Below are 55,663 nucleotides of genomic sequence, written 5' to 3'. Positions count from 1 at the left end.
GTTCGTCAACCCGGCAGAGCCACTGGTGTCCCAATACCTGACGTTGGGTGTGACGATGATTTGCGTCGATCTGGTGGTCATGGCCGGTTACACCGGTTTGGCGTCCAAGGTCCTGCGCTTGTTGCGCACCCCCAAGCAGCAGCGCCGCATGAACCGTACTTTTGCCGGTCTGTTTGTTGGCGCAGCGGGTTTTCTGGCGACGTTGCATCGCGCTACCGTCTAAAGGCCTTGAGTCGGGATGATGGGAAGTGAACAATATGTTACTTCTCATTTCCATCCGGATTGATCGATGACCTCCCGCTCGCGTTTTTTGGCATGGCTCCTGTTGCCCGTGCTTGCGTTTTGCAGCCTGGCTGCTTCTGCCAACTCCCCGGAAGGCGCCTCTCAGGCGCTGCACCTGATTGACTATATCGGTGCGGACTACCCGCCCACGGTTGAAAACGGCAAGGTCATCGACGAGACCGAGTACCGCGAGCAGCTTGAGTTTCTGGCTGTACTCAAAGGACTGATCGCTGACTTGCCGCAACGCCCTGAGCGTGACGAACTGGTGCAGGGCGTGAATGCTCTGCAAACGGCCATCGAAAAGCGTGAAGACGGCACCGCTGTTGCCCGTGAAGCCCGGCAATTGGGGGCCAAACTGGCCGTGGCCTATGAGGTCAGCCAGGCTCCGGCAATTACCCCGGACCCGACCCGCGGTGCGCCGTTGTACGCGCAGCATTGTTCGGTGTGTCACGGTGAAACCGGCGCCGGTGATGGCCCGGCAAGTGTGGGCATGACGCCACCCCCGGCCAACTTGCGCGATGGCCAGCGCCTGGACCGCCTGAGCCTCTACGCGATCTACAACACCCTTGGCCTGGGGGTTGAAGGCACCGACATGCCTTCGTTCGCTGATCAGCTGGACGAGCGTCAGCGCTGGGACCTGGCCACCTACATCGCCGGGCTGAGTGCCGACCCGAGTGCCATCAAGGCAGACAAAACCTACAACCTGGCGGACCTCGCCCGTCAAACCCCGAATGAAGTGCTGGCGGCTGAAGGCCCCGAGGCGACCGCCACGTTCCGTGCCCAGCGGGCGCAACCGCCGCTAGTCAAACGCGGCCCGGCGCAGTTGCTCGACTACACCAGCGCCACCCTGGATAAAAGCCTGGCGGCTTACCGCGCCGGTGACCGTGAGCAAGCCTACGACCTGTCGGTGGCGGCTTATCTGGAAGGTTTTGAACTCGTTGAAAGTTCGCTGGATAACGTTGACGCCAATGTGCGCAAAAACACTGAAAAAGCCCTGATGGCCTATCGGCAATCGCTGCAGGACGGCTTGCCGATCGAGCAGGTCGAACAGCGACTGGAAGCGGCCAAAGTCTTGCTCAAGGAATCTGCCGGGCTGCTGGGCAGCGATGGCCTGAGCTGGACCTTGAGCTATGTCTCCGGGCTGTTGATTTTGCTGCGTGAAGGCCTGGAAGCGATTCTAGTTCTGGCCGCGATCCTGGCTTTCCTGCGCAATACCGGTCAGCAATCGGCGGTGCGCAGTGTCAACGTCGGCTGGGGCCTGGCCCTGGTGGCGGGGCTGGCGACCTGGGCGCTGGCTGCCTATGTCATCGACGTCAGCGGTGCCCAGCGCGAGCTGCTGGAGGGCTGCACAGCCTTGTTCGCCAGCGTCATGGTGCTGTGGCTGGGCGTATGGATGCACGACCGTCGTCACGCCGCCGCGTGGCAGGATTACATCAAAAGCAGTTTGGTCAGTGGCGGCGGTCGTTTTGGCTTCGCGATACTGGCGTTCTTTTCGGTGTACCGCGAACTGTTCGAAGTGATCTTGTTCTACGAAACCCTGTGGCTGCAAGCCGGCCCTGCGGGTCACAACGCGGTATTGGCGGGCGGCGCCACGGCACTGGTATTGCTGATGGGCCTGGCGTGGATCATTCTGCGTGGCTCGGCAAAATTGCCATTGGCGCTGTTTTTCAGCATCAACGCGGCCTTGCTCTGCGCGTTGTCGGTGGTATTCGCGGGGCATGGCGTGAAGGCACTGCAAGAAGCGGGCATCTTCGGCACACGGCCTGTAGCGTTCTTCGACTTCGACTGGTTGGGTATTCACGCAGATGCGTACTCGCTGAGTGCGCAAGCCGTAGCCATTTTGGCAATTATCGTGTTGTACAGCCGTAGCAAAATGGCGGAGAAACGCCGGGTGCAGGCTTAAGCCTTGATGTATTTTCGGTAAGCCTGAGGCTCCCGTTGGGAGCTGGCTTGCCGACGATACGCAGAGCCCGATAATACAGCTCCAACCCGCTGTGTCTGTTTATGTGCCTTCAGCCTCAGTGGGGCTGAAGTCCACACCCGGGCTCAGAAAATCAATGTGATAGCCCGAAGACCCATCGCCTATAGCGACATGCACCCCGCTAATGCCTTCATTCATTTGAGAGTTAATGCGGTAGTCGATAACAGGTGCAATGGACTCGTTAACGCCAACTGCAAACTCTGTCAGGGCTAACCCTCGGGGGCCTGCTGCACACTTCAGTAACTCGGCATGGTCAATATGATTGACGACAAATGAGGTGATGATGTTGTTTTTTACCGTGAGGCGTGCGGTGTGGAGTGCGACTGCTTGGGTTAATTGCTCAAGGGCGATTTTCATTGCGTGGTCCTTTATCAATGGTGCTTTTCTAAGTACGGTAAGAATGCCTGAGACACTCAAGTATCCGTTGACTTGAAACGGACAAGGAGCGCTTGCATTCATATGTGCATAATGGACTTCGAAAAATTCAGCAACCGAGTGAATAAAGTTCTTGGTAATGTCTTCTTCGATCATGGCGTAGGGGGTCGTATGCTCTGAAATCATAACGCTGGCTTCAGAGCAGTCGCCGTGCAAATTAAAGTGCCGATGCTTATCAAGTTTCTCTAATACACTTCGTTGCTTTTTGAGTGCACAGAGAAAATCACTTTTAAGTATTAAGTCGAGACCGTAGCGCGCGCTCTCCACCGAGGCCTCGAACACATGCACCGCACAAAAAATGCTCTGTTTGGCGGGCGTGAGCTTGGCTATTTCAAAGGTTCGCCTGGCGGCCTCATTGCAAAATGAAAAAATAAGACTTTGCTCTGGAAGAGACTCTATTTGATTGAGTGCCTGCGTGGTGAAACCGTCAGCCTTGCACTGATGAAGGAAGGCGATGCTGTCTGAAATAATTCGCATGTCTGTAAAGTTGAAAGGAAGGGTTTTATAAGTCATGGGCTTGTCCTCTCGGGTGTAATGAGTGCCAGTTTTATGTGTAATTAATAAACGTGGCACTCATGTTTACATTGCCCGCTCAGTCAGGTTCATAAGCCCAGGCCAGTGGCGCCCAGCCAAAATTGTCCGGGTCGGAGGTGGTCCGGTTTAATGCTTCTTTTGAAAAAGTAGAATGTGTCATGGTTCTTCCTCTTTATGATGCATGGAAAGTTTATTTATCAGGCGCCTGAGTCACTCAGGACGTGGTCATGTTAGGCAGGGTTGTTAAAAGCTCAAAGCAATAATCATCATGGGGTTATATTGTTTTTTAATTTGTGGGCTCTTGTTAAGTCGGGAGAGCTCTTAGCGTAGGAAATGTATGTAGGTATTGCCTGATAATTGATATTTCATAAGTATTTTGTTGATTTGCCGTTGTGAGTTGTTGGATGTTTATCTGATCGCTTCTATCTGGCCAGTACGCGCTGGTGTTTGCCACGATCTGCATGAGGAATCGTTATGCTTTCATCAAAACAGTATCTTTGCGCACGCTCGGTCAGTGACGCCCTTGAACTGTGTGATCTCACTGAGCTGGAGCATCCAGCGCATGCCATTGGGCTTTTGTTGGGGGAGGTGCTGGAGGGCCTGGTGATACGGGGTTGGCCTGCCGGCAAGATCCTGAGAGGCCCGCGCATTGTTTCTGCTCAAGAGAACTATGGATTGCTTGGTTACGATCCTGCGGAAGTTACATTAGGCAGTGAGCATACGCGCTGGGTAGACGAGCACTCGCTATTGCGCACTCAAACTACCAGCCAAATCCCGCGGGCTTTGCAGCGCATTGCTCAGGACCGCCAAGCAGGAGAGGTCATCCTTTTGGCGGCCCCGGGGATTACTTTCAGGCGGGATAGCCGCGACAGATGGCACTGTGCTGAGCCACATCAAATGGATATTTGGGTTCTCGGTGATCCAGAGCTTTCCACACGCTCACATTTGCTGAAGTTGGTAAGCGACATCCTTGAGTGTTCAGTACCCGATATGGAGTGGGTATACAGCCCCAGCCCGCACCATTACACCGAGGGAGGAATAGAGGTAAACCTGATCTCCCAGGGGCAGCCCGTCGAAGTGCTTGAGTGCGGGTGTATTGCACCTTCACTTTTGCGAAGGCTGGGGATTGATCCTTCCCGGCATGGTGGCCTGGCATTGGGTATGGGTCTGGACCGTTTGACCATGTTGCGCAAGGGCATACCCGATATCCGCTTGTTACGCGATCCTGATAAGCGTGTTCAGGCCCAGATGTATGACTTGCAACCCTGGAAAACCGTTTCGCGGTTGCCCTCAATTACGCGAGATATCTCCCTTGCTGTGACGCCGGGTTTGAGTGAAGAGGTGCTGACCGAAAAAATGTTGCTTGCGGCGGGTGATCGCTCTGTCTGGATTGAGGAAATGCAAGTCATAGGGCGTTGGGCTATAGATGAGTTGCCGGTACAGGCGATCGATCGGCTCGGGCTTTTACCGGGGCAAGAAAACGTTTTGCTGCGGGTTGTATTGCGCGACTGCTCGCGCTCCATTACTACTCTGCAAGCCAATGCTTTATATGAGCGCATTCAGTCTGAGTTGCATGAAGGCGTTGAAGGTGGCGGTTACAAACTCAAAGGCTGAGCCCGTACTCCGTCCTGATTGGCTTGCAGGTGATAGCCTTGGCTCATTTTTCAGGAGTTACTCTCATGCGTGTCTGGATCGACGCAGATGCATGTCCCAAGGCGGCGAAGGATCAGGTCATCAAGTTCGCTCTCAAGCGTCAGTTTGAAGTGGTGCTGGTGGCAGGGCAGAGCCAGATCAAGCCAACCTATGCGCTGGTCAAACTGATTGTGGTGCCCAGCGGCCCGGACGCTGCGGATGACTATCTGGTCGAGCACGCCGTGCCCGGCGAGCTGGTAATTTGCAGCGATGTGCCGCTGGCCGACCGGCTGGTCAAGAAGGGCGTCGCCGCGCTCGACCCGCGGGGCAAGGAGTTTGACTCGCAAAACATGGGCGAACGCCTTGCGGTGCGCAATCTGTTTACCGATCTGCGCGAACAAGGCCAGGTCAGCGGCGGGCAGGGCGCCTATGGCGAGCGCGACAAGCAGGCGTTCGCCAATGCCCTGGACCGGATCCTGACCCGGCTGGCACGGGGCTGATCAGCTTTTTTGAGTAAGCTCCAGTACCCGGTCTACCATTTTGTTGATTCCGGATGCTGCCTCGCTGATGGATTTGGCGAGCATGTAAGCCGGTGTGCTCACCAGCTTGCGCGCCTTGTCTTCGACAATTTCCGATACTTCGCACTCTTGGTGGGAACCGCCCATCTTGGTGACGGCCGCGGCAGTGTCGGCGTCGGTGCCGATGGTGCAGATCACGCCCGGGCCATAAATCTTGGCGGCGATGGCGGGTGATATGCACATCAGGCCAATGGGTTTGCCCGCTTCAGCAAAGGCTTCGGCCAGGCTCAACACCTCTGGCTGGACCGTGCACGCAGCGCCCTGAGTGGCAAAGCTGGAGAGGTTTTTGGCTGCGCCAAACCCGCCCGGTATGATCAGGGCATCAAAATCCTCGACCCTGGCCTCACGAATATCCTTGATCTCGCCCCGGGCAATGCGCGCCGATTCCACCAGCACGTTGCGGGTCTCGGGCATTTGCTCGCCGGTCAGGTGGTTGATGACATGCAGTTGCGCAATGTCGGGGGCAAAGCACTGCACTTTGGCGCCGCGCTGGTCCAGGCGCAGCAGGGTGATCACGCTTTCGTGGATCTCGGCGCCGTCATAGACGCCGCAACCCGAAAGAATGACGGCAACTTTTTTTGTGGTCATGTCGGTCTCCTTGTTCATGGCGTTAATGTCGCCTGATTTGGCGCTTGATGCCATAGGGTTTCGCAGTAAGTACGCCTACGCTTGATGGAATATCGCTCGGGGTGTGCCATGAAGCTGATTTTGTATGCCGTGCCGTTTTTCTTTGTGCTGATTGCTGTCGAGTTGCTGGCGGACCGCTGGCGCGGGATGCGCACTTATCGTCTGGCAGCCACCGTCAGCAGCCTGAGCGCCGGCGTGCTGTCCACCACCACCGGTTTGCTGACCAAGGGCGTAGGCCTTGTCACCTATGCGCTGGCGCTTAACTATCTGGCGCTGCTGCATCTGCCCGAGGACAGCCTGTGGGTCTGGTTGTTTGCTTTTGTGTTCTATGACTTTTGCTACTACTGGCACCATCGCCTCGGGCATGAGCGCAACGTGCTGTGGGCCGCGCATTCGGTGCATCACCAGAGTGAAGACTACAACCTGTCCACCGCCCTGCGCCAAACCAGCACCGGGTTTGTGTTCGGCTGGGTGTTTTACCTGCCAATGGCGGTGCTGGGTGTGCCGCTGTCGGTATTTGTCACGGTGGCCACCGTCAACCTGCTCTATCAGTTCTGGGTTCATACCCGCCATGTGCCCAAGCTGGGCCGGTTCGAGTGGTTCTTTGTGACGCCTTCCAATCATCGTGCTCACCATGCACAGAATGCTCTCTACATGGATCGCAATTACGGCGGAGTGTTCATTGTTTGGGACCGTTTGTTCGGCACCTTTCAGGAAGAGGACGATGCCGAGCCGGTGGTGTTCGGGGTGACTACACCGTTGCAAAGCTGGAACCCGCTGTGGGCCAACTGGCAGTTCTATGGCCAGTTACTGGCTGATGCGCGGCGCACCACACGCTGGCAAGACAAACTGCGCATCTGGTTTATGCCCACAGGCTGGCGCCCGGCGGATGTGGCGGCGAAGTACCCGATGAGCAAGCCGGATTTAAGCCGGTTCGAGAAATTCGAAGTGCCCTTGCCGTTTCGCCAGCAGGTGTACATCGCGTCGCAATTTGCGGTTTATGTGGCCCTGGGCAGTTATTTGCTGAATCTGGGCGAGACGCTGTCGCCCCAAGCGCTGATGCTGGGCTGGGGGTATATGGCGTTGGGGTTGTTTGTGCTGGGGGCAGGCCTGGAGAATCGGCCCTGGGCGTTGAAGCTTGAGTGGTTGCGCCTGGCGCTCAATGTGCCACTGGTCTGGCTGGCCCCTGTGGCGGGGCTGTGGCCGGCCAGCGCATTGGGCTGGGTCGGCCTGTCCAGTTACACCCTGTTGAGCGTGATGGGGCTCTACGTGTGCCGTAACCGCATCACTCGGCTGGCGGGTTGCTGACTTCGGCGTTGCTCTTGTTCTTCTCTTCAAGGGCGGTCTGTCTGGCCAGGCGCGCATTCTTGAAGCGGCGGCGGGCCCACAGGCACAGGCCGAGCAGCAGCAAGGCGCCGAGCACCCACAGCTCATACTTCTTGACGTTGCCCAGCAAGCCTTCGAGCACGGCACCAAAGTGGTAAGCGGCGGTGGCCAGGGCAATGGCCCAGATGGCCGCGCCAATACCGTTGAGCAGCAAATAGCGGCCCGGCGGGTAGCCCGACAGGCCAATTGCCACAGGCATGACGGTACGCAGGCCGTAGACGAAGCGAAAACTCAGGACCCAGATATCCGGGTGCCTGCGAATGTGCTCCAGTGCCTTGTCGCCCATAAGTTGCCAGCGCGGTTTGCGCGCCAACAGTTTGCGGCCGTGCTTGCGCCCCAGGAAGTACCACAGCTGATCTCCGGCATAACTGCCGAGGAACGCCACGATCATGACCAGTTTGAGGTCCATGTATCCGCGGAACGCCAAGAAGCCTGCGAGAACCAGAATGGTCTCACCTTCAAAGAACGTCCCTAGAAACAGGGCGAAGTAGCCGAATTCTTGAAGAAATTGTTGGAGCATTGTCTGGATGCTGGCGAAATGAACGCGCAGCCTACGCCTTAAGGGACGTTCGGGAAAGTATCGAAATGTGACTTTGCGTTAACAAATCCTACAAATCATGTGTATTTGACCTACATCATTAGCGTTGTCATCTAGTGTTCATGGCGAGGCGCTATAACCATGCGCGCAGGTGATTATTGCTTCAAAGCCGTGTCAGAGGCCTTGGAAACAAATTCGTCAAATCGCCCTCTAACCAAGCTCAGGCCCGCATAAAGCGCCTTGGAGCGGTTTAAACCCGCTGGCGTTGATGGCATTCTGGCAACTTGACTGCTGGTGTCGCTTAACTGTTACGAGAGTCAAACCCGCTCTTACAGGAACATTCAATGAATACCGAAGGACTTGCTGAAATCGTTGCCACTGAAGCTCAGCCGATTGTTGAGCCAGTCCCTGAAACCCCGCCTGAACCGCAAGCCCATGCGCCTGCTGCGGCCGAGTCGCACGCGGCGGTGCATCCGGCGATTGCCGTTCCTGGCCTTGATGACAGCAGCCTGTATATCCATCGTGAGTTGTCGCAATTGCAGTTCAACATTCGCGTATTGGAACAAGCGCTGGATGAGTCCTATCCGCTGCTTGAGCGGTTGAAGTTTCTGCTGATTTTTTCCAGCAACCTGGATGAGTTTTTCGAAATTCGTGTCGCGGGCCTGAAGAAGCAAATCACCTTCGCCCGTGAGCAAGCGGGTGCCGATGGCTTGCAGCCGCATCAGGCGCTGGCCCGTATCAGCGAACTGGTCCACGGCCATGTAGATCGCCAGTACGCGATCCTCAACGACATTCTGCTGCCCGAGCTGGAAAAGCATCAGGTGCGCTTTATCCGTCGCCGGCACTGGAACACCAAGATCAAGGCGTGGGTGCGCAAGTTCTTCCGCGACGAAATCGCGCCGATCATCACCCCGATTGGCCTGGACCCGACGCACCCGTTTCCGTTGCTGGTGAACAAGAGCCTGAACTTTATCGTCGAGCTGGAAGGCATCGATGCCTTTGGTCGTGATTCGGGCCTGGCGATCATCCCGGCACCGCGCCTGTTGCCACGCGTGATCAAACTGCCTGAAGACGTGGGCGGGGCAGGAGACAACTATGTGTTCCTGTCGTCGATGATCCACGCGCATGCCGATGACCTGTTTCAAGGCATGAAGGTGAAGGGCTGCTACCAGTTCCGCCTGACCCGTAACGCCGATCTGGCGGTCGATACCGAAGATGTTGAAGACCTGGCCCGCGCGCTGCGTGGCGAGTTGTTCTCACGTCGTTACGGTGACGCCGTGCGCCTGGAAGTTGCCGATACGTGCCCCAAGCACCTGTCCGACTACCTGCTCAAGCAGTTCAGCCTGCACGAAACCGAGCTGTACCAGGTCAATGGCCCGGTCAACCTGACGCGCCTGTTCAGCATCACCAGCCTGGACAGTCACCCGGAGCTGCAATACACGCCGTTTACTCCGGCGATCCCCAAGCTGTTGCAGAACAGCGAGAATATTTTCAGCGTTGTCAGCAAACAGGACATCCTGCTGCTGCACCCGTTCGAGTCGTTTACCCCAGTCGTCGACTTGCTGCGCCAGGCTGCCAAGGATCCGCATGTACTGGCTGTGCGCCAGACCCTGTATCGCAGCGGTGCCAACTCCGAGATCGTTGATGCGCTGGTTGATGCCGCGCGTAACGGTAAGGAAGTGACCGCGGTGATCGAGCTGCGTGCGCGTTTTGACGAAGAGTCCAACCTGCAACTGGCCAGCCGCCTGCAGGCTGCCGGTGCGGTGGTGATCTATGGTGTGGTCGGCTTCAAGACCCACGCCAAGATGATGCTGATTCTGCGCCGTGAGGCGGGGGAGATCGTGCGTTACGCCCACTTGGGTACCGGTAACTACCATGCCGGCAACGCCAAGCTCTACACCGACTACAGCTTGCTGACCTCCGACGATGCACTGTGTGAAGACGTGGGCAAGTTGTTCAGCCAGTTGATCGGCATGGGCAAGACGCTGCGCATGAAAAAACTGCTGCATGCGCCGTTCACCTTGAAAAAGGGCATGCTCGACATGATTGCCCGCGAGACCCAGTTCGCCGTTGAAGGCAAGCCGGCGCATATCATCGCCAAGTTCAACTCGCTGACCGATCCGAAAATCATCCGTGCGCTTTACAAAGCCAGCCAGTCCGGGGTGCGCATTGATCTGGTGGTGCGCGGAATGTGCTGTCTGCGTCCGGGGATTGCGGGCGTCTCGCACAATATTCATGTGCGTTCGATCATCGGCCGCTTCCTGGAGCACACGCGGGTGTTCTACTTCCTCAATGGCGGCGAAGAGCAGATGTTCCTGTCCAGTGCTGACTGGATGGAGCGCAACCTCGATAAGCGTGTTGAAACATGCTTCCCGGTCGAGGGCAAAAAGCTGATTTTGCGGGTTAAGAAGGAGCTTGAGTGCTATTTGACGGACAACACCCACAGCTGGAGCCTGCAGTCGGACGGTCGTTACATTCGTAACACGCCAACCGGCAACCAGAACCCGCGCAGTGCGCAAGCCACGCTGCTTGAGCGTCTGAGCCTGCCGGTACTGGCCGTCAGCACCGGGCCATCGGTATAGCGCTGTAACGACTGTGGGAGCGAGCCTGCTCCCACAGTTGGTCTGAGTTGTGCCCGGTCAGGAAACCGTCAGCACAATCCCGACCCGCGTCAGCCATTGCGCTTCTTGTTCGAAGTCAGCCTGGGTCAGCGGGTTCTGTTCCAGCCAGCCGTCGGGGAAGATCACGTCAAGGTGATCGCCCTCGGCGCGCAGCTTGACCTGCGAGGCTTCCTGGTTGCCACGGATGTGGTAGAACAGGATCGCAAAGCGCAACAGCACGCACAGGCGGATCAGCTTGATGCCGTCTTCGCCAAATTCGGCGAACTTGTCTTTGGGAATATTGCGACGATGACCGCGCACCAGCAGTGCGAGCATTTGCTGGTCTTCACGTGAGAAACCGGCAAGGTCGGAGTGCTCTATCAAGTAGGCGCCGTGCTTGTGGTAGTGATAGTGGGCAATGTCCAGCCCGACTTCATGCACCTTGGCCGCCCAGCCAAGCAGTTCACGCCATATACCGTCCTTGAGGCCCCACGACTTGGCCACTTGATCGAAAGCGCGCAGCGCCTTGCGTTCAACCCGTGCCGCTTGTTCGCGATCAACGTGATAACGGTCCATCAGCGAGCTGAGGGTGCGCTCACGCACGTCTTCGTGGTGATGACGGCCCAGCAGGTCGTAAAGCACGCCTTCGCGCAGAGCGCCGTCACAGTGGTCCATGCGCTGCAGTTCAAGTGCGTCGAAAATCGCTTCAAGAATCGCCAGGCCAGCCGGGAAGATGGTGCGACGGTCAGGCTTGATGCCTTCAAAGTCGATCTTGTCCACTTCGCCCAGCTTGAACAGTTTGCGCTTGAGCCAGGACAGGCCTTCGGCATTCACTTCGCCGTTGCCATGCCCGCCGGCCTTGAGGGCCAGGCCAATGGCCCGAATGGTGCCCGAGGAGCCAATGGCCTCATCCCAGGTCAAACGGTGCAGGGCGTGTTCGATGCTCATGATTTCGAGACGCGCAGCCGTATAGGCCTGGGCGTAGCGCGCCGGGGTGATCTTGCCGTCGCGAAAGTAACGCTGGGTGAAACTGACGCAGCCCATCTGCAGGCTTTCGCGCAGCAGCGGCTCGAAGCGCTGGCCAATGATGAATTCGGTACTGCCGCCGCCGATGTCGGCGACCAGGCGTTTGCCCGGCGTGTCGGCGAGGGTGTGGGACACACCCAGGTAGATCAGGCGCGCTTCCTCACGACCGGAAATGACTTCAACGGTGTGACCCAGGATCTCTTCGGCACGCACGATAAACTCGTTGCGGTTGCGCGCCTCGCGCAGTGCGTTGGTCCCAACAATGCGTACGGCACCCAACGGCATACCGTTGATCAGCTGGGCGAAACGCTTCAGGCAATCGAGCCCGCGCTGCATGGATTCTTCGCTGAGTTTGCGTTCTTCGTCGATCCCGGCGGCTAACTGCACCTTGTCGCCAAGACGCTCAAGTATGCGGATTTCGCCGTTCTGGGCCTTGGCCACCACCATGTGAAAGCTGTTAGAACCCAGATCAATGGCGGCGATCAGGGACGGATTCCTTGCTTGGGATTGGGGCATGGTTGAGGGGTCTCGGTCGATAACCTGAACATCGTGCCACGATCAAAGGCTCGCGCCAACGCGCGATGTCAGATGCATTGATATGGAGCATCAAAGCAATGACGTTAGTTGTTCCGGGACAATTCGTTTTTTTGTGTGCGATTTAAGTGTCGTGTCAGGCAGGTTTTTCTGTGGGAGCGGGCTTGCTCGCGATGGTATCCACACGGTGCATCTGACTCGCCGCGTGACCGTTATCACGAGCAAGCCCGCTGCCAACGCAGAGATGCGTTAACCGTTCACCTCCACCGTCCCGATAAAATTCGCCAGTTCCGGGGTTTTCGGATTGGCGAACAGCTCTTTTGGATCGCCCACCTCATGCACCTTGCCCTGGTGCATGAACACCAGTTTGTCGCCAACCTCACGGGCAAAACGCATCTCGTGGGTGACCATGATCAGCGTCATGCCTTCACGGGCCAGCTGGCGCACCACGCTGAGTACTTCATTGACCAGCTCCGGGTCGAGGGCCGAGGTGATTTCGTCACACAACAGCACCTTGGGTGACATGGCCAGCGCCCGGGCAATCGCCACACGCTGCTGCTGCCCGCCCGACAGGCGCTCGGGGAAGGCGTCGAACTTGTCGCCCAGACCCACCCGTTCCAGCATTTGGCGCGCCAGCTCGGCGGCCTTGGCTTTGGGTACTTTTTGCACCACTTGCGGGGCCAGCATGACGTTTTCGCCCACGCTCAAGTGCGGGAACAGATTGAACTGCTGAAACACCATGCCGACCTTCTGGCGCAGACTGCGCAAGTCGGCCCGGGCGGCGTCCAGGTATTCGTCATCGACCTCAATCACCCCGTCGTTGATGGATTCCAGCCCGTTCAGGGTTCTGAGCAAAGTGCTCTTGCCCGAGCCGCTGCGGCCAATGATCGCGACCACCTGGCCCTGTTCAACCGTCAGGTCGATGCCTTTGAGCACGTGGTGGTCGCCGTAGTATTTATGCAGGGCGGTAACTCTAAGCAGAGGCATGCAGTCTCCTTTCCAGATAGCGCGCACTGAGCGACAGGGGGTAGCACAAGAGGAAGTAACCCAGAGCCACCAGGCCATAGACCATGAAAGGCTCGAAGGTGGCATTGGCCAGCATGCTGCCGGTCTTGGTCAGTTCGGTGAAACCGATGATGGAGGTCACGGCAGTACCTTTGATGACCTGCACCGAAAAGCCTACGGTTGGCGCAATGGCGACCCGTAAGGCTTGCGGCAGGATCACGTAGCGCAATTGCTCCAGCGGGCTGAGTGCCAGGCTGGCCGAGGCCTCCCATTGGCCGTGGGCAATCGACTCGACGCAGCCGCGCCAGATCTCGGCCAGGTAGGCACTGGTGAACAAAGTCAGGGCCAGGGCCGCGGCCATCCACGGTGAAATATCGATGCCCAGCAGGGCAATGCCAAAAAAGATCAAAAACAGCTGCATCAGCAAAGGCGTGCCCTGGAACAGCTCTATATACCCGCGCGCCAGAGTGCGGGCGAAGCGGCTTTTGGAGATGCGCATCAGCAACACCAGTAAGCCGATCAGGCCCCCGCCGATAAACGCCACAAGCGACAGGGCGACTGTCCACTGTAAACCCGCCAACAAGTTGCGCACGATGTCCCAGAACGTGAAATCCATCAGCGACTCCTGCTCAGATAGTGGCGGCCGAACCAGTTGAGTAACTGACGGATCAACAAGGCCATGCACAGGTAAATCAGGGTGGTCAGGACGTAGGTTTCGAAGCTGCGAAAGTTGCGCGATTGAATGAAGTTGGCAAAAAAGCTCAGCTCCTCAGTGGCTATTTGCGAGCAGACCGCCGAGCCGAGCATCACAATGATGATCTGGCTGCTTAACGCTGGCCAAACTTTGGCCAGCGCTGGTTGCAGGACGACATAGCGAAACGCCTCGAATCGACTCATGGCCAGTGCAGATGCGGCTTCCAGCTGGCCTTTGGGGATCGCCTGAATGCCTGCGCGAATAATTTCCGTGGAATAGGCGCCCAGGTTGATCACCATCGCCAGCACCGCGGCCTGCCACTCGCTGATATGCACACCCAGGCCCGGTAAGCCGAAAAAGATAAAAAACAGCTGCACCAGAAACGGCGTGTTGCGGATCAGTTCGACATACAGCCCGAACAGCGCAGCGAAAGGTCGAATATTCCACGCCCGGACCACGGCGCCGACAATCCCCAGGCTGACCCCGAGTACTGTGCCTATGGCTGTCAGTTCAAGGGTAAACAAGGCGCCGCGTAATAACAGGTCGCTGTTTTGCAGCACCGGTAAAAAGTCGAACTGATAAGCCATGATTGACCCCGTCGCAAAGTGTCAGAGGTCAGCGGGCAGCGGCTCTTTAAGCCACTGCAGTGCGTTTTTTTCCAGACTGCCGTCAGCCTTGGCCGTGGCCAGAATCTGGTTCACCTTATCCAGCAACTCGGGCTGGCCCTTGTTGACGCCCACGTAGACCGGCGAATCCTTGAGCTTGAGTTTCATTGCCGGGATGCGCTTGGGGTTGCGCTCGCTGATAGTGACCATCACCACGTTGCCGCTGGCGATCAGGTCCACCTGGCCTGCCAGATATGCTGCGATGGTCGAGTTGTTGTCTTCGAAACGTTTGATGGTCACGCCGGCTGGCGCCACGTTGGTCAGTTCGATGTCTTCGATGGCGCCGCGGGTGACGCTGATGGTTTTACCCTTGAGGTCGTCCAGCGTTTTGATCTGGGCGTCCGGCGGGCCAAATACGCCCAGGTAGAACGGCGCGTAAGCGTGGGAAAAATCGATGACTTTTTCACGGTCCGGATTTTTGCCCAAGCTGGAAATCACCACATCGACTTTGCCGGTGGTTAGATAGGGAACACGGTTGGTGCTGTTCACGGGCGTCAGTTCAAGTTTGACCTTGAGCTGATCGGCCAGCAATTTGGCGGTGTCGATATCCAGTCCGCGAGGTTGCATGTCCGGGCCGACCGAGCCGAAGGGCGGAAAATCCTGGGGGACTGCGACTTTGAGCGTGCCGCGGGCGATCACCTCATCGAGGTCATTGGCCTGAGCCGGGGCCTGGCTCAGCATCAGGCTGGCGAACAAGGCGCAAATCAAGGCGCTGTAACGCTGGGTCATGGCAATTCTCCGGGAAGGGACGCGCGGTGGTGTGCGCCGTTGAGCCAGAGCACAGGCCATGCCAACAGGGCTTTTATGTCCGCCAAGGCTGATTTCAGAAGGCTTTGCGCGGTCTGACTGGTCTGAACAGTGCCTCGGTTTTTTGCACCTCAATCGGGCGTTGTGACCAGGGCTTGAACCGGCTTGGGGCGTGACTTGCCGAGCGTTGGCAATAGCTTTACAACTACGGCTTTCCTGAGCCGATCAAGCCGAATTGTGATGAATTCAAGCGCACGGGCTGTACCCGAAGTGGCTTTGCTGGCCATTCGTAAATTGATCGTTGAAAACGGCTTTGCACCCGGCGATGCCTTGCCGTCGCAGCGCGAACTGGCCGTGCAACTGGGTGTCAGCCGGGCATCGCTGCGCGAGGCGTTGTCTTCGCTCAGTGCCCTGGGCGTCATCAGTGTGCAGCCGGGCAAAGGTGTGTATGTGCAAGCCGCGGATGAGCCAGCGCTGATGGCCCCGGCAACCGACTGGCCCTTTGCCGCCCAAGCCTGCCCGCAGGATATTTTCCAGCTGCGTTACGTACTGGAAGGTTTCGCTGCGGGGCTGGCGGCGGTGCGCCTGACCCGCGACGAACTGGATGTGTTGCAGGACAATGTCGAGGTAATGCGAAACGAGTTACGCGTCGGGGATTTCGAGCGCGCTGCGCAACTGGACTTCGAGTTTCATCAGTTGATCCTGCGCGCCAGTGGCAATCAGGCAATGGCCAATATGCTGATCACCCGAGGCGATATCTTCCTGGAAAGCCAGAAGCTGCCGTTCATCCGCCCGGAACGTGCCATGGAAACCTGGCAGGAACACCGCAAAATCCTCCGGGCCCTGGCCCGCCACGCCAGCGGCTCGGCACAAAAGGCCATGAATGAGCACATTCGCCAGGCGGCCTCACGAACCGGAATTGTCTTCGTTACCCCCGACGGCTCCTGAAACGGGCGATATCTGTACTCATGCACCACTATAGTGAGAGTCAATCGTCCCTCACCTTCCTGAACGCGATGATGACAGCTATGATGTGCTACGTTTTTGCTTACAACCACGGAGACTTCCATGAGCAGCGATCTTATTAAACACGTCACCGACGCTAGCTTTGAGGCCGATGTTCTCAAGGCTGAAGGCGCTGTACTGGTCGACTACTGGGCTGAATGGTGTGGCCCTTGCAAAATGATCGCGCCGGTTCTGGACGAGATCGCAGAGACTTACAAAGGCAAGCTGACTGTTGCCAAGCTGAACATTGATGAAAACCAGGAAACCCCGGCCAAGCACGGCGTACGTGGTATTCCTACGCTGATGCTGTTCAAGAACGGCAACGTTGAAGCCACCAAGGTCGGTGCGCTGTCGAAGTCGCAGTTGGCTGCATTCCTCGACGCCAATATCTAAGCGTCGATAAAAGCCCCGCTAAATGCGGGGCTTTTTCATGGCTCAAGGACTAGACGCTATGAAACTCAAGTGGTACATTCGGCCCCGCAGTGGTTTCTCCACTGCCCCCTGCAAGCCGTCGCCGACGCACTCCTTATCGAATTAGTACGCGATCCTGTCGCCTTCTCTGCGGCGCGGCCTCATTAAGCCAAAAGCTTAATTTCCCTCCCCATAAATGATTACGTCATTCCTATATGAACCTGACTGAACTCAAGCAAAAGCCGATTACCGAACTGCTCGAATTGGCCGAACAGATGGGCATAGAAAATATGGCCCGTTCGCGCAAGCAGGACGTGATTTTCTCCCTGCTCAAAAAGCACGCGAAAAGCGGCGAGGAAATCTCCGGTGATGGCGTGCTGGAGATTCTCCAGGACGGCTTCGGCTTCCTGCGCTCCGCTGACGCTTCTTACCTGGCCGGCCCGGACGATATCTACGTCTCGCCTAGCCAGATTCGACGCTTCAACTTGCGCACAGGCGACACCATCGTCGGTAAAATCCGCCCGCCAAAAGAAGGCGAGCGTTACTTCGCACTGCTGAAAGTCGATACGATCAACTACGATCGTCCCGAGAACGCGAAAAACAAGATTCTCTTCGAGAACTTGACTCCGCTGTTCCCGACTGTGCGCATGAAGATGGAAATCGGTAACGGTTCCACCGAAGATCTGACCGGTCGTGTAATCGACCTCTGCGCTCCGATCGGTAAAGGTCAGCGCGGTCTGATCGTTGCTCCGCCAAAAGCGGGCAAGACCATCATGCTGCAGAACATTGCGTCGAACATTTCGCGTAACAACCCTGAAGTGCACTTGATCGTTCTGCTGATCGACGAGCGCCCGGAAGAAGTAACCGAAATGCAGCGTACCGTGCGCGGCGAAGTGGTTGCCTCCACCTTCGACGAGCCACCAACCCGCCACGTGCAGGTTGCCGAAATGGTGATCGAGAAGGCCAAGCGCCTGGTCGAGCACAAAAAAGACGTGGTGATCCTGCTCGACTCCATCACACGTCTGGCCCGTGCTTACAACACCGTTATCCCGAGCTCCGGCAAGGTGCTGACCGGTGGTGTCGATGCTCACGCCCTTGAGAAGCCAAAGCGTTTCTTCGGTGCTGCGCGTAACATCGAAGAAGGCGGCTCGCTGACCATCATCGCTACCGCGCTGGTTGAAACCGGCTCGAAGATGGATGAAGTGATCTACGAAGAGTTCAAAGGCACCGGCAACATGGAACTGCCTCTGGACCGCAAGATTGCTGAAAAACGCGTCTTCCCTGCGATCAACATCAACCGCTCCGGCACCCGCCGTGAAGAGTTGCTGACTGCAGACGACGAGTTGCAACGCATGTGGATCCTGCGCAAGCTGTTGCACCCGATGGACGAAGTTGCTGCCATCGAGTTCCTGGTCGACAAGTTGAAACAGACCAAGACCAACGATGAGTTCTTCCTGTCGATGAAACGCAAGTAACACGGTTTCTCGTACAAAAATAAGGCGCCCCGCGAGGGCGCCTTTTTTTTGCCAAAAATAAAAGGAAGGTTTGTGTTTAACTTCGGTCAATAAAAATAATGTATCGATGGGTTTTGAACGTATATGACTTCTCTTGTTTATCGCAGGGACATTGATGGCCTGCGAGCTGTTGCCGTAATTGCCGTGGTGTTGTTCCATTTTGGAGTGCCGGGTTTTTCAGGCGGGTTCGTTGGCGTTGATGTGTTCTTCGTCATTTCCGGTTATTTGATTACTTCAATCATCTGGCGTCAGCGTGAAGCTTCGCGTTTCAGCTTTGTCGAGTTTTGGGCGCGCCGCGCACGGCGGATTTTGCCAGCCTTGTTCGTGATGATGGCTGCGGTGCTGGCAGTGGGCTGGTTCCTGATGGCGCCCAAGGACTACGAAGAGTTGGGGCGCTCGGTGCATTACCAGGTGATGTTCGTTTCCAACCTGCTGTTTATGCGCCAGGAAGGTTACTTTGACGCTGCCAGCGACCTGAAACCCTTGCTTCACACCTGGTCGCTGGCAGTTGAAGAGCAGTTCTATTTTGTCTTTCCGTTGCTCCTGACTCTGCTCTGCAGCCGGTTCAAACACTGGCGACTGGCTTTGTTCAGCCTGTTGCTGGTGTCGTTTGGGCTCAGCGTCTGGGCTGTGGCCCAGCATCCTGAAAAAGCGTTTTTCCTGTTGCCGATGCGGGCATGGGAACTACTGGCCGGTGCCATGCTGGCAGTTGCTCCGGCTCGCCAGACGCGTCTGACCCCGGGTGCTGCGCAAGGCATCAGCCTGTTGGGCATGGGCCTGATTCTTGTCGCCGTGTTTGGCTATGACAACAGCACACCGTTCCCGGGCGCCGCTGCATTGCTACCCGTGCTCGGCGTAGTGGCCCTGATCTGGGCCAATGAGCATCAGAGCACCTGGGTCGGGCGTGTGTTGAGTTCGCGACTAATGGTCGGGCTCGGGCTGATTTCCTATTCCTGGTATTTGTGGCACTGGCCGGTTTTCGTGTTCGGCAGTTATGCCGGCGCGGATGAGTTTGGCCCGGTGCTGACAGGCGGGTTGATTGCGCTGACGCTGATCCTTGGTTATCTGTCCTGGCGCTTTGTCGAAACACCGTTTCGTGAGCGTCGAATATTGGCTGGCCGTCGTCAGATTCTCGTCGCGGCGGGCTTGGGCATTCTGGTATTGGGTCTGGCCGGCCAGGCGCTGCGCTGGACCGATGGCCTGCCGTCGCGCTTGTCCGAACAGGCATTGCAATACGCTCGGGCCAGTGAATGGGCGCCAGAGCTGATGGCCTGCATCACCGATGACAAAAGCCCGGCCGACACGCCGTTCTGCCGTTACGGCCAGTCGCCCGCCGCGCCGGCTCAACTGCTGGTGTGGGGCGACAGCCACGCCACGGCCCTGATCCCGGCACTGGAAGACAGCGCCCGCCAGCATGGCGTCAATGTGCTGTTGGCCAGTTCAGCCGGTTGCCTGCCACTTGAGGGGCTGGAGCACGGTAAGCGGTGCGCCGACTACAACCGTCGTGTCGAGCGCACACTGGCGACCGAGCCCGTGCGCGACATCCTGCTGGTGGCCCGCTGGAGCCTGTACTTGTATGGCGATGCCAAGGGCGATCACGGGCATGCGTTGCGCGATAGCAATGGCCACTATGATCGCGGGGTTGCCGAGCAGCGGCTGGCCGACGGCTTGCGGGCTCGTGTCGAACAATTGCGCAAAGCCGGATACCGCGTATGGCTGATGAAAGAGGCACCGTTGCAACCGTTCAATCCACCCTATCGCCTGAGCCGCCTGGCGATGCTGCACCAGCCCACGGCAGGGGTCGGGATGCCGGTCGAAGATCATCTCAGGCAAAAGGCCTTTATCAACCGGCTATTTGCCGATATCGCCGCAGCTGATCAAGATGTGCGGGTGCTGGATCCGACTCCGCAGCTGTGTGATGCCTCGGGATTGTGTCGGGCCGAACAGGGCGGGTACTCGTTGTACACCGATGACAATCACTTGTCGCAAATGGGCGCAAAGTTGGTTCTTCCCGTGCTGACGCCACTGTTTGAGGACGTGGTGGCTCAAGGTCAGGCCATGCCGGGCGAGGCCAATACCGCCCGCTGAGCAGCGATAAGCTGCCAGCGGCCGGCATAGCAGGTAGGATGTACGCCTATTTTAGGGGTGCCACCGTCAATGAAATTCAAGGATCTTCGGGATTTCGTGCAGCAGCTAGAGCAGCGCGGAGAATTGAAACGCATCCAGATTCCCGTTTCTCCAGTCCTGGAGATGACCGAAATCTGCGACCGCACGCTGCGTGCCAAAGGCCCGGCTTTGCTGTTCGAAAACCCGACTGGCCACACGATCCCGGTGCTCGGCAACTTGTTCGGCACGCCAGAGCGCGTGGCAATGGGCATGGGCGCCGAGTCTGTCAGTGAGTTGCGTGAAATCGGCAAGCTGCTGGCGTTCCTCAAGGAGCCCGAGCCGCCTAAAGGTCTGAAAGACGCGTGGTCCAAGCTGCCGATCTTCCGCAAGATCATTGCCATGGCGCCGAAAGTCGTCAAAGACGCGGTGTGCCAGGAAGTGGTCATTGAGGGTGATGACGTCGACCTCGCTATGTTACCGGTACAGCATTGCTGGCCGGGCGATGTGGCGCCCCTGATCACCTGGGGTCTGACCGTGACCAAAGGTCCTAACAAGGACCGTCAGAACCTCGGTATTTATCGTCAGCAGGTGATTGGCCGCAACAAGGTCATCATGCGCTGGTTGAGCCATCGCGGCGGTGCGCTGGATTACCGCGACTGGTGCGAAAAACACCCCGGCCAGCCATTCCCGGTATCCGTGGCCCTGGGCGCAGACCCGGCGACCATTCTCGGCGCCGTGACGCCTGTGCCCGACAGCCTGTCCGAGTACGCCTTTGCCGGCCTGTTGCGTGGCAATCGCACCGAACTGGTGAAGTGCCGCGGCAACGACCTGCAAGTGCCTGCCACGGCAGAAATCATCCTCGAAGGTGTGATCCACCCCGGCGAGATGGCCCCCGAAGGCCCGTACGGCGACCACACCGGTTATTACAACGAAGTGGACAGCTTCCCGGTGTTTACCGTCGAGCGCATCACCCATCGGGTCAAACCGATCTATCACAGCACCTACACTGGCCGTCCGCCGGATGAGCCGGCGATTTTGGGGGTGGCGTTAAACGAGGTGTTTGTACCGATCCTGCAAAAGCAGTTCCCGGAAATCACCGACTTCTACCTGCCGCCCGAAGGCTGCTCGTACCGCATGGCCATCGTGACCATGAAAAAGCAGTACCCGGGGCATGCCAAGCGCGTAATGCTGGGTGTGTGGTCGTTTTTGCGCCAGTTCATGTACACAAAATTCGTTATTGTCACCGACGATGACATCAATGCCCGCGACTGGAACGACGTGATCTGGGCCATTACCACGCGCATGGACCCCAAGCGCGACACGGTAATGATCGACAACACGCCAATCGACTATCTCGACTTTGCCTCACCGGTTTCCGGCCTGGGTTCGAAGATGGGCCTGGATGCAACCAACAAATGGCCGGGTGAAACCACCCGTGAATGGGGCCGGGTTATCGTCAAGGATGAGGCGGTCACTCGCCGGGTCGATGACATCTGGAATCAATTAGGAATAGATTGATGCGTGTAACCTTGCAGCCTTCAGGTGCGGTACTGGAAACCTTGCCTGGCGAGCGAATTCTGGATGCGGCGCAGCGTCTTGGCTATGAATGCCCGCAGAGCTGTCGCAATGGGAATTGCCACGTGTGTGCGGCCTTGCTGGTTGAAGGCCAGGTAGAGCAGGCGGGTGATGTACGTGATCATGGCGAGTTCTATACCTGCCTGGCGGCCCCGCTTGAAGACTGTGTGGTGTTGTGGGATGGCGTGCTTGCGTTGGGAGAATTACCGGTGCGTAGCCTGGCGTGTCAGTTGACCGAATGTGTCGATATGGGTGGCGATGTGTGGCGGGTGCGCTTGCGTGCGCCTGCGGGCAAGCCGCCGCGTTATCACGCTGGTCAATACGTGATGCTGGAGCGTGAAAACGGTGACAAGTCGGCATTCTCGCTGGCCAGTGCACCACACTCGGGGCGCGACCTTGAGTTGCACGTGCTGGTGCGTGAAGACAGCGCCCGCAACCTGATCGAGCAATTGCAGCGCAACAGGATGGTTCGCCTGGAACTGCCGTTCGGTGACACGCACTTGTCCGAGCTGCCGGACGGGCCGCTGGTGCTGATCGCTGCGGGTACCGGCATGGCACAAATGCACAGCCTGATCGAGCATTGCCGGGCCAAGGGCTTCAAACACCCGGTGCATCTGTACTGGGGCGTGCGTCGTCCGGAAGACTTCTACACCCTGGACGAGTGGGCTGAATGGGAGAAAACCCCCAACCTGTTCCTGCACAAGGTAGTGAGTGATTTGTGTGGCTGGGAAGGGCGCTGCGGGATGCTGCATGAAGCTGTGTGCGAAGACATCAGCGATCTGGCCAGTGTGCATGTATATGCCAGCGGCTCGCCGGCGATGATCTACGGCACCCTCGACGCGCTGGTGGCGGCCGGTATGGATGCGCACCAGATGCGCGCCGATGTGTTCGCCTATTGCCCACGGGGTTGAGCATATCGCAACACATCGTAGTCGCTGCCGAGGTGAGAAGGCTGCGAGCTCTTGATCTTTAAAAGCTCGCAGCCTTCGTGCCTCGGCAGCGACTACAGGATCTCTGCCCTTAAAACCGCAGGCCAGTGGTGATCATGGCGGCATTGAAGCCGAGCAACACCAGTTCGACGGCTGCCGGACCGTAGTAGGCGCCGACTGAAGGAATGATCACCGGGGCTACGCCGAAGCGGTTGAGAGGGATCTTGTCCTGATATTCGCCGTGATAGCCTTCCAGCAGGCCGCCTGTGAGCTTCAAATACACAGGGTAGGTATCGCTATCAAAGCGCTTGCCGGCGTAGGCGTAATACGAACGCTGGCGGAATGAGTTGCGAAAGGTCGCGGCGCCAAATAACCAGTTTGACGCGTCATGGCGCTCAATGCCGATCAGATCCTGATTATTGTTGTGCTCAGGGTCTGGCGAAAAGTGCCGTGTATAGACGCTGGTTTGCAAATACCAGAAGCCGTCGTCTTTTTGCTGCGTGCCATCTTGTGCCGATGCTGAACTGGCATACGCCATTATCAGCAGGAAGCAAATCCCAATGTTTCTCATCTAACAACCTCGTTGGGTGTGCGCCTGCGGCCGGCAACTATAAAGGGATGGCTTGAACATTCCCTGAACAGGGCGCAATTAAGTGTAGTTGCAATCATCAAATCACCGAGCCATACGTCTTACCTCACGGGCTATAGGGTATTGGGTGCTATAAGATTAATATCGTTATTTTTGTTTACTGCATGTAATGCCTGTAGGGCCCAATGCCACCTGCGATGACAACTCGTGAACCTGCCTGCCTGAATCTGGATTATCCGCCGCGACTCGATCTCGGAGCACCGTTGACCCCGGAGCAATTGCTCTACTCCATGCACAGCACCATGGCGCGCCATCAAGGCGGGCCGGTGTGGCTATTTGCTTATGGCTCATTGATCTGGCGCCCCGAGTGCACGGCGGTCGAGCGTGTGCGCGGTCGGGTGCATGGCTACCATCGCGGACTGTATCTGTGGTCCCACGAGCATCGTGGCACGCCGCAATGGCCGGGGCTGGTATTTGGCCTGGACCGGGGTGGCTCGTGCAGCGGCTTTGCTTACCGCTTACCGGAAGAGAATCTAGATGCTTCCCTTCACGCGCTGTGGCTGCGGGAAATGCCGGTGCCCTCGTATCGGCCGCACTGGCTCACCTGTCGACTGGAAGATGGTACCCAGGTACAAGCTTTGGGGTTTGTGCTGGAGCGGCATTTGCCCAGCTATGCGGGCAACCTGCCGGATGGCGTATTGAGCCAGGTACTGGCCAACGCCAGCGGGCGTTACGGCACCACTCGCGATTATGTTGAGCAGACCGTAAGCGCCCTGCGCAGCCACGCCATGCCGGATCGCAATCTGGAGGCGCGGCTCAAGCGCTGTGGCTCGTTCAACTCGCTGAGCTAGAGATCGAACTGGCCGTTGAATCGGAGCCATCCCACGACAGGGCCGGAGCCTGTGAACTGAGATATCGGGCAACACATCAATAGTATTTCCCCTTTTGCGCCCTTGTCGGCGCGGGGGGGAAGGCGATGAATCATCGGAGCGGTCTAGTCGTCATGCTGATGGCGTCTGTTGCGCAGGCGCAGGAGCCAGCGCTCGACATCAGCAGTGCAACTTGTCTGAAATTGAACCGGGAAATCACCTGGCACACAGGTCGTGGCGTCGACTTGCCTCTGGTTGAGCTGAGGTTGTTCGTGCAAACCCGCTATCGATTGATCGAGGGCTTTGAAGCGGGGCAGTATCCTCTCGATTTGTTAGCAACAGCCTTGTACGAACTGGCGCGGGACACCGTGAAGGTGGTTGGAGCCTGCCGACGCAAGCCCAGCCGCAACTTTGTCGAGATGTTGCCCGAGAGTGTCCAGACGCTATTGAAGCCGAGGGGCAGTTGAGCCAGCAGGCTACGGCTTTGCCGGGATTGGCCGATAAAGGTGGAAGGCCCGGGTATGCTTGCCCGCCAAACTGAAATAAAGGAGCGAACTGTGAAAGCGTGGATCATGTTGATGCTGGCCCTGTCCCTACCGTTGGCGGCGGTCGGGGAGGAGGCGCAGGAAGGCGGCGACAAGGTCAGCTATATCAGCCTGAGCCCGCCATTTGTAGGTAACTACGGCCTGGACGGCAGCGCCAGGCTCAAAGTGTACAAGGCTGATATTTCCTTGCGCGTGACGGGGGCCGATGCGGCCAAGGCGGTTAAAACCAATGACGCCTTGATCCGCAATCAACTGGTGGGGCTGTTTACCCAGCAGACCAGCGAGACGCTGGGCAGCGTCGAGGCCAAGGAAAAACTGCGCCAGGAAGCCTTGAAACAAATCCAGCAGGTCATGACAGCCGAAACCGGCAAGCCGATGGTGGACGATCTGCTGTTCAACAACTTGATTGTTCAGTAAAGGCAAAGCCCCTTACCCCAACCCTCTCCCTCCGGGAGAGGGCTAGGGTGAGGGGCTCTACGTTACGACGCCAGACTCTTGCGAAACCGCGCCAGGGCAATGGCGAAGAACACCAGGCCGATGCCGGCCAGGGCCAGCAAGTCCGGCCACACTACGCTCACCCCCGCACCACGGAACAGTATCGCCGCGCTCAGGCTTACAAAGTGGGTCGACGGCGAGCACTGCATCACCCATTGCAGCCACACGGGCATGCTGTCCAGCGGCGTGCTGCCTCCCGAGAGCAAGAGCATCGGGATGATCACCGGGATGGCCAGCAAACCGAACTGCGGTGTTGAACGCGCCAGGGTCGCAAGGAATATCCCCAGTGCGGTACTGGCAAACAGATACAGCGCGGTGACCAGCAAGAACAGCGGCAGCGACCCGGCCAGTGGTACGCCCAGCGCCCATTTCACGATGACTTCCAGCGACACCCAGGTGCACAGCACCACCACCAGCATGTTGCTCCAGATTTTTGCCAGCATGATTTCCAGCGCTGTCAGCGGCAGTACCAGCAGATGGTCGAGCGTGCCGTGTTCGCGCTCGCGCAACAACGCGGTGCCCGTCAGCACAATGGCCAGAATGGTGATGTTGTTGACGATCTGGATCACCGCCAAAAACCATCCGCCTTCCAGATTGGCGTTGAACAATGCGCGACTGGAGATCAGCGCCGGGGCTTTCGCAGCTGCGTCACCCTGGCCGGCATAGTTAAGCAGTTCGCGCTGGAAAATCTGCCCGATGTAGCCCGCCCCCATAAAGGCCTGACTCATCGCGGTGGCATCGACGTTGACCTGCAGGCCAGGTTCGCGACCTGCCAGCAAGTCGGCCTGGAAGTTGGCCGGCACATTGATCACAAAGGTGTACTGGCCGTTATCCATCGCCTGATCAAGCTGGTCATAAGGCAAGGCTTGCGGGGTTTTGAACTCGGGGGGCAGCAGCGACTCGCTGAGTTTGCGTGACAGGGGGCTGTGGTCTTCATCAATGATGGCAACGCTGGCGTTGTGCACGCCGATGATCGAGCTCGACGCCGGCATATAAATCGCCACCGTAAAGGCATAGAGCAAAAACAGCAGCAGCACGCTGTCATGGCGCAGGCTGGTGAGTTCTTTAAGGCCAAGGCGCAGGATGTGCGAGAGCTTGTGCATCAAACCTCCTGCTTCTTGAGCATGATCAGGCTAAGCCCGGTAAACGCGACAAAAAAGCCGAACAGCGCCAGGCATTGCGGCCACAACTGGCGCAGGTCGAGCGCTTTGGTGAAGGTGCCCACTGCGATATCGAGGAAATGCCCGGCCGGGAACAGCATGCCCATCACCGCCGACGCACCCTCCAGCGAGGAGCGCGGCACCAGCAACCCGGAAAACTGAATGGTCGGCAGGCTGGTGATGATCATGGTGCCCAGGATGGCGGCGATCTGGGTGCGGGTGAAGGCGGAAATCAGCAGGCCCATGCTGGTGGTCGACAGCACATACAACAGCCCGCCCAGCGCCAGGGTCAAGCCGCTGCCCTTGAACGGTACGCCAAATAGCCAGCGGTTCATGGCCACCAGTAACGCCAGGTTGACCAGGCTTACCGCCAGATACGGTGCCTGTTTGCCCAGCAGGAATTCGAGACGTGTCAGGGGTGTGGCGTAAAAGTTGGTGATGGAGCCCAGCTCTTTTTCACGCACGATGCCCAGCGCGGTCAGCATGGCCGGGATAAACGCCAGGATCAGCGCCATGACACCCGGGCCGATGGCATTGACGCTGATGACATCCTGGTTGTAGCGAAAACGGGTTTCCAGCTTGACTGCGGCCTGTCTGTTTTGTGCCTGACTGCTCAAGGTGGCCAATTGTTCCAGGTTGGCCTGATGCACGGCCTGCACATAGCTGCGGCTGGTTTCCGCGCGAAACGGCATGCCGCCATCGAGCCACGCGGCAACCGTAGGCTGGCGCCCGGCATACAAATCTCGGCCAAACCCCGGGGGAATTTCCAGGGCGATTTTTATTTCCGAGCGTTGCAGGCGTTTGTGCAGCTCATCCGCACTGCGGATCGGCGTGTGTTCTTCAAAATAGCGGGAGCCGCGGAATGCCTCGAGATAGGCGCGGCTTTGCGGGCTCTGGTCCTGGTCGTAGACCGCGAAGGCGAGGTTTTCCACGTCCAGCGAAATGCCGTAGCCAAAAATCACCATCATGAACAGCGCGCCCAGCAAGGCAAAGGCCATGCGTACCTTGTCGCGCAGTAACTCTTTGGATTCGCGACTGGCCACGGCAATCAGCCGGGTCAGGCTGAAGCCCCTTTTGCTGACCGGTGGCGGCGTATTGACCGCAGGCGTGGCGACGGGCTCCGGAGCAGAGGCGGCGCTAGCGTCCTGATCGTTCTGGGCCTGCTCCAGGCAGGTGACAAACGCTGCTTCCAGGGTGTCACCGTGGAATTGCTGTTGCAGCGCATCGGGTGTGTCGCAGGCCAGTACTTTGCCTGCGTGCATCAACGAAATACGGTCGCAGCGCTGGGCTTCATTCATAAAGTGGGTGGACAGAAAGATGGTCACCCCCTGTTCGCGAGACAGTTCGATCAGCAGGCGCCAGAAGTCATCGCGGGCAGCCGGGTCGACGCCCGAAGTTGGCTCGTCGAGGATCAATACTTCCGGGCGATGCAGTACGGCCACCGCTAGCGACAAGCGCTGGCGCAGGCCCAGTGGCAATTCGCCGGACTGCTGTGTCGCCACCTCACCCAGGTCGAAGCGCTCGATCAACTCTTCGATTCGCGGCCCGCTTTCGGCCTTGGGCAAGTCGAACAGTTGCGCGTGCAGCACCAGGTTCTGGCGCACGCTCAACTCGCCGTACAGCGAGAAACTTTGCGACATGAAACCCACCCGTTTTCGGGTGGCCAGGTCCTTGGCATTCACCGGGTTGCCAAGCAGCTTGGCGCTGCCTTCGGTGGCAGGCATCAGCCCGGTGAGGACTTTCATGGTGGTGGTTTTGCCGCAGCCGTTGGAGCCCAAAAAGCCGAAAATCTCGCCTCGGCCAATGGCAAAGCTGACTTTGTTTACCGCGGTAAAGTCGCCGAACCTGAGCGTCAGGTCGTGGGCTTCAATGGCGATATCACTGTTGTCGCTGGTGCGCGGCGGAATCACCAGTGGCTCGCTGCTGTGGCCGCTGTCACCTTGATAGTGGGTGAAGGCCTCGTCGAGCTTGCCGGTTGTGGTGACCGCGGCCAGTTCCTGGCTCAGACCGGTGGCAATCAACTTGCCGCGATCAAGCATCAGGCAGTGTTCGAACTGCTCGGCCTCTTCCATGTAGGCCGTCGCCACCAGCAGCGTCAGTTGCGGGCGCTGGCTGCGCACATCCTCCACCAGCTCCCAGAAGCGTCGACGCGACAGCGGGTCAACACCCGTGGTGGGCTCATCGAGGATCAGCAGATCGGGCTCGTGAATCAATGCGCAGCACAACCCGAGCTTTTGTTTCATGCCGCCCGAGAGCTTGCCCGCCGGGCGCTCGGCAAAACGCTCAAGGTCGGTAGCCTTGAGCAGTTCGGCCATGCGTTGCTCGCAGTCGTCTTTCGACAGGCCAAACAGGGTGCCAAAAAAACGGATGTTTTCGCTGATCGACAGTTCCGGGTAAAGGTTGCCACCCAGGCCCTGGGGCATAAACGCGATCAGCGGGTACAGGCTGTTGCGATGCCGGCGGTTATCAATCGGGCCGCCGAGCACCTCAAGGGTGCCCTCCTGGAGCTTCTTGACCCCAGCAATCAGCCCCAGCAGGCTCGACTTTCCCGCGCCATCAGGCCCGATAAGCCCGCAGCGCGTACCCTTGGGCAGGCTGAACGTAATGTCCAGCAGTGCCTGCTGGTTACCGTACCTGTGGCTGATGCCACTGGCGTTTAGCGCCAGATCGCTCATTGCAGATTAGCCGGCCACGGTACATCGGCGGTTCGCACATAACCGGCACCCGGCATGCCTGGTTTGGCCTGTGGTACGGCGTCCGGGTCGGTGAGGCGCAGTTTTACCCGGAACACCAGTTTTTGCCTTTCGTCGCGAGTTTCAACTTCTTTGGGGGTGAACTGGGATTTGGCTGCGACAAAGGTGATTTTGGCTGGCAGCGCCTGGTCTGGCAGGGCGTCGAGCACGATGCGGGCTTCAGAGCCCACGGTCAATTTGCCGACCACAGAAGCGGGCATGTACAGGTTCATGTACTGATCGCTCGGGTCGATCATCATAAATACCCGCCCGCCCGAGCCGAGGACTTCGCCGGGTTCGGCCAGGCGTAGCTGGATCACGCCGTTGATCGGAGCGCGCAGGCTGCTGTCGTCAATTTCGCTGGTCAGCTGTGCGACCTGAGCCTGGGATGAGCCGATTGCGGCCTTGGCGGCGGCGACCTGGGCCTGAGCGGCGACTACTGCGGCGTTGCTGGTGTCGAATCGGGCTTGTTGCTGGTCCAGTTGCTGGCCGCTGGCAAAACCGCGTTTGGCCAGTTGGCGAAAACGCGTGAGTTCCTGGCTGGCCAACAGCTTCTCGCTCTGGCGCAGTTGTACGTTGGCTTCGTTGGCGGCCAGGGTCTGGCGGGCGCGCAGCACTTCGGCTTCGGCTTGCGCGCGGCTGGCCTCCAGGGTGCGGGTGTCCATACGGGCCAGCAATTGGCCTTGAGTTACCCGATCACCTTCATCGACCAGTACTTCGGCCAGGCGCCCGGGTATTTTTGCGGCGATTTGTACTTCCGTGGCTTCGAGCCGACCGTTGCCCATGCTGATGCCTTCGGGTAGGCGGTCGTGCTGGGATTTCCAATAGCCGAACCCGCCTGCTGCGACCAGCAAGACAGCCAAAGGGATAACGAAATAATGGGAAATACGGTGGTTGCTAGACATGCCGACATCCTGTGTCACAGAGCGCTCTAGTTTGACGGTTTCAAGGCAGTTACGACTTGATGCCAGTCAAAGGAAGTTGAGAGCGTAGACGGGAATACAGGATGTTGCTTGTAGTCGCTGCCGAAGGCTGCGAAGGGTTGCGGAGCAACCCGTTTTCTCGACGGCAATGGGATGACGCTATAGCGAATAAGTCATTGCGGTCCAAATCGCAGCCTTCTGCAGCGACTGCAGGCTGCTCTACAACAACCCCATCACCACCGCCCATTGCTCATCGGTCACGGGCATCACCGAGAGGCGGCTGCCTTTTTGCACCAGCGGCATTTCGGCCAGAGCGGTTTGCTGCTTGAGGTAGTCGAGCTTGATCACCCTGGGAAACGTCTGCTCATGGGCGACCTGCAGCGCACTCCACGGGTTTTTTTCGGCACTGGCCTTGGGGTCGAAGTAATGGCTCTCAGGGTCCAGGGCCGTCGGGTCCGGGTAAGCGGCCTCAACGATTCGACCCACTCCGGCAATACCCGGTTCGGGGCAGCTGGAGTGGTAGAAAAAGAACAGGTCACCCACCGCCATGGCGCGCATGAAGTTGCGCGCCTGATAGTTGCGCACGCCGTCCCAGCGAGCTTCGCCGAGCTTCTGCAGATCCTTGATCGAAAATTCGTCAGGCTCGGATTTCATCAGCCAATAAGCCATCTTCTATACTCCAGAAACATGCTGTGATTATTTTGTCCGGCAACATTTTGGTAAACCGACAGTCGGTTGACGTCAGCGTTTGCGTGTGCCTGCGTGTTGCCGCAAAATGCCCGCCTTTTAAGCTTGACGCTGCTGCACGGCCTATAACAAAAACCGTTGCTGTCATCGTGTTGATTTGCCTGAAGGAGGGCAATCGATGAAACGCAAACCGGATTTACTGTGGATGCTGGTTATTTTGTTCGGTTTGGGTGTGGTTACAACGGGCTACGCGCAAAGTCTCTGGTCAAACTCAACAGATGCGCCGATTGAGCTGGCGCAACAGCAAGTACAACCCTTCAAACGCTAAACCCTGAATCAGCAGGCATCGCTTTGTCAGTGATGCCTTGGTTGTCAGTGGGCGACGTACCACTGGCGGTCAGAGACGGTGCCCTGCAAGGGGACATCCCAACTGGCCTGGTCCAGACTCGCGACTTTCTGGCATTCGTGGGCCAGCCCCAATAATGTCGGCTTGCGCCAGCTTTGGCGTCTTGCCTGATAGGCCAGGCTGCGGTCATAAAAGCCGCCGCCCATGCCCAGCCTTCCTCCCGTAGCATCAAACCCCACCAGTGGTAACAGCACCAGGTCCAGTGCCCAGACCTTGCGTTGGCGTGCGCGATTGATGCGTGGTTCAAGAATGCGAAAACGGTTGGGAATCAGCTTTTCGCCGGGGGCGACTCGCTGGAAGACCATTTTGGTTTTCGGCCAGGCGCTAAGGACTGGCAGGTAGGTGATCTTGCCCCGGCGCTGAGCTTCGCGCAGCAGCAGGCGCGGATCGATTTCACCGTCAGTGGGCAGGTACAGCGAGATGTGTTTGGCGCGGCGAAACAGCGGGTGTTGCGCCAGTTGCCGGTACAGGCCTCGGGCGGCCTGGCGTTGCTCGCAAGGCGACAGGTCGCGGCGGGCTTTACGCAGCATTCGGCGAAGTTGCGGGCGGGAAGGCGTCGCAGGTTCGTTCATATGGCGTGCTGTTCAGGATCGAGGCACCGGGTGGTGGCTCGTTGAAGCCAATGCCAGCAGGTGGCTGGCATTGCGCTAGGAAATCAGGCTCCCCGACGTACCGCTGTCGGCTTGGCCCTTGAACCCGAAAGTTCAAGGTGGAAGTTGCAGTAGACCTTAAGGCTTTCCGTCTAGCGGACATGCACACCGGCCCAACGTGCAAGCTCCAGGGTAGTGCGAATCGGCTCAGGGACATCGCTAACTGGCGAATACTCCAGGGAGTGGCGCGAGTATACCCCAAAGTAACGTTTTGAATCAGCTTTGACGTTCGTTCGGATCAGTGGCCAGTACCAGATCTACCCGATCCAGCAGGTCACGCACCTGTTCGCGGGTGGCACTGCTGGTCTGAACTTCGGTGACCTCCTGCTTGTGCAGCAGATCATGGGTGATATTCAACGCCGCCATCACGGCGATACGGTCGGCACCAATGACTTTGCCGCTGCTGCGAATTTCGCGCATCTTGCCGTCCAGGTAACGGGCGGCGCTCACCAGGTTGGATCGTTCTTCCTGGGGGCACATGATCGAATACTCTTTATCGAGGATGTGCACGGTGACGCTACTGCTTGAACTCATGAGTCTTGCTCCAGGGCTTTGAGGCGCGAAATCATCGATTCCACCTTGTTCCGGGCGATTTCGTTTTTTTCAATGAGGTGCGCGCGTTCCTCGCGCCAAGTCTTTTCCTGAGCAATTAAGAGTGCGTTTTGACGGTTAAGTTGCTCGACTCGGCTAATCAGCAACTCGAGTCTAGCCATCAGTGCATGCAGGTCGGTGTCTTCCATTGTGTCCTACTGTGTATTTTCTGATGGGCGGTGACTGTCAAACGAGTTGACGCCTCGATGGTCTGGCACGGCTGCCGATGCTAGGATACAAGCCCTCCATTCTAGACATAGCGCCGCTTGGCGCCTAGCTGACCATGCCTATTCAGAATTCCCCGTATCAAGCCTTTGTAACCCTGTTGACCGCCAACGGCCACTCCGTTTCGCCTGCCGAACTGCATGGCCACTTGCTGGGCCGCAGCTGTGCCGGCGCCGGTTTCGATGCCGACGGCTGGTTGGCTGAAGCCGCCGAACTGCTGGCAGGCGAGCCACAAGACAACGTACGCAATGCCTTGATCGGATTGCAAGAGATGGTCAAGGGCGAACTGACCAGCGACGACATGACCGTCGTGCTGTTGCTGCCGACCGATGACGCGCCATTGACCGAACGCGCTGCAGCCCTGGGCCAGTGGTGCCAAGGCTTCCTGTCCGGTTTCGGCCTGACCCGCCGCGCCTACTCGTTGAGCGATGAAGCCAACGAAGTACTGCGCGACCTGGCGGCCATCGCTCAGGTGCAGGATGCCCTGGAAGAGTCCGAAGACGGCGAAAGCGACTACATGGAAGTGATGGAATACCTGCGCGTTGCGCCGCTGTTGCTGTTCACTGAAACCAAAAAAACCGCTGAACCTGCTGCAGCCAAGCCTTCGCTGCACTGATTGACTGTCGAGAGGGAAACCGTCTGCCCATGATTCATATCCCGAAATCGGAATACGCACGTCGCCGCAAGGCACTCATGGCGCAGATGGAGCCCAACAGTATTGCGATCCTGCCCGCTGCGGCGGTGGCCATTCGCAATCGCGATGTCGAACATGTTTATCGTCAAGACAGCAATTTCCAGTACCTGAGCGGCTTTCCCGAGCCTGCAGCCGTGATCGTCCTGATTCCGGGCCGGGTACATGGCGAGTACGTGCTGTTTTGCCGCGAGCGCAATGCCGAGCGTGAGTTGTGGGACGGCTTGCGGGCGGGGCAGGAGGGCGCGATCCGCGACTTTGGCGCTGACGACGCGTTCCCGATCACCGACATTGACGACATCCTGCCGGGCCTGATCGAAGGCCGCAGCCGGGTGTATTCGGCGATGGGCGGCAATCCCGAATTCGACCGCAACCTGATGGACTGGATCAACGCAATCCGCTCCAAGGCAAGCCTCGGCGCCCAGCCGCCCAACGAATTCGTTGCTCTGGATCATCTGCTGCATGACATGCGCCTGTATAAATCGGCGGCAGAGCTCAAGGTTATGCGCCACGCGGCGCAAATCTCGGCTCGCGCCCATGTGCGTGCGATGCAGGCCAGCCGCGCCGGTTTGCATGAGTACAGCCTGGAGGCCGAGCTGGATTACGAATTTCGTAAAAGTGGGGCAAAAATGCCAGCTTATGGCTCGATCGTCGCCTCTGGCGATAACAGCTGCATCTTGCATTACCAGGAGAATGACGCACTGCTTAAAAGCGGCGACCTGGTGTTGATCGATGCCGGCTGCGAGATCGACTGCTACGCCAGCGATATCAGCCGCACCTTCCCGGTCAATGGCCGTTTTTCGCCGGAACAGAAAGCGATTTACGAGTTGGTGCTGGCAGCGCAGGAAGCGGCATTTATCGAGATCGGCCCCGATAAACACTGGAACCAGGCCCATGAGGCCACGGTTCGGGTGATTACCGCGGGGCTGGTAGAGTTGGGGCTGTTACAGGGCGACGTTGACGAATTGATCGCCAGTGAAGCCTACAAACCGTTTTATATGCACCGCGCTGGCCACTGGCTGGGGCTCGATGTGCATGACGTGGGTGAATACAAGGTCGAGGGTGAGTGGCGCGTGCTGGAAGCGGGCATGACCCTGACCGTCGAGCCGGGTATCTATATCAGCCCGAATAACCTGAATGTCGCGAAAAAATGGCGTGGCATCGGTGTGCGGATCGAGGACGACGTAGTGGTCACCAAACACGGCTGTGAAATCCTGACCGGCGACGTGCCTAAAACCGTCGCCGAGATCGAAGCCTTGATGGCAGGCGCGGCATGAGTCGCGTCAATCTGGCCATTATCGGTGGCGGTCTGGTAGGCGCGAGCCTGGCGCTGGCGTTGCAGGCCGGGGCCAAGGCCCGTGGCTGGAAGATCGTGCTGATCGAGCCTTTCGCTCCTGGCAATACCTATCAGCCAAGCTACGATGCCCGCTCTTCGGCGCTCAGCTTTGGGGCCCGGCTCATTTATGAGCGTCTGGGCCTGTGGCAGTCGATTGTCGAACGCGGCGAGCCGATCAAGACTATTCATGTGTCCGATCGCGGGCGCTTTTCGACGGCGCGCTTGTCGGCCAGTGAAGAGGGCGTTCCGGCGCTGGGGTATGTGGTCGAAAACGCCTGGCTGGGCCAGTGCCTGTGGAAAGGCCTGGACCCGGACGTGATCAGTTGGCGTTGCCCGGCTGAAGTTATCCACATGCAACCGCTGGAAGATGGCTATCGCCTGACCCTCAACGACGAAACCACGCTGGACTGCGACCTTGCCGTCCTGGCCGATGGTGGCCGTTCGGGCTTGCGTGAGAAACTGGGCATCCATGTGCGTCAGCAGCCGTACAACCAGAGCGCGCTGATAGCCAATATCACCCCGAGCCAGCCCCACGCCGGCATGGCCTTCGAGCGGTTTACCGAAGAAGGCCCGATGGCATTGCTGCCATTGCCCGACAACCGCTGCGCGCTGGTGTGGACGCGTCTGGGGATGGATGCGCAGCGTCTGGCGGCCCTGGACGAGCGCAGCTTTCTCAGCGAGTTGCAGGGCGTGTTCGGCTATCGTCTGGGCACTCTCAAGCAAGTGGGCGCGCGGCATCTTTACCCGCTGACCCTGATTGAAGCGCAAGAGCAGGTGCGCCCGCACCTGGCGGTTCTGGGCAATGCCGCCCACAGCCTGCACCCGATTGCAGGGCAGGGCTTCAACCTGTCCCTGCGTGATGCCCAGGCGTTGGCCGACGCCTTGCTGGCCAGTGACAAAAACCCTGGTGATTTCGCGACCCTGTTGAGTTATCAACAGGCGCAAAAACTCGACCAGCAACTGACCATCGGGTTCTCGGACAAAGTGACGCGGGTGTTTGGCAGTGAGCAACCGCTGGTTTCGTTTGGTCGAAACCTGGGCTTGCTCGGCCTTGATCTGCTGCCCCCGGCCAAGCGCTGGTTTGCCCGCCAGGCGATGGGCCTGGGCACCCGCGCAGACAGTTGATGACGAGCGGGGCGAACACGCCCCGTGTCGATCCATTTTTTCAGGTGCGGCGTATGCCGCTAGCGAGACAGGCTTAAAGCATGGAAATGCGCGCAGATCTGCTGATTGTTGGGGCCGGAATGGTCGGAAGTGCGCTGGCGCTTGCGCTCAAGGACAGCGGGCTGAAAATCCTGCTGCTCGACGGTGGCCCGCTGAGCGTCAAGCCCTTTGCCGGCGAAGCGCCCTTCGAGCCCCGGGTCAGTGCCCTGTCCGCGGCCAGCCAACGCATTTTGCAGCGTCTGGGCGCCTGGGACGGCATCACCCGACGCCGCGCCAGCCCGTATTCGCATATGCACGTGTGGGATGGCAGCGGTACTGGCCAGATCCACTTCTCGGCAGCCAGCGTACATGCTGACGTGCTGGGCCATATCGTCGAGAACCGAGTGGTTCAGGACGCTCTGCTGGAGTGCCTGCAGGGCAGTTCTATCGAAATGCTGGCCAATGCGCGCATGGAACAGATGCGCCGCTCCGGCGACGACTGGCTGCTGACCCTGGCCGACGGCCGCACCTTGCGGGCGCCACTGGTAATTGCTGCCGATGGTGCCAACTCGGCGGTGCGCCGCCTGACCGGCTGTGAGACCCGCGAGTGGGATTACCAGCATCACGCCATCGTCACCAGCGTACGTTGCTCACAAGCGCATCAGCAGACGGCCTGGCAGCGTTTTACCGACCACGGCCCGCTGGCGTTTTTGCCATTGCAGCGTGACGGTCAGCAGGACTGGTGCTCGATTGTCTGGTCGACCACCCCTGAACAAGCCCACTACCTGATGACCCTGGACGACGCAGCGTTCTGCCGCGAGCTGGAGCTGGCTTTTGAAGGCCGTCTGGGCAGCGTGTTGAGTGCCGACCCACGGGTATGCGTGCCACTGCGTCAGCGGCATGCCAAACGTTATGTGGCCGAAGGCCTGGCGTTGATCGGTGACGCGGCGCACACCATTCACCCGCTGGCCGGGCAGGGCGTGAACCTGGGCTTCCTGGACGCGGCGGTGCTGGCGCACGTGCTGCTGCACGCGGTTGACCGCGGCGAGCGTTTGGCTGATGTGCGTGTGCTGAGCCGGTTCGAACGTCGGCGCATGCCGCATAACCTGGCGCTGATGGCAGCGATGGAGGGCTTTGAACGCTTGTTCCAGGCCGACTCGCTGACTGCCCGCTTACTGCGTAATACCGGTCTGAAATGGGTGAATAAAATGCCCGAAGCTAAAGCCCTGTTTGTGCGCCAGGCACTGGGCCTGAGTGGCGACCTGCCGCCGCTGGCCAGGCCGTAACATCTGGTAACTCCTCCGGGGCGAGTTAGGTTGAGATGGGAAATGTGATTCACTACCATTTACGCCCGATTCGCATCAAGAGAGACCGCCCTCCATGTTGGCACCCAAGCGTCTACTGACTGCCCTGGCCCTTACCGTGTTTGCGAGCAGCGTTTCTGCCGCCGATGAAGTGGTGGTTTACTCTTCGCGTATCGACGAGCTGATCAAACCGGTATTTGACGCGTACACCGCCAAAACCGGGGTCAAGATCAAGTTCATCACCGACAAGGAAGCGCCGCTGATGCAGCGCATCAAGGCAGAAGGCCAGAACGCCACCGCCGACCTGTTGCTGACCGTGGACGCCGGTAACCTGTGGCAAGCCGAGCAAATGGGCATCCTGCAGCCGTTCACTTCCGAGGTGATCGACAAGAACATCCCGCCGCAATATCGCTCCTCCAGCCATGAATGGACGGGGCTGAGCCTGCGTGCACGAACCATCGCCTATTCGACCGACCGGGTTAAACCTGAAGAACTGTCTACCTACGAAGCGTTGGCCGACAAGAACTGGGAAGGCCGCCTGTGCCTGCGGACCGCCAAGAAGGTCTACAACCAGTCGCTGACCGCCACCATGATCGAAGTGAACGGCCCGGAAAAAACCGAAGAAATCCTCAAGGGCTGGGTCAACAACCTGTCCACCGATGTGTTCTCGGATGACATCGCCGTGCTTGAAGCCATCAACGCCGGGCAGTGCGACGTGGGTATCGTTAACACCTACTACTACGGCCGCCTGCACAAGCAGAAGCCGGATCTGGCGGTGAAGCTGTTCTGGCCCAACCAGGCGGACCGCGGCGTTCACGTCAACCTCTCGGGCATTGGCCTGACCAAGTACGCGCCGCACCCTGAAGCAGCCAAGGCTCTGGTGGAGTGGATGACCACCCCTGAAGCGCAGTCGATTTTTGCAGGCGTGAACCAGGAGTTTCCGGCCAATCCAAGCGTTGCGCCATCGGCTGAAGTCGCCAGCTGGGGCAGCTTCAAGGCCGATGCCATGCCGGTTGAAGTGGCAGGCAAGCGCCAGGCTGAAGCGATCCGCATGATGGATCGTGCTGGCTGGAACTGATCCAAGCTTAAAACAACCCCTCACCCCAGATTTTGCCTTTAGTCCCCTCTCCCTCCGGGAGAGGGCTAGGGTGAGGGGCGCTTTGCACTCTACAATCCCTCGCTGTACCCACCCTCCGAGAGTTTTTCGTGGCCCATCCTGCCCAACGTCGCTGGTACCCGCTGGTTTTTGTCATTGCTGCCCTGGTGCTGCTGCCGCTGAGCGTGCTGCTGCTGTCCTGGCAAAGCATTGATACCCAGATCTGGAGCCACTTGTGGGACACGCAGATGCCGCGTCTGCTGGGCAATACCCTGACCCTGATCGCAGGTGTGGGGGTGGGCGTGACGCTGCTGGGTGTGAGCCTGGCCTGGTTGACCAGCCTGTGTGAGTTCCCCGGCAGACGCTGGCTGGACTGGGCGCTGATGCTGCCGTTTGCGATTCCCGCCTATGTGCTGGCATTCGTGTTCGTCGGTTTGCTGGATTTCGCCGGGCCCATCCAGACCCTGCTGCGTGAATGGTTTGGCATGGGCTTGCGGTTGCCACGAGTGCGCTCCACGGGGGGCGTGATCATCGTGCTGATCCTGGTGTTCTACCCCTACGTCTACTTGCTTGCGCGCACGGCCTTTCTGGCTCAGGGCAAAGGCCTGATGGAAGCGGCGCGGGTGCTGGGGCAAAGCCCGTGGCAGGCATTCTGGCGTGTCGCGTTGCCAATGGCGCGCCCGGCAATTGGCGCAGGTGTGGCGCTGGCATTGATGGAAACCCTGGCCGATTTTGGCGCCGTATCGGTGTTCAACTTCGACACCTTCACCACCGCCATCTACAAAACCTGGTACGGCTTTTTCAGCCTGTCGACGGCGGCGCAACTGGCCAGTCTGCTGTTGCTGGTGGTCATGGTGGTGCTCTATGGCGAACGCCGCGCACGGGGCGCCAGCCGGGCCGGCAACGAGCGGCCACGAGTCAGCGCTCTGTATCACCTGCGCGGGCCCAAGGCGTGGCTGGCCAGTGGCTGGTGCCTGCTGGTATTTGCCTGCGCGTTCGTGATTCCGATGCTGCAACTGGTGGTGTGGTTCTGGCAGCGCGGGCGCTTTGACCTGGATGAGCGTTACACCGGCCTGATCCTGCACACGTTGTATCTGGGCGCGATGGCAGCCCTGATTACCGTCAGCGTGGCGCTGGTGCTGGCCTTTGCCCGACGGCAGGCACCCACCCCGGCCATCCGTGCCGGGGTCAGCCTGGCGAATCTTGGCTATGCCTTGCCGGGCTCGGTGCTGGCGGTGTCGATCATGCTGGCGTTCAGTTATCTGGACCGCGAACTGGTTATTCCGGTCTCGGGCTGGTTGGGTGGCGCGGGCAAGCCCTTGTTGCTGGGCAGCCTGTCGGCCCTGCTGCTGGCCTATCTGGTGCGGTTTATTGCCGTGGCCTATGGCCCGCTGGAAAACAGCCTGGCGCGTATTCGCCCCTCATTGCCTGAAGCAGCCCGCAGTTTGGGCGTCAGTGGCCCGCGACTGTTTTTCAAAGTGTATCTGCCGTTGCTGCTGCCGGGCACCTTGAGCGCCGCGCTGCTGGTGTTTGTTGATGTGCTCAAAGAGATGCCGGCAACTTTGCTGATGCGCCCGTTTGGCTGGGATACGCTGGCCGTGCGCATCTTCGAGATGACCAGCGAGGGTGAATGGGCGCGGGCTTCGTTGCCTGCCCTGACCCTGGTAATGGTTGGTTTGTTACCGGTCATCGGGTTGATTCGACGCTCGGCCCAGCGAATCGGTTAGGTGCCAGTCCTCCTGCATGCGGCTACAATGCGCGGCATTCGGTGCGGTCTGTCTGTCAGGCCAGGTTTTTGTGTGATGCAATAAAGCCACTTTTTTCGGCTTAAAACTTCCCGCACGCCTGTCCGCACCTTCGCCAAGCCCGGAAGGAGAAACCCATGGGACAGCGTACGCCTCTGTATGACCTGCATCTCGCCCTAGGCGCGAAGATGGTCGATTTTGGCGGTTGGGATATGCCCTTGCATTACGGTTCACAGGTTGAGGAACACCATGAGGTGCGCCGCGACTGTGGGGTTTTTGATGTCTCGCATATGACCGTGATCGACATCACCGGGCTTCAGGCCAAGCAGTGGTTACAGCATTTGCTGGCCAATGATGTCGAACGACTGAACACCCCCGGCCGCGCCTTGTACAGCGCCATGCTCAACGAGCAGGGCGGCGTGGTCGACGACATGATCGTTTACCTGATGCCCGGCGGTTATCGGCTTATCGTCAACGCCGCCACCCGCGATCAGGATCTGGCCTGGATGCAAACTCAGCTGCAGGGCTATGACGCGCAACTGCAGGAGCGTCCGGAGCTGGCGTTGCTGGCCATTCAGGGGCCACAGGCGCGACATAAAGTTGCCGAGCTGGTGAGCCAGGCCCGTGCCCAACTGATCCAGCAGCTCAAGCCCTTTGAAGGGCAGAGTTGTGGCGACTGGTTTATTGCCCGCACCGGCTACACCGGCGAAGACGGTCTTGAAATCGTCCTCCCTGCCGATCAGGCCCCGGGTTTTTTCAACGATCTGGTCGGTGCCGGTATTTCACCGATCGGCCTGGGCGCCCGTGACACCCTGCGTCTGGAAGCCGGCATGAACCTCTATGGGCAGGATATCCACCTGTCTGTTTCCCCCCTTTGCGCCAATATGGCCTGGACCATTGCCTGGGAGCCTGCTTCGCGCAAGTTCGTGGGGCGCGAAGCGCTGGAGGCCGAAAAGGCCGGTGGCGTGCAGCTCAAACTGGTGGGTTTGGTGCTTGAAGAACGTGGTGTTTTGCGCGCCCATCAGGTGGTTCGCATCGCCAATGTTGGCGAAGGAGAGATCACCAGTGGTAGTTTCTCTCCCACGCTAAGCAAATCGATCGCTCTGGCGCGAGTTCCGATGGCAACGGCTGACCGTGCCGAGGTCGAGATTCGTGGCAAGTGGTACCCGGTTCGCGTAGTCAAACCGACTTTTGTTCGTCTTGGCAAAGCCTTGATCTAACGTTTACTGGCGGGCGTGCACAGAGTGCATGCCGCTGACATTTATTCTTGAGGACACTGAATATGAGCCTGATCCCTGCCGAGTTGCGCTTTGCTGAAAGTCACGAGTGGGCCCGCCTGGAAGCGGATGGCACGGTTACCGTAGGCATCAGCGATCACGCTCAGGAAGCCTTGGGGGATGTGGTGTTTGTTGAGCTGGCTGAAGTCGGCAAAGTATTCGCCGCAGGCGATACAGCGGGTGTTGTGGAGTCGGTAAAAGCAGCTTCCGACATCTACTCGCCGGTGTCGGGCGAAGTGATTGCCGTCAACGAAGCCCTGGCTGACAGCCCGGAGTCGCTGAACAGCGACCCGTACGCCAGCTGGATCTTCAAGCTCAAGCCAGTCAACACTGCCGAACTGGAAAAACTGCTGGACGCTGCCGCCTACAAGGCTGCCATCGGCGAGTAACCTGGCTACAAAAAATCTTAACTGTGGGAGCGAGCCTGCTCGCGAACAAGCTTCGCGAGCAGGCTCGCTCCCACAGGGTGATTAGGCGTTTCGCAGAACTGCTTTCACCGCTGCCACCGAACGCTCCACATCGGCCTTGGTCATCGCCGTAAACATCGGCAACGACACGATCAGGCGCCCGACACGTTCTGCCACAGGGAACATCCCTTCCTTAAAGCCCAACGCACGGTACAGGCTCAGCAAGTGAATCGGCGGGTAGTGGTAGCCAATACCTACACCCAGCGCCTGCATTTCCTTCATAAAGGTCGCCCGTGCCGGTTGACCGTCCTTGCGCTCAGGCAGCACAAGCTGGAACAGATGCCAGTTGGTGTTGTTGAAGTCCGCCACCGGCAGTTGCGCGCCGTATTCAGCCTCGAAATCTGCCCCGAAACATTCGAAGTAATGCTTGGCCAGCGCTCGGCGATGGGCGGTGATGGTTTCGATATGGGCAAACTGACCCAGACCAATCGCAGCCGCAATGTCGGTCATATTGAACTTGCCACCCAGCACATCCACGTCCAGGCCGTCGAAACCGGTACGGGTAACGCCTTGCAGGCGGTATTTCTCGGCCAGCCGCGCTTCTTCTTCATTGTTCAGTACCAGGCAACCCCCTTCGGATGAGGTGATGTTCTTGTTGGCCTGAAAACTGAACGAGACAAAATCGCCGCGTGCGCCAATACGCTCGCCTTGCCAGCTGGAACCCAGGGCTTGAGCCGCATCTTCAACCACGCGCAGGTTATGCTTTTTGGCAATCGCGTAGAGCGCGTCCATGTCCACCGGCAAGCCCGACAGGTACACCGGAATGATGGCCTTGGTGCGTGGGGTAATGGCTGCTTCGAGCTTGTTCAGATCGATATTGCGGGTTACCGGGTCGATATCGGCAAAAACTGGCGTGGCACCGACTTCGATAATCACGTTGGCAGTGGCGACCCACGAAATTGGCGTGGTGATAACTTCATCGCCAGCACCGATACCGGCGATGCGCAGAGCGATTTCCATGGTGCACGTGCCGGAGTTGAAGGTGCGCACCGGGCGCCCGCCAAAGTACTCGGACAGTTGTGCTTCGAATGCCTGGACCTTGGGCCCGCTGGTGATCCAGCCCGAGCGCAACACGTCGCCCACGGCAGCAATGGTGGCTTCATCAATGGTGGGTTTGGAAAACGGCAGGAAAGGCAGCGAGCTCATAGAGGCATGACGTCCGATGTGAGTGAATTTGAGTGACCATGGAGCAACAGCATAGCGCTCAAGATCATACTCGCAGGATTGCTCACATCTGGTGAAAATTCTGTATGGCGGCTGAATCAAAAGGGCAGGCTCAGCACCTGTAGTCGCTGCCGCAGGCTGCGAAGGGGTTTGCAGGGGGCGCCTCGCGCCTTCGCAGCCTGCGGCAGCGACTACAGGTTTGGTGTGTTACTCCGCTGTAGCGTTTTTAACCAGAATCGCGTTGGCCAGCTCCATGTCGCTGACTTTCAGGTTCGGGTTATCGGCGCGTACTTGCTGCATGGCCGACTCCAGGTACGGGCCACGAATCGAGCCGTTGCTGGCCACGAAGCTGCCCGCGTCATCCTGTGCAGCGATGACCTTGCGGTCTTTTTTGAAGGTCAGGTAGGTCGACCCGGTAGTGGCACCGGATGACAGCACATTGCGCCAGAAGCTGTCGGCCATTGCAGAGCCAACAGGAAGGGACAGCAAGGCAATAGCGGCTACAGCATATTTGAGACGCATGACGGTTACTCCGAATAGGTTTGCTAAGGCTTTGGATTGTACTTGGCACCCCGGAGTTCCGTAACGTTACGGCACAATTTCTACGCTCAGCACCGTCCCGTTCTGCTCTGTCACGCGCACGGTGGTGCCCACGGCAGCGTTCGGCCCTACGGCCATCCACACGCTGTCACCGACCTTGATTTTGCCCCGCCCTTCGACAATTGCCTGTTGCACGATAAACGTGCGGCCAATCAGTTCGTGGCCGCGACGGTTGAGGTTTGGCTGGTCGCCACTGTCGATATTGCTGCGCTGGCGCTTCCACCAGAACACCGCTGTAAGAATCGCCAGCACCCCAAACAGCGGTAGTTGCAGGGTCCAGGAGAGTGCGGGGAACAGGAAGGTCAATGCGGCAACGATGATGCCGGCAATACCTGTCCACAGCAGGTAGCCACCGGCACCGAGCACCTCAAGAATCAGCAGTACCGTGCCCAGTGCCAGCCAGTCCCAGTAGTTCAGGTGTTGCAGGAACTCCCACATGTATCAGGCCTTTTTACTGTCAAAAGTGGCTTTGACGATTTCGCCGATGCCGCCAACAGCGCCGATTACCTGACTGGCCTCCAGCGGCATGAGGATGACTTTGCTGTTGTTGGCAGAAGCCAGCTTGCCCAGCGCATCGATATATTTTTGCGCAACAAAATAATTGATCGCCTGCACGTTGCCTGAGGCAATGGCCTCTGACACCACTTGTGTGGCCCGGGCTTCGGCTTCGGCCTGGCGTTCACGGGCTTCAGATTCGAGGAACGCTGCCTGGCGACCGCCTTCGGCTTCGAGGATCTGCGCCTGTTTTTTGCCTTCGGCCGTCAGGATTGCTGCGGCCCTTAGCCCTTCAGCCTCAAGAATTTGCGCACGCTTGATACGTTCGGCTTTCATTTGCCCAGACATGGCGGCCATCAGGTCGGCCGGCGGGCTGATGTCCTTGATCTCGATACGGGTGATCTTGATGCCCCATGGCGCTGTTGCTTCATCGACTGTGCGCAGCAGTTTTTCGTTGATGCCATCACGCTGGCTGAGCATGGCATCGAGCTCCATGGAGCCCAGCACGGTACGGATGTTGGTTTGCAGCAGGTTGCGAATGGCATGCTCGAGGTTGTTGACCTCATAGGCGGCTTGCGCCGTGTTGACCACCTGGAAGAAACACACGGCATCGATTTGTACCGTGGCGTTATCGGCGGTAATCACTTCTTGCGGCGGGATATCCAGCACGCTTTCCATGACGTTGATCTTGCGTCCGATGCGGTCCATCACCGGGATGATGATGTTCAGGCCCGGTTTGAGGGTATTGGTGTACCGCCCGAAGCGCTCCACCGTCCATTGATAACCTTGCGGCACCACCTTGAAGCCCATAAAGAGCACGGCAATGGCCAAGGCGACGAATAACAGGATCACAGTGCCCACTTGCATGATCATTCCTTGTTTTTGAGGTGTAAGAAACAAACGAACGTGAAGTGCAGGGATCAAGAAAATTGTCCAATTCCCTGAATTTTAGTCAAAACAATTCAAACATGCGGGGTAACTCGCAGTGCTTCTTGCAGTGAGGTCACCCCGGCTGCGACTTTTTCGGCCGCGGCGAGTCTGAGGGTGAGCATTCCTTGTGCGCATGCCTGGCGGCGAATGGCGTAGAGATCGGTCTCGGGGCCAATCAGACCTCTGAGTTTTTCGCTCATTGCCATGACTTCGTAAACCCCGACCCGTCCGTTGTAACCGGTTTCGCGGCACTGTGCACAGCCAACGGCCCGGCAGACAGTATCGGGTGCTGCCCCGGCCCAGCTCGGGGCAAAATCCTGCCATTCGTCGGGGCTCGGAGCCTGTTCGGTCTTGCAGTCCGGGCATAAGGTTCTGACCAGCCGCTGGGCCATGACACCCAGCAACGTGGCTTTTATCAGATAGGGGGCTACCCCGAGTTCTTGCAGGCGGCTGATGGCGCCGGGAGCGTCGTTGGTATGCAGTGTCGAGAGCACCAGATGCCCGGTCAGCGCAGCCTGAATGGCGACTTCTGCGGTCTCCAGGTCACGTATCTCACCGAGCATGATGATGTCCGGGTCCTGGCGCAGCAGTGCCCGCACACCGTTGGCGAAAGTCAGGTCAATGTTGACTTGAACCTGCATTTGGTTGAACGCCGGCTCAATCATTTCGATCGGGTCTTCAAGGGTGCACAGGTTGATTTCGGGGGTGGCCAGTTGCTTGAGCGTTGCATACAGGGTGCTGGTTTTGCCCGAGCCGGTGGGGCCGGTGATCAAAATAATGCCGTTGGGCCGGGTGGTCATTTGCTGCCAGCGTTGCAAGTCGTTCGGGGTGAAGCCCAACTGGTCGAAATTTTTGAGCAGTACCTGTGGGTCAAAAATACGCATCACCATTTTTTCGCCAAAGGCGGTGGGGAGGGTGGCGAGCCTCAGTTCCACTTCGGCCCCCTGAGGCAGGCGGGTTTTTATCCGGCCGTCCTGGGGTTTGCGTTTTTCGGCGACATTCATCCGGGCCAGGCTCTTGAGGCGACTGACAACGGCCATCGTTACCTGTGGCGGGAACTGGTAAACATCATGCAGCACCCCGTCGATGCGCAAACGCACGCAACCCTGCTCACGACGGGGCTCCAGGTGGATATCGCTGGCGCGTTGTTCAAAGGCGTACTGAAACAACCAGTCGACGATATTGACGATGTACGCATCGTTGGCATCCGGTTCCCGGTCGCCTGCGCCCAAGGTCAGCAGCTGTTCGAAATTGGCCAGGGGACTGGCTTTCTGATCGTTGAGTGCAGCCCCTGTGACCGATTTGGCCAGCTGGAAAAACTCCATAGTCAGGCGCTGGATTTCCAGAGGGTTGGCAATGACACGCTTGATCGGTCGCTTGAGCGACTGGCGCAAGTCGGCCTCCCAGCTGCTGACCCAGGGCTGGGTGCTGGCGATAGTGATGGCTGAAGCATCGGACGCCACCGCGATGATTCCATGCCGCTGGGCAAAGGCAAAGGACATTGCCCCGGTCACTGTGGCGACATCGACCTTGAGTGGGTCAAGGCGCAGGTAGGGTTGCCCGGCTTGGTTGGCGAGCCAGGCAGTGAGGGTTTCAAGATCGAGAGTCTTGTGGCCCCGGTCGGGATCGCAGAATTGTTGCCGCGCAAGAAATACCAAGGGGTGCAGGGCGGTGTTGGACGCTTCGCGACTGCGCCGCAGTGCCTGCTCGGCGCAGCGTTGCTGGATACGATTTTGCGCCAGCAGCGTGGATAGCAGATTGTCGAGGTCCAGCCAGCGGTCATGGGACGGGGGGATGTGCATAACGGCTCCTTGAGGCATCGGCGCAGACAGATCCTTGTCTGGCCATAAACCTTGAAAGCCTAGTTGTGCTGCGTTGGCCTGCCTGCCACCAATGGTTGCGAACTATTACCCGCAAGCCTGCATAGCCGGGTCCTTGGCGGCCTGCACAGGTTGCAATTGCAGGTCGAAGACGCTGATCAGGTTGCGCAGTTTTTCGCCGATGATCCGGGCACGGTGCCAGCTCTGCTCGTGACTGCGGATTTCAATGCTCAAGGTGTCCCCGTCGCGTACCACTTCCACTTGCTGCGGGATCAGTTGCTGCAGGGCAAACAGATTGAGCACCCGGCACAGCACGTCGGCATCGGCTTGGGCCTGGATACGGAAAAGCACCTGGCAAGGCGCTGCATTGCTGGCCCATACGTCGGGGCGGGGTGAATGGGTGATGACTTCCAGATGCGGCATGCAATGGCTCCTGTTCAGGCTGGAGAAATATTTACACGTCGCGGAAGATTTTTTTTACCTAAGATACTTTGAGTTAACGATAAATAGACTTGCGTAAGTCTTGTCTTGTTCATTTAAGGGTATTTTTATGCAAATCGAGCTGGACGCTTACGACCGACGCATATTGGCGCTGCTGCAAGAGGACGCTTCGCTATCCAGTGCGCAGATCGCGGAGAAGGTGGGGCTATCACAATCGCCCTGCTGGCGGCGGATCCAGAAGATGAAGGACGAAGGCATCATTCGTGGCCAGGTGACCTTGCTCGATCGCAAGAAAATCGGCCTCAACACGCAAATTTTTGCCGAGATCAAACTCAACGCCCACGGTCGCTCAAATTTCACCGAATTTACAGACGTAATCCGTGGTTTTCCCGAAGTCCTGGAGTGTTATGTACTGATGGGCGCGGTGGATTTTTTACTGCGTATCGTGACGGCCGATATCGAGGCCTATGAGCGGTTTTTCTTTGAAAAGCTGTCGATGGTGCCAGGCATTCAAGAGGTGAACTCGATAGTGGCATTGTCCGAGATCAAATCCACCACCTGCCTGCCGGTCTGAGGGCCGGCAAGCAGAACGGCCTTCACAAAGGAAGGCCGTCGGTTGGGTTTGCGCACTGTAATCAGTGAACAAACAACGCAATCAGAATAATGATCGGAATTGGGATACCGAGGAAAAACAGCAGAAGTGAGCGCATTTTATTCTCCAATCAGCGATTAGCCTGAATTAAACCAGCGGGGTTGTAGTGGTAGGGGTCAGATACGTCACGGCATCGCGGCGACGGCCGCCGAAGGTGGCGCACAGGCTGGCAAAGAATGCCCCGATCAGCAGCGTGATAAACATCCACAGGGTGGACCAGGCGGCGACCTTGGCTGCGGTGTCAGCGGCTTCCTTGGCTTTTACCTTGGCTTCTTCAACGGCCTGATGGGCCTTGGCGTAAACCTGGTCGACCCGTTGCTCGGCTTCAGGCTGGCTGAGGTTGGTGCGCTGGGCGATGATCTGGGCCAGGTAGGTACGGTCTTCGCTGCTCAACTGGCCGTCATTGGCCAGGCTGTGGGCAAAGATGCGGGCCACGGTGCCATGAGCGGCGTCTTCGCTGACAGCAGTACCGCGATCATCGCGAAACAGGCTGTCGATAAAGTAGTCCGAACCTTTATCGCCCTTGCTCGCGGCGGCGCTGCCGGCTGCACTGCTGATCGCCGATGCGGCACCTGAAGCCACGCTGGCCCCGGCTTGAACGCCGCTGCCGATCACGCTGCTGACCGAGCCTGCAACTAAGGTGGCGGTTACCAGCGTGGCAACTGCCCAGGCCAGAAAACCATGGGCGGTGTCGCGAAAGTAGGCTTCATCGCCATGCAGGTTTGTCCATTTAACCCGCAAACGACCGGCCAAATAACCGCCCATGCCGGAAGCAATGATCTGGGTGACGGCCAGCCAGACGATGGCGGTTATACCCAGGCCCTTGGCACCCATCCCTTCATTGGCCCAGGGTGAAACGGCAGAAAATCCAAGCCCCGCGCCCAGCATGAGTAGCAGCAGGGAGAGGACGGCAGCAGTGGCGGCGCCGGCAAAGATGGCGGCCCAGGAAACACCTGAGTGGCCAGAGGAGTCTTGCAGGGCAGCGGGATAGTGCTCAGTTGTCCCGATCATTGTTGTTGTGCTCCTGAATGGTAGGAAGTGCAGCGTTCATTCAGGTGATTGCAGGGGATGTGCCAACCGGGATCTCAAGGGAATTCCATATCTTTCAATGGCTTGCAAACTGTCGGTTTTACGGGTGCATGCAGATTGCATGATCAGGGCCAAAACAGGCGTGCGTAATGCATTGAAACAAATTGGCGGGGGATGATGCAGGCAAAAAAAACGGGAGCCTGGCGGCTCCCGTTGTACACATCAGTCGTTATGACGATGCTTGTTTTTGCGGTGGCCATAGGCATGGCCACGGCCGCGATGGTCGTCGCGGTAGTAGCGACGGTTATCGCGGTCGCGATAGCGGCGATCGTCGCTGTCGCTTTTATTGCCCATGTAGTTGCCCAGCGCGCCACCGGCACCACCGCCAGCGGCCGAGCCTACCAGTGCGCCTGTGCTGCCGCCGACACTGCGGCCCAGCACGTTACCGCCTGCAGCACCCAGTGCGCCGCCAATGGCTGCTTCGCCACGGCTGCGTTTGTCGGCACCTACGGCACTGCCTGCCGCACCACCCACACCTGCACCAATCGCAGAACCGGTCGAGCCGCCGAGCTGTTGGCCAACAACGGCGCCAAGAACCCCGCCTAATGCGCCGCCTACACCGGCTTCGGTGGTGCCACCGGCCGAGGCTACGCCACTGACCAGGCCAAGGGACAACAAGAGAATCGAGGTGAGCTTCATAAATGAGCCTCAAAGAGATGACGGCGCGATCCTGAGGCTGCAAGCGGTTGGTGACAATCGAAATCCGACGAGTAACACGAGTTGTACACAATTCTATAAGTTGTTGTTTTTGCTAGGGAACTTAATTGATTTTTGCAGGTCTGTTAGCTAGTTCGGTGAGGTCGTTTTCGTAGGGAAACGGCCTTTTTTGTGCCTGAATTTTGGAGGAACCCTCACCCTAGCCCTCTCCCGAAGGGAGAGGGGACTGACCGTGCGCAGTCTTAGGATCTCCACAAATCAGCTCCCTCTCCCTGTGGGAGAGGGTTGGGGTGAGGGCGCTTTTGACTTATCCAGCCTTGGCCATGATCAACGCCGACGGACTGGCCGGCTCAAGGCAAATCGCCACAAACTTCGACGTAGGCGTATGGCTGCCATCGCCAGTGCTTTCCAGCGGTACCAGCGGGTTGACCTCCGGGTAATAAGCCGCGGCTTGCCCGGCAGGAATATCGAATGCCAGCAGGGTGAAGTTCTTTACCCGACGCTCATGCTGGTCATCCCAGATCGAAATGATGTCAACCTTCTGCCCCGGCTTGAAGCCCAGGCGGATGATGTCGGCTTCATTGACGAACAGTACGTCACGCTGGCCCTTGACCCCGCGATAGCGGTCATCGAGGCCATAGATGGTGGTGTTGTACTGATCGTGCGAGCGCATCGATTGCAGGATCAGGTCCGGTAGTTGCCCGGTGGCGCGGGTACGGGCGTCCACCAGGTCTTGTGGCAGGACGTTGGGGCGGAAGTTGGCGCGCCCGGATGGCGTGTTCCACACTCGCGCACCGGCCGAGTTGCCCAGATAGAAGCCGCCCGGATGCTCAATGCGGGTGTTGAAGTCCTTGAAGCCCGGGATGGTGTCGGCAATCAGGTCGCGAATTCGCCGGTAGTCGGCAACCACCCAGTTCCAGTCAATCGGATGCGTGCCCAATGTGGCCGCCGCAATGCCGGCAATGATCGCGGGCTCCGAGCGCATCTGCCTGGACAGCGGCTGCAACTGGCCATTGGAGGCATGGACCATGCTGAACGAGTCTTCAACCGTGACCGCCTGCGGGCCTTCGGCCTGGATGTCGATATCGGTACGGCCCAGGCATGGCAGGATCAGGGCTTCTTTGCCGTGCATCAGATGGCTGCGGTTGAGCTTGGTGCTGATCTGTACGGTCAGATCGCAATTGCGCAGGGCCTGTGCGGTACGCGGGCTGTCCGGGGTGGCCTGGGCAAAGTTGCCGCCCAGACCGATAAACACCTTGGCGCGTCCTTCAAGCATGGCATGGATGGCTTCAACCACGTTGTGGCCGTTGTCACGGGGCACCTTGAACTGGAAGCGCCGCTCCAGTGAGTCGAGGAAGGCCACCGGCGGGCGTTCGTTGATGCCCATCGTGCGGTCGCCCTGCACGTTGCTGTGGCCGCGTACCGGGCAAAGGCCGGCACCGGGGCGGCCGATATTGCCGCGCAACAGCATCAGGTTGGCGATTTCCTGGATGGTCTGCACCGAATGACGATGCTGGGTGATGCCCATCGCCCAGCACATGATCACGTTTTTACCCTTGAGGTACATGCGCGCGGCTCGCTCGATATCCACCAGGGTCAGGCCCGACTGCTCCACGAGATGATCCCATGAGGTGTCGTCGAGGCTGGAGATGTAATCGAGAATGCCCGCAGTGTGCTCATTCAAAAACCCATGATCGAACACTGCCGGCTCGCCGGCGGCCTGGGCATCACGCTCCCACTGCAGCAGGAACTTGGCCATGCCGCGCAACAACGCCATGTCGCCGCCCAGTGCCGGGCGCAAATAGGCTGTATTGGTCGGGCGGTCGCCGTTGGTGAGCATTTCCAACGGGTGCTGCGGGTGCTGGAAACGTTCCAGGCCGCGCTCCTTGAGCGGGTTGACGCACACTACCTGGGCGCCACGCTTGACCGCCTCACGTAGCGGTTCGAGCATGCGCGGGTGGTTGGTGCCCGGGTTTTGCCCGAGTACGAAAATCGCATCGGCATGCTCGAAATCGTCGAACGTCACCGTGCCTTTGCCCACCCCGATACTTTGCGCCAGGGCCACGCCGCTGGCCTCGTGGCACATGTTCGAGCAGTCCGGAAAGTTGTTGGTGCCAAATGCGCGCACAAGCAGTTGATACAAATACGCCGCTTCGTTGCTGGCCCGGCCCGAGGTGTAGAACTCGGCTTCGTTGGGGCTGGCCAGGTTGAGCAGGTGCCTGGCGATCAAGGCGAAAGCCGCGTCCCAACTGATAGGTGTGTAGCGATCAGTTTCCGGGTCGTAGCTCATGGGTTCGGTCAGGCGGCCCTGATATTCCAGCCAGTAATCGCTTTGCTCCAGCAGCGCGCTGACGCTGTGTTTGGCGAAAAATGCGGCATCGACCCGACGCTTCGTCGCTTCCCAGTTCACCGCCTTGGCGCCGTTTTCGCAGAACTTGACCAGGCCGCTTTCCGGCGAGTCACCCCAGGCGCAGCCCGGGCAGTCGAAGCCGCCGTTCTGGTTGGTCTTGAGCATCATGTGCAGGTTTTTCAGCGCGTTGTCGCTGGTCAACCAGGCTTGCGCCACACTGATCAGCGCGCCCCAGCCACCGGCCGGGCCTTTGTAGGGCTTGTAGCGGGGAGTCGGGGTTTTGTCGGCTTGATGGTGTGTGCTCACGGTTGCTTCTCCTGCGCGGGGCTGTAGACCCTTGGCGCGCTTTTTTGTGGCAGATGAATAAGGTTGAGGTTGTGGCGCCGGGCCCATTGCAGCGCCAGGCCCGTGGGCGAGGACAGGCTGATCAGGGTCTGGATACCGGCGCGCAGCACCTTTTGAATCAGTTCCAGGCTGCAACGGCTGGTGACGATTGCTGCACCGCCGGTCAGATCGATCTGCTGGCGTACCAGTGCACCGATCAATTTATCGAGGGCGTTGTGCCGGCCGATATCTTCGCGACCCAGCAGCAACTGGCCCTGGCCATCCATATAGACCGCAGCGTGTACGGCGCCGCAGTGCTGGCCAAGGGGTTGGAAGTCGCTGATGCGCTGGCGCAGGCCTTCCAGCCACTGTGCTGGTGGCAAAGGCGCGCCGGGCAATACCTGGAGATCCGGCAAGGCCTGTTCCACCGCTTCCACGCCACACAGACCGCAACCGCTGGTGCCGGCCAGTTGGCGGCGCTGCTGCTTGAGGTTCCAGAACGCCCGGCTGGCGATTTCAACCTGTGCGTATTGGGCCGAGCCTGCACCGGTCAGTTTGAGGTCGTAGATTTCGCTGGCGTCTTGAATGATGCCGCTGCCCAGGCTGAAGCCGACGATAAAGTCTTCAAGGTCGGTAGGGGTGACCAGCATCACGGCCTGGCTGATGCCGTTATAGGCAATCGCCAGGGCGACCTCTTCAGCCAGTGCGGTTTGCGCACCACCGCTGTGGTCCAGGTTGACGTAGTCATAGCACTGGCTGGCAGCAGGCGCGGGCGTAACAAAGGCGGGCGCCGCGCACAGAGGGCGCTTGGCGTTCATAAGGCAGTACCGACAATCAATTGAGCTCTAAGCCTAGGCGCGACACAGTGTCGCGTCTAATCGCTAATGCTGATCTATTGATAGATGGCGTCGATCAAGAAGGGTCTGGTGATTTCTGATAAAGCGCGAAACAGGCTTCGGCCAGGGCTGAGCGAGGCGCCTCGCGGCGCATGATCAAACCCAGGCGGGCCAAGGTGCGCGCGTCTTCTATGGGGTGCAGGCGCAGGTGATCGGTCAGGGCTTCCAGTCCCCCCTCAAGGGGCATCACCGCGCAACAAAGCCCGCCGTGGACAGCTTGTAACAGTTGATGAACGGCATCCGTTTGCAACAGCGGTTGGGGTGTCAGGCCCCGACTGTGGAAATTGTGGTCGATGGACTGGCGAAAGTGCATGCCACTGCTGAGAAGGCCCAGCGGCAAGGCGGTGAGTGCTTCCCAACTGAGGGGCTGTTCGCCGAAATTGAAATAGCGTTGGTCATAGAGCAGGCCCATGCGGGTTTCGCCCAAGGCCAGGGAGTCAAAACGCTCCTGGTCGAGGCGCTCAAGGTAGGACACGCCGATATCCAGCCGGTTGCTGGCCAGTTGCTCAAGGATTTGCTCCGAGCTCAGCGCTGACAATTCAAAGCGCAGATCGGGGTGTTCCTGATGCAGGCGTTGCAACAGCGGCAGGGGGTCAAAACTCGACAGCGGCACCACGCCCAGGCGCAGTGTGCCGATCAGGTTACCTCGACAGGCGGCCGCTTCGGCCTGCAAGCCGTCGTAGGCAGCCAGCACGGTGCGGGCCCAGGCCAGCACCCGTTCTCCAGGGGCGGTGAAACTTTCGAAGCGCTGACCACGATTGACCAGTTGCAGGTCCAGCTCCTGCTCCAGGCTGCGCAAACGCATGGACAGGGTGGGCTGAGTGATATGGCAACGCGCGGCGGCCTGTCCGAAATGCCGGGTTTCATCGAGGGCAATAAGGAATTTCAGCTGTTTAATGTCCATCGTCGCTCCGGGCGCAATTCAGTGGGCGATTCTAGCGCGCTTGCACGTGCCGTTGATGGTCTACGCTTTTGACTCTGGATCTTCCAACCTAGGAGCGTGATGTATGAGTATTTTCAGCTTTGTGAAAGAAGCCGGCGAAAAATTGATCAACCTGCTCACACCGGGCAACGCCAATGCGAGCGAGGAGCTCAAGAAGCACGTACAGGAAGTGGGCCTGGGCAATCCGAACATCACCGCCACCGTGGACGGTGACAAAGTGACGGTCAGCGGTGAAGTGGCTACCCAGGAAGAGAAAGAAAAAATCATCCTGGCGGCAGGTAACATCGCGGGCGTGGCCAGTGTTGAAGACCAGATCACCGTAACCGGCCCCGCTGTTGTGGCTTCGCGTTTTGTTGTAGTGAAAAAGGGCGATACCTTGAGCGCAATTTCGCTGCAGGTGTACGGCAACGCCAATCAGTACAACAAGATTTTCGAAGCCAACAAGCCGCTGCTCAAGGACCCGAACAAAATCTATCCGGGCCAGACGCTGCGTATTCCTGAGTAACCCGTTTTTACCCCGTGGGAGCGAGCCTGCTCGCGTGTGCACTTCGCGAGCAGGCTCGCTCCCACGGGTTCAGAGATTCACAGCCCTTCCAGCAACTCGCGATAGTCGCCCAGTGCGGCAAATTCTGCGGTGTCTTTCGGGCCTTTCTTGCTGTCGGGCTGTTTGACCGCCAACAAGTGGGCCACCCCAAAATCACGGGCGCTGCGCAAAATCGGCAGGGTGTCGTCGATAAACAGGCTACGGCCCGGATCGAAGCCGATATCGGCTTGCAGGGCATCCCAGAACGCCGGACTTTCCTTGGGGTATCCGTAGTCGTGGGAGCTGATAAGCCGCTCGAAATAGGGTGCCAGCTCGATGCGCTCCATTTTCAACGACAGCGAATCGCGGTGCGCGTTGGTGATCATGATCACCCGTTTGCCGGCTTTGTTGATGGCAGCCAGAAAAGTATCAGCGTCGGGGCGCAAGGCAATCAGATGAGCGGTTTCAAGTTTGAGTTCGCGCACCGGGATTTTCAGCTCGCGACTCCAGAAGTCCAGGCAGTACCATTGCAACTGTCCAGCGTTACCTTCAAACAGCGGCGTCAGTTCCAGATCCGCCATCGCCCGGCTGATGCCATGCAGCTCGGCATAGCGCTGGGGCAGGTGCTCCAGCCAGAAATGATTGTCGTAGTGCAGGTCGAGCAGCGTGCCGTCCATATCGAGCAGCACGGTATCGATGTCGCGCCAAGGTAAAACGGTCATGCAAAACTTCTCCCACAGGTAAAAATTTCCGACACAGACATTCGGAAAAGCCGGGGTATAGTACCCCGTTCATATTGAGGAGCCGCTATGCGCCAAAAACCCACCGTACTTGCCCGTGAAATTGTTGCCAGTAGCCGATTGTTTCGGGTTGAAGAAGTGCAGTTGCGCTTCTCCAATGGAGTAGAGCGCACTTACGAACGGTTGGTGGGGCGCGGAAACGGTTATGGCGCAGTGATGATTGTGGCCATGATCGACGCTGAACACGCGATTCTGGTTGAAGAATATTGCGGCGGCACTGATGAGTACGAAATTTCATTGCCCA

At 58.7% G+C, this 55,663-nt stretch carries 55 protein-coding genes and 1 other RNA gene (2 of these 56 only partly in view); 27 read left to right on the top strand and 29 right to left on the bottom strand.

Annotated features, from left to right (window positions below; genetic code table 11):
• Positions 1 to 223: the final stretch of a LysE family transporter gene (locus CJU81_RS02270; protein ID WP_095027863.1), read on the top strand. 410 nt of this gene lie to the left of the window's left edge; 223 of the gene's 633 nt are visible here — the last part of the coding sequence; its start codon lies beyond the left edge, outside the window; its stop codon occupies positions 221 to 223.
• Positions 224 to 289: 66 nt separating this feature from the next.
• Positions 290 to 2,185, top strand: coding sequence for a cytochrome c/FTR1 family iron permease (locus CJU81_RS02265; protein ID WP_095035332.1), 1,896 nt, complete (start codon positions 290 to 292; stop codon positions 2,183 to 2,185).
• 99 nt (positions 2,186 to 2,284) lie between these two features.
• Here the strand turns inward: CJU81_RS02265 and CJU81_RS02260 are convergent, their stop codons facing one another.
• Positions 2,285 to 3,211: a hypothetical protein gene (locus tag CJU81_RS02260; RefSeq protein ID WP_095035331.1), complete on the bottom strand. Its 927-nt coding sequence runs from the start codon at positions 3,209 to 3,211 to the stop codon at positions 2,285 to 2,287.
• 495 nt (positions 3,212 to 3,706) lie between these two features.
• On the opposite strand from CJU81_RS02260, the gene srmL reads away from it, so the two are divergent.
• Both srmL and CJU81_RS02250 read left to right on the top strand, forming a co-directional pair.
• A complete protein-coding gene (gene srmL, locus CJU81_RS02255; RefSeq protein ID WP_095035330.1) occupies positions 3,707 to 4,846 on the top strand; it encodes a PheS-related mystery ligase SrmL in 1,140 nt (379 codons plus the stop codon).
• 65 nt (positions 4,847 to 4,911) lie between these two features.
• Complete coding sequence (locus CJU81_RS02250; RefSeq protein WP_095027867.1) at positions 4,912 to 5,364, top strand: YaiI/YqxD family protein; 453 nt, start codon at positions 4,912 to 4,914, stop codon at positions 5,362 to 5,364.
• On the opposite strand, the gene elbB is transcribed toward CJU81_RS02250, so the two are convergent.
• Entirely contained in the window at positions 5,365 to 6,030 is a 666-nt protein-coding gene (elbB, locus tag CJU81_RS02245; protein ID WP_095035329.1) for an isoprenoid biosynthesis glyoxalase ElbB, read from the bottom strand.
• Between the two features lie 108 nt (positions 6,031 to 6,138).
• Here elbB and CJU81_RS02240 point away from each other — a divergent pair, with 108 nt between their 5' ends.
• Positions 6,139 to 7,377 (top strand): sterol desaturase family protein, encoded by a 1,239-nt coding sequence (locus CJU81_RS02240; RefSeq protein ID WP_095035328.1) that lies wholly within the window; start codon positions 6,139 to 6,141, stop codon positions 7,375 to 7,377.
• Here the strand turns inward: CJU81_RS02240 and CJU81_RS02235 are convergent.
• Positions 7,355 to 7,975: a DedA family protein gene (locus CJU81_RS02235; protein ID WP_095035327.1), complete on the bottom strand. Its 621-nt coding sequence runs from the start codon at positions 7,973 to 7,975 to the stop codon at positions 7,355 to 7,357. The two genes, CJU81_RS02240 and CJU81_RS02235, sit on opposite strands and share 23 nt — an antisense overlap.
• A 362-nt stretch (positions 7,976 to 8,337) precedes the next feature.
• On the opposite strand from CJU81_RS02235, the gene ppk1 reads away from it, so the two are divergent.
• Complete coding sequence (ppk1, locus tag CJU81_RS02230) at positions 8,338 to 10,575, top strand: polyphosphate kinase 1 (protein WP_095027871.1); 2,238 nt, start codon at positions 8,338 to 8,340, stop codon at positions 10,573 to 10,575.
• 57 nt (positions 10,576 to 10,632) lie between these two features.
• Here ppk1 and ppx read toward each other — a convergent pair whose 3' ends face one another.
• From ppx to CJU81_RS02205, 5 genes are all read right to left on the bottom strand, one after another.
• The gene (gene ppx, locus CJU81_RS02225) at positions 10,633 to 12,135 is read right to left on the bottom strand and encodes an exopolyphosphatase (RefSeq protein ID WP_095035326.1); all 1,503 of its coding nucleotides are present in this window, start codon (positions 12,133 to 12,135) and stop codon (positions 10,633 to 10,635) included.
• 267 nt (positions 12,136 to 12,402) lie between these two features.
• A complete protein-coding gene (locus tag CJU81_RS02220; protein WP_095035325.1) occupies positions 12,403 to 13,140 on the bottom strand; it encodes an amino acid ABC transporter ATP-binding protein in 738 nt (245 codons plus the stop codon).
• The gene (locus CJU81_RS02215) at positions 13,127 to 13,777 is read right to left on the bottom strand and encodes an amino acid ABC transporter permease (protein WP_176464603.1); all 651 of its coding nucleotides are present in this window, start codon (positions 13,775 to 13,777) and stop codon (positions 13,127 to 13,129) included. The genes CJU81_RS02220 and CJU81_RS02215 overlap by 14 nt, the downstream gene beginning before the upstream one ends.
• On the bottom strand, positions 13,774 to 14,439 hold the full coding sequence (locus CJU81_RS02210) for an amino acid ABC transporter permease (RefSeq protein ID WP_095035324.1): 666 nt from the start codon (positions 14,437 to 14,439) through the stop codon (positions 13,774 to 13,776). Before CJU81_RS02210 ends, CJU81_RS02215 begins: the two co-directional genes overlap by 4 nt.
• Before the next feature lie 21 nt (positions 14,440 to 14,460).
• A complete protein-coding gene (locus CJU81_RS02205; protein WP_095027876.1) occupies positions 14,461 to 15,246 on the bottom strand; it encodes a transporter substrate-binding domain-containing protein in 786 nt (261 codons plus the stop codon).
• Positions 15,247 to 15,504: 258 nt separating this feature from the next.
• Here CJU81_RS02205 and CJU81_RS02200 point away from each other — a divergent pair, with 258 nt between their 5' ends.
• From CJU81_RS02200 to CJU81_RS02175, 6 genes are all read left to right on the top strand, one after another.
• Positions 15,505 to 16,212, top strand: coding sequence for a FadR/GntR family transcriptional regulator (locus CJU81_RS02200; RefSeq protein ID WP_095035323.1), 708 nt, complete (start codon positions 15,505 to 15,507; stop codon positions 16,210 to 16,212).
• Positions 16,213 to 16,332: 120 nt separating this feature from the next.
• Positions 16,333 to 16,662, top strand: coding sequence for a thioredoxin TrxA (gene trxA, locus CJU81_RS02195; RefSeq protein ID WP_016783018.1), 330 nt, complete (start codon positions 16,333 to 16,335; stop codon positions 16,660 to 16,662).
• A 233-nt stretch (positions 16,663 to 16,895) separates the two neighbouring features.
• Positions 16,896 to 18,155, top strand: a complete 1,260-nt coding sequence (rho, locus tag CJU81_RS02190) for a transcription termination factor Rho (RefSeq protein ID WP_016783019.1) — start codon at positions 16,896 to 16,898, stop codon at positions 18,153 to 18,155.
• A 123-nt stretch (positions 18,156 to 18,278) separates the two neighbouring features.
• A complete protein-coding gene (locus CJU81_RS02185; RefSeq protein ID WP_095035322.1) occupies positions 18,279 to 20,282 on the top strand; it encodes an acyltransferase family protein in 2,004 nt (667 codons plus the stop codon).
• A gap of 69 nt (positions 20,283 to 20,351) precedes the next feature.
• The gene (gene ubiD / locus CJU81_RS02180) at positions 20,352 to 21,818 is read left to right on the top strand and encodes a 4-hydroxy-3-polyprenylbenzoate decarboxylase (protein WP_029611671.1); all 1,467 of its coding nucleotides are present in this window, start codon (positions 20,352 to 20,354) and stop codon (positions 21,816 to 21,818) included.
• On the top strand, positions 21,818 to 22,786 hold the full coding sequence (locus CJU81_RS02175) for a CDP-6-deoxy-delta-3,4-glucoseen reductase (protein WP_095035321.1): 969 nt from the start codon (positions 21,818 to 21,820) through the stop codon (positions 22,784 to 22,786). Before ubiD ends, CJU81_RS02175 begins: the two co-directional genes overlap by 1 nt.
• A 109-nt stretch (positions 22,787 to 22,895) precedes the next feature.
• On the opposite strand, the gene CJU81_RS02170 is transcribed toward CJU81_RS02175, so the two are convergent.
• The gene (locus CJU81_RS02170) at positions 22,896 to 23,375 is read right to left on the bottom strand and encodes a sn-glycerol-3-phosphate transporter (protein WP_176464779.1); all 480 of its coding nucleotides are present in this window, start codon (positions 23,373 to 23,375) and stop codon (positions 22,896 to 22,898) included.
• A 215-nt stretch (positions 23,376 to 23,590) separates the two neighbouring features.
• Between CJU81_RS02170 and CJU81_RS02165 the strand changes: the two genes are divergently transcribed.
• The 3 genes from CJU81_RS02165 (at position 23,591) to CJU81_RS02155 (ending at position 25,224) form a co-directional block, all read left to right on the top strand.
• Positions 23,591 to 24,244: a gamma-glutamylcyclotransferase gene (locus CJU81_RS02165; protein ID WP_095035320.1), complete on the top strand. Its 654-nt coding sequence runs from the start codon at positions 23,591 to 23,593 to the stop codon at positions 24,242 to 24,244.
• 125 nt (positions 24,245 to 24,369) lie between these two features.
• The gene (locus CJU81_RS02160) at positions 24,370 to 24,729 is read left to right on the top strand and encodes a hypothetical protein (protein ID WP_095035319.1); all 360 of its coding nucleotides are present in this window, start codon (positions 24,370 to 24,372) and stop codon (positions 24,727 to 24,729) included.
• A gap of 90 nt (positions 24,730 to 24,819) precedes the next feature.
• Positions 24,820 to 25,224: a flagellar basal body-associated protein FliL gene (locus CJU81_RS02155; protein WP_095035318.1), complete on the top strand. Its 405-nt coding sequence runs from the start codon at positions 24,820 to 24,822 to the stop codon at positions 25,222 to 25,224.
• 62 nt (positions 25,225 to 25,286) lie between these two features.
• Here CJU81_RS02155 and CJU81_RS02150 read toward each other — a convergent pair whose 3' ends face one another.
• The 4 genes from CJU81_RS02150 to CJU81_RS02135 all read right to left on the bottom strand — a co-directional run bounded on the left by CJU81_RS02150 (position 25,287) and on the right by CJU81_RS02135 (position 30,786).
• Entirely contained in the window at positions 25,287 to 26,405 is a 1,119-nt protein-coding gene (locus CJU81_RS02150) for an ABC transporter permease (RefSeq protein WP_095035317.1), read from the bottom strand.
• Entirely contained in the window at positions 26,405 to 29,137 is a 2,733-nt protein-coding gene (gene rbbA / locus CJU81_RS02145) for a ribosome-associated ATPase/putative transporter RbbA (protein WP_095035316.1), read from the bottom strand. The genes CJU81_RS02150 and rbbA overlap by 1 nt, the downstream gene beginning before the upstream one ends.
• Positions 29,134 to 30,099: an HlyD family secretion protein gene (locus CJU81_RS02140; protein ID WP_095035315.1), complete on the bottom strand. Its 966-nt coding sequence runs from the start codon at positions 30,097 to 30,099 to the stop codon at positions 29,134 to 29,136. Before CJU81_RS02140 ends, rbbA begins: the two co-directional genes overlap by 4 nt.
• Before the next feature lie 237 nt (positions 30,100 to 30,336).
• Complete coding sequence (locus CJU81_RS02135; RefSeq protein ID WP_086799396.1) at positions 30,337 to 30,786, bottom strand: EVE domain-containing protein; 450 nt, start codon at positions 30,784 to 30,786, stop codon at positions 30,337 to 30,339.
• Between the two features lie 196 nt (positions 30,787 to 30,982).
• Between CJU81_RS02135 and CJU81_RS24000 the strand changes: the two genes are divergently transcribed.
• On the top strand, positions 30,983 to 31,132 hold the full coding sequence (locus CJU81_RS24000) for a hypothetical protein (protein ID WP_095000712.1): 150 nt from the start codon (positions 30,983 to 30,985) through the stop codon (positions 31,130 to 31,132).
• A gap of 44 nt (positions 31,133 to 31,176) precedes the next feature.
• On the opposite strand, the gene CJU81_RS02125 is transcribed toward CJU81_RS24000, so the two are convergent.
• From CJU81_RS02125 to CJU81_RS02110, 4 genes are all read right to left on the bottom strand, one after another.
• Entirely contained in the window at positions 31,177 to 31,782 is a 606-nt protein-coding gene (locus CJU81_RS02125; protein WP_095035314.1) for a 5-formyltetrahydrofolate cyclo-ligase, read from the bottom strand.
• Between the two features lie 85 nt (positions 31,783 to 31,867).
• Positions 31,868 to 32,045: non-coding RNA, 6S RNA (gene ssrS, locus CJU81_RS02120), on the bottom strand.
• A 31-nt stretch (positions 32,046 to 32,076) separates the two neighbouring features.
• The gene (locus CJU81_RS02115) at positions 32,077 to 32,394 is read right to left on the bottom strand and encodes a cell division protein ZapA (RefSeq protein ID WP_095035313.1); all 318 of its coding nucleotides are present in this window, start codon (positions 32,392 to 32,394) and stop codon (positions 32,077 to 32,079) included.
• Positions 32,391 to 32,600 carry a TIGR02449 family protein gene (locus tag CJU81_RS02110; RefSeq protein ID WP_095035312.1) on the bottom strand — a complete coding sequence of 70 codons (210 nt, stop codon included), beginning with the start codon at positions 32,598 to 32,600 and terminating at the stop codon, positions 32,391 to 32,393. Before CJU81_RS02110 ends, CJU81_RS02115 begins: the two co-directional genes overlap by 4 nt.
• Before the next feature lie 134 nt (positions 32,601 to 32,734).
• On the opposite strand from CJU81_RS02110, the gene CJU81_RS02105 reads away from it, so the two are divergent.
• The 8 genes from CJU81_RS02105 to gcvH all read left to right on the top strand — a co-directional run bounded on the left by CJU81_RS02105 (position 32,735) and on the right by gcvH (position 41,657).
• Positions 32,735 to 33,292 (top strand): YecA/YgfB family protein, encoded by a 558-nt coding sequence (locus tag CJU81_RS02105; protein ID WP_095035311.1) that lies wholly within the window; start codon positions 32,735 to 32,737, stop codon positions 33,290 to 33,292.
• A 29-nt stretch (positions 33,293 to 33,321) separates the two neighbouring features.
• Entirely contained in the window at positions 33,322 to 34,644 is a 1,323-nt protein-coding gene (pepP, locus tag CJU81_RS02100; protein ID WP_095035310.1) for a Xaa-Pro aminopeptidase, read from the top strand.
• A complete protein-coding gene (ubiH, locus tag CJU81_RS02095; protein ID WP_095035309.1) occupies positions 34,641 to 35,828 on the top strand; it encodes a 2-octaprenyl-6-methoxyphenyl hydroxylase in 1,188 nt (395 codons plus the stop codon). The genes pepP and ubiH overlap by 4 nt, the downstream gene beginning before the upstream one ends.
• An 86-nt stretch (positions 35,829 to 35,914) precedes the next feature.
• Positions 35,915 to 37,132, top strand: coding sequence for a 2-octaprenyl-3-methyl-6-methoxy-1,4-benzoquinol hydroxylase (locus CJU81_RS02090; protein ID WP_176464784.1), 1,218 nt, complete (start codon positions 35,915 to 35,917; stop codon positions 37,130 to 37,132).
• A 94-nt stretch (positions 37,133 to 37,226) separates the two neighbouring features.
• Positions 37,227 to 38,228 carry an extracellular solute-binding protein gene (locus tag CJU81_RS02085; RefSeq protein WP_016783039.1) on the top strand — a complete coding sequence of 334 codons (1,002 nt, stop codon included), beginning with the start codon at positions 37,227 to 37,229 and terminating at the stop codon, positions 38,226 to 38,228.
• Positions 38,229 to 38,356: 128 nt separating this feature from the next.
• A complete protein-coding gene (locus tag CJU81_RS02080) occupies positions 38,357 to 39,973 on the top strand; it encodes an ABC transporter permease (protein ID WP_095035307.1) in 1,617 nt (538 codons plus the stop codon).
• Between the two features lie 155 nt (positions 39,974 to 40,128).
• Complete coding sequence (gene gcvT / locus CJU81_RS02075) at positions 40,129 to 41,211, top strand: glycine cleavage system aminomethyltransferase GcvT (protein WP_095035306.1); 1,083 nt, start codon at positions 40,129 to 40,131, stop codon at positions 41,209 to 41,211.
• 62 nt (positions 41,212 to 41,273) lie between these two features.
• Entirely contained in the window at positions 41,274 to 41,657 is a 384-nt protein-coding gene (gene gcvH / locus CJU81_RS02070; protein WP_095035305.1) for a glycine cleavage system protein GcvH, read from the top strand.
• 81 nt (positions 41,658 to 41,738) lie between these two features.
• Here gcvH and CJU81_RS02065 read toward each other — a convergent pair whose 3' ends face one another.
• From CJU81_RS02065 to CJU81_RS02040, 6 genes are all read right to left on the bottom strand, one after another.
• The gene (locus CJU81_RS02065) at positions 41,739 to 42,881 is read right to left on the bottom strand and encodes a DegT/DnrJ/EryC1/StrS family aminotransferase (RefSeq protein WP_095035304.1); all 1,143 of its coding nucleotides are present in this window, start codon (positions 42,879 to 42,881) and stop codon (positions 41,739 to 41,741) included.
• Positions 42,882 to 43,106: 225 nt separating this feature from the next.
• Positions 43,107 to 43,421 carry a DUF2388 domain-containing protein gene (locus tag CJU81_RS02060; protein WP_095027893.1) on the bottom strand — a complete coding sequence of 105 codons (315 nt, stop codon included), beginning with the start codon at positions 43,419 to 43,421 and terminating at the stop codon, positions 43,107 to 43,109.
• A gap of 66 nt (positions 43,422 to 43,487) precedes the next feature.
• On the bottom strand, positions 43,488 to 43,937 hold the full coding sequence (locus tag CJU81_RS02055) for an NfeD family protein (protein WP_095035303.1): 450 nt from the start codon (positions 43,935 to 43,937) through the stop codon (positions 43,488 to 43,490).
• 3 nt (positions 43,938 to 43,940) lie between these two features.
• Complete coding sequence (locus CJU81_RS02050) at positions 43,941 to 44,861, bottom strand: SPFH domain-containing protein (RefSeq protein WP_086799378.1); 921 nt, start codon at positions 44,859 to 44,861, stop codon at positions 43,941 to 43,943.
• 95 nt (positions 44,862 to 44,956) lie between these two features.
• Positions 44,957 to 46,726 carry a GspE/PulE family protein gene (locus tag CJU81_RS02045; RefSeq protein WP_095035302.1) on the bottom strand — a complete coding sequence of 590 codons (1,770 nt, stop codon included), beginning with the start codon at positions 46,724 to 46,726 and terminating at the stop codon, positions 44,957 to 44,959.
• A gap of 105 nt (positions 46,727 to 46,831) precedes the next feature.
• Entirely contained in the window at positions 46,832 to 47,167 is a 336-nt protein-coding gene (locus CJU81_RS02040; RefSeq protein ID WP_095035301.1) for a hypothetical protein, read from the bottom strand.
• Between the two features lie 127 nt (positions 47,168 to 47,294).
• On the opposite strand from CJU81_RS02040, the gene CJU81_RS02035 reads away from it, so the two are divergent.
• A complete protein-coding gene (locus CJU81_RS02035) occupies positions 47,295 to 47,759 on the top strand; it encodes an Lrp/AsnC family transcriptional regulator (protein ID WP_095035300.1) in 465 nt (154 codons plus the stop codon).
• Between the two features lie 165 nt (positions 47,760 to 47,924).
• Here CJU81_RS02035 and CJU81_RS02030 read toward each other — a convergent pair whose 3' ends face one another.
• The 5 genes from CJU81_RS02030 to CJU81_RS02010 all read right to left on the bottom strand — a co-directional run bounded on the left by CJU81_RS02030 (position 47,925) and on the right by CJU81_RS02010 (position 54,057).
• Positions 47,925 to 48,848 carry a hypothetical protein gene (locus tag CJU81_RS02030; protein ID WP_095035299.1) on the bottom strand — a complete coding sequence of 308 codons (924 nt, stop codon included), beginning with the start codon at positions 48,846 to 48,848 and terminating at the stop codon, positions 47,925 to 47,927.
• 240 nt (positions 48,849 to 49,088) lie between these two features.
• Complete coding sequence (locus CJU81_RS02025; protein WP_016783051.1) at positions 49,089 to 49,565, bottom strand: glycine zipper domain-containing protein; 477 nt, start codon at positions 49,563 to 49,565, stop codon at positions 49,089 to 49,091.
• 325 nt (positions 49,566 to 49,890) lie between these two features.
• Positions 49,891 to 52,239 (bottom strand): FdhF/YdeP family oxidoreductase, encoded by a 2,349-nt coding sequence (locus CJU81_RS02020; RefSeq protein ID WP_095035298.1) that lies wholly within the window; start codon positions 52,237 to 52,239, stop codon positions 49,891 to 49,893.
• On the bottom strand, positions 52,236 to 53,075 hold the full coding sequence (gene fdhD, locus CJU81_RS02015) for a formate dehydrogenase accessory sulfurtransferase FdhD (protein ID WP_095035297.1): 840 nt from the start codon (positions 53,073 to 53,075) through the stop codon (positions 52,236 to 52,238). The genes CJU81_RS02020 and fdhD overlap by 4 nt, the downstream gene beginning before the upstream one ends.
• Before the next feature lie 94 nt (positions 53,076 to 53,169).
• The gene (locus CJU81_RS02010) at positions 53,170 to 54,057 is read right to left on the bottom strand and encodes a LysR family transcriptional regulator (RefSeq protein WP_095027902.1); all 888 of its coding nucleotides are present in this window, start codon (positions 54,055 to 54,057) and stop codon (positions 53,170 to 53,172) included.
• Between the two features lie 103 nt (positions 54,058 to 54,160).
• On the opposite strand from CJU81_RS02010, the gene lysM reads away from it, so the two are divergent.
• Positions 54,161 to 54,601 (top strand): peptidoglycan-binding protein LysM, encoded by a 441-nt coding sequence (lysM, locus tag CJU81_RS02005; RefSeq protein WP_095035296.1) that lies wholly within the window; start codon positions 54,161 to 54,163, stop codon positions 54,599 to 54,601.
• Between the two features lie 77 nt (positions 54,602 to 54,678).
• Here lysM and yrfG read toward each other — a convergent pair whose 3' ends face one another.
• Positions 54,679 to 55,341 carry a GMP/IMP nucleotidase gene (yrfG, locus tag CJU81_RS02000; protein WP_095027903.1) on the bottom strand — a complete coding sequence of 221 codons (663 nt, stop codon included), beginning with the start codon at positions 55,339 to 55,341 and terminating at the stop codon, positions 54,679 to 54,681.
• 87 nt (positions 55,342 to 55,428) lie between these two features.
• On the opposite strand from yrfG, the gene nudE reads away from it, so the two are divergent.
• Positions 55,429 to 55,663, top strand: partial view of an ADP compounds hydrolase NudE gene (nudE, locus tag CJU81_RS01995; RefSeq protein WP_095027904.1) — the beginning only. It continues 332 nt past the right edge of the window; only the first 235 of its 567 coding nucleotides appear in the window; the start codon lies at positions 55,429 to 55,431; its stop codon lies off the right edge, out of view.

This window comes from Pseudomonas fragi, assembly GCF_002269505.1.
Classification (GTDB): domain Bacteria; phylum Pseudomonadota; class Gammaproteobacteria; order Pseudomonadales; family Pseudomonadaceae; genus Aquipseudomonas; species Aquipseudomonas fragi_D.
This window is presented reverse-complemented; position numbering and strand designations above follow the sequence as displayed.

Excerpts from the sequence above, each read along its gene's own strand:
- CJU81_RS02265 (WP_095035332.1), top strand. The coding sequence starts at position 290 with ATGACCTCCCGCTCGCGTTTTTTGGCATGGCTCCTGTTGCCCGTGCTT.
- CJU81_RS02260 (WP_095035331.1), bottom strand. The coding sequence starts at position 3,211 with ATGACTTATAAAACCCTTCCTTTCAACTTTACAGACATGCGAATTATT.
- srmL (WP_095035330.1), top strand. The coding sequence starts at position 3,707 with ATGCTTTCATCAAAACAGTATCTTTGCGCACGCTCGGTCAGTGACGCC.
- CJU81_RS02250 (WP_095027867.1), top strand. The coding sequence starts at position 4,912 with ATGCGTGTCTGGATCGACGCAGATGCATGTCCCAAGGCGGCGAAGGAT.
- elbB (WP_095035329.1), bottom strand. The coding sequence starts at position 6,030 with ATGACCACAAAAAAAGTTGCCGTCATTCTTTCGGGTTGCGGCGTCTAT.
- CJU81_RS02240 (WP_095035328.1), top strand. The coding sequence starts at position 6,139 with ATGAAGCTGATTTTGTATGCCGTGCCGTTTTTCTTTGTGCTGATTGCT.
- CJU81_RS02235 (WP_095035327.1), bottom strand. The coding sequence starts at position 7,975 with ATGCTCCAACAATTTCTTCAAGAATTCGGCTACTTCGCCCTGTTTCTA.
- ppk1 (WP_095027871.1), top strand. The coding sequence starts at position 8,338 with ATGAATACCGAAGGACTTGCTGAAATCGTTGCCACTGAAGCTCAGCCG.
- ppx (WP_095035326.1), bottom strand. The coding sequence starts at position 12,135 with ATGCCCCAATCCCAAGCAAGGAATCCGTCCCTGATCGCCGCCATTGAT.
- CJU81_RS02220 (WP_095035325.1), bottom strand. The coding sequence starts at position 13,140 with ATGCCTCTGCTTAGAGTTACCGCCCTGCATAAATACTACGGCGACCAC.
- CJU81_RS02210 (WP_095035324.1), bottom strand. The coding sequence starts at position 14,439 with ATGGCTTATCAGTTCGACTTTTTACCGGTGCTGCAAAACAGCGACCTG.
- CJU81_RS02205 (WP_095027876.1), bottom strand. The coding sequence starts at position 15,246 with ATGACCCAGCGTTACAGCGCCTTGATTTGCGCCTTGTTCGCCAGCCTG.
- CJU81_RS02200 (WP_095035323.1), top strand. The coding sequence starts at position 15,505 with ATGAATTCAAGCGCACGGGCTGTACCCGAAGTGGCTTTGCTGGCCATT.
- trxA (WP_016783018.1), top strand. The coding sequence starts at position 16,333 with ATGAGCAGCGATCTTATTAAACACGTCACCGACGCTAGCTTTGAGGCC.
- rho (WP_016783019.1), top strand. The coding sequence starts at position 16,896 with ATGAACCTGACTGAACTCAAGCAAAAGCCGATTACCGAACTGCTCGAA.
- CJU81_RS02185 (WP_095035322.1), top strand. The coding sequence starts at position 18,279 with ATGACTTCTCTTGTTTATCGCAGGGACATTGATGGCCTGCGAGCTGTT.
- ubiD (WP_029611671.1), top strand. The coding sequence starts at position 20,352 with ATGAAATTCAAGGATCTTCGGGATTTCGTGCAGCAGCTAGAGCAGCGC.
- CJU81_RS02175 (WP_095035321.1), top strand. The coding sequence starts at position 21,818 with ATGCGTGTAACCTTGCAGCCTTCAGGTGCGGTACTGGAAACCTTGCCT.
- CJU81_RS02170 (WP_176464779.1), bottom strand. The coding sequence starts at position 23,375 with ATGAGAAACATTGGGATTTGCTTCCTGCTGATAATGGCGTATGCCAGT.
- CJU81_RS02165 (WP_095035320.1), top strand. The coding sequence starts at position 23,591 with ATGACAACTCGTGAACCTGCCTGCCTGAATCTGGATTATCCGCCGCGA.
- CJU81_RS02160 (WP_095035319.1), top strand. The coding sequence starts at position 24,370 with ATGAATCATCGGAGCGGTCTAGTCGTCATGCTGATGGCGTCTGTTGCG.
- CJU81_RS02150 (WP_095035317.1), bottom strand. The coding sequence starts at position 26,405 with ATGCACAAGCTCTCGCACATCCTGCGCCTTGGCCTTAAAGAACTCACC.
- rbbA (WP_095035316.1), bottom strand. The coding sequence starts at position 29,137 with ATGAGCGATCTGGCGCTAAACGCCAGTGGCATCAGCCACAGGTACGGT.
- CJU81_RS02140 (WP_095035315.1), bottom strand. The coding sequence starts at position 30,099 with ATGTCTAGCAACCACCGTATTTCCCATTATTTCGTTATCCCTTTGGCT.
- CJU81_RS02135 (WP_086799396.1), bottom strand. The coding sequence starts at position 30,786 with ATGGCTTATTGGCTGATGAAATCCGAGCCTGACGAATTTTCGATCAAG.
- CJU81_RS24000 (WP_095000712.1), top strand. The coding sequence starts at position 30,983 with ATGAAACGCAAACCGGATTTACTGTGGATGCTGGTTATTTTGTTCGGT.
- CJU81_RS02125 (WP_095035314.1), bottom strand. The coding sequence starts at position 31,782 with ATGAACGAACCTGCGACGCCTTCCCGCCCGCAACTTCGCCGAATGCTG.
- CJU81_RS02115 (WP_095035313.1), bottom strand. The coding sequence starts at position 32,394 with ATGAGTTCAAGCAGTAGCGTCACCGTGCACATCCTCGATAAAGAGTAT.
- CJU81_RS02110 (WP_095035312.1), bottom strand. The coding sequence starts at position 32,600 with ATGGAAGACACCGACCTGCATGCACTGATGGCTAGACTCGAGTTGCTG.
- CJU81_RS02105 (WP_095035311.1), top strand. The coding sequence starts at position 32,735 with ATGCCTATTCAGAATTCCCCGTATCAAGCCTTTGTAACCCTGTTGACC.
- pepP (WP_095035310.1), top strand. The coding sequence starts at position 33,322 with ATGATTCATATCCCGAAATCGGAATACGCACGTCGCCGCAAGGCACTC.
- ubiH (WP_095035309.1), top strand. The coding sequence starts at position 34,641 with ATGAGTCGCGTCAATCTGGCCATTATCGGTGGCGGTCTGGTAGGCGCG.
- CJU81_RS02090 (WP_176464784.1), top strand. The coding sequence starts at position 35,915 with ATGCGCGCAGATCTGCTGATTGTTGGGGCCGGAATGGTCGGAAGTGCG.
- CJU81_RS02085 (WP_016783039.1), top strand. The coding sequence starts at position 37,227 with ATGTTGGCACCCAAGCGTCTACTGACTGCCCTGGCCCTTACCGTGTTT.
- gcvT (WP_095035306.1), top strand. The coding sequence starts at position 40,129 with ATGGGACAGCGTACGCCTCTGTATGACCTGCATCTCGCCCTAGGCGCG.
- gcvH (WP_095035305.1), top strand. The coding sequence starts at position 41,274 with ATGAGCCTGATCCCTGCCGAGTTGCGCTTTGCTGAAAGTCACGAGTGG.
- CJU81_RS02065 (WP_095035304.1), bottom strand. The coding sequence starts at position 42,881 with ATGAGCTCGCTGCCTTTCCTGCCGTTTTCCAAACCCACCATTGATGAA.
- CJU81_RS02060 (WP_095027893.1), bottom strand. The coding sequence starts at position 43,421 with ATGCGTCTCAAATATGCTGTAGCCGCTATTGCCTTGCTGTCCCTTCCT.
- CJU81_RS02055 (WP_095035303.1), bottom strand. The coding sequence starts at position 43,937 with ATGTGGGAGTTCCTGCAACACCTGAACTACTGGGACTGGCTGGCACTG.
- CJU81_RS02050 (WP_086799378.1), bottom strand. The coding sequence starts at position 44,861 with ATGCAAGTGGGCACTGTGATCCTGTTATTCGTCGCCTTGGCCATTGCC.
- CJU81_RS02045 (WP_095035302.1), bottom strand. The coding sequence starts at position 46,726 with ATGCACATCCCCCCGTCCCATGACCGCTGGCTGGACCTCGACAATCTG.
- CJU81_RS02040 (WP_095035301.1), bottom strand. The coding sequence starts at position 47,167 with ATGCCGCATCTGGAAGTCATCACCCATTCACCCCGCCCCGACGTATGG.
- CJU81_RS02035 (WP_095035300.1), top strand. The coding sequence starts at position 47,295 with ATGCAAATCGAGCTGGACGCTTACGACCGACGCATATTGGCGCTGCTG.
- CJU81_RS02030 (WP_095035299.1), bottom strand. The coding sequence starts at position 48,848 with ATGATCGGGACAACTGAGCACTATCCCGCTGCCCTGCAAGACTCCTCT.
- CJU81_RS02025 (WP_016783051.1), bottom strand. The coding sequence starts at position 49,565 with ATGAAGCTCACCTCGATTCTCTTGTTGTCCCTTGGCCTGGTCAGTGGC.
- fdhD (WP_095035297.1), bottom strand. The coding sequence starts at position 53,075 with ATGAACGCCAAGCGCCCTCTGTGCGCGGCGCCCGCCTTTGTTACGCCC.
- CJU81_RS02010 (WP_095027902.1), bottom strand. The coding sequence starts at position 54,057 with ATGGACATTAAACAGCTGAAATTCCTTATTGCCCTCGATGAAACCCGG.
- lysM (WP_095035296.1), top strand. The coding sequence starts at position 54,161 with ATGAGTATTTTCAGCTTTGTGAAAGAAGCCGGCGAAAAATTGATCAAC.
- yrfG (WP_095027903.1), bottom strand. The coding sequence starts at position 55,341 with ATGACCGTTTTACCTTGGCGCGACATCGATACCGTGCTGCTCGATATG.